Here is a 53,144-nt window from a genome sequence, read left to right on the forward strand (position 1 = left end):
GTGCGGGTCTGCACGCGCAGCTTGGCGTCGAGGTTCGACAGCGGCTCGTCCATCAGGAAGACCTGCGGGTTCCGGACGATCGCGCGGCCCATCGCGACGCGCTGGCGCTGACCACCGGACAGTGCCTTCGGCTTGCGGTCGAGGTACTCCTCCAGACCGAGCAGCTTCGCGGCCTCCTGCACGCGCTGGGCGCGCTCGTCCTTGTGGATGCCCTGCATCTTCAGGGCGAAGCCCATGTTGTCGGCCACCGACATATGCGGGTACAGCGCGTAGTTCTGGAACACCATCGCGATGTCGCGTTCCTTCGGCGGGGCGTTGGTGACGTCGCGGTCGCCGATGAAGATCGCTCCCGCGTTCACCTCTTCGAGCCCGGCCAGCATCCGCAGCGCCGTCGACTTACCGGAGCCGGACGGTCCGACGAGCACCATGAACTCGCCGTCGGAGATGTCCAGGTCGAGCTTGTCGACCGCGGCGATATCGGTGCCCGGGTAGACCCGGGTGGCTCCCTTGAACGAGACAGTTGCCATGTCGCGCTTCCTCTCCTTCGCCGGCAGGAACGTGCCGGACGATCCGTAGCAAAGGCGCCCAGGTCTTGGGTGTCTTCTCGGTGCCGCATCACCAAGTACTGGTGACAACGAACGACAGCCCACTTACATTCCCGGGTGATATAAATCCGCCGTTGATGCGCCTAGAAGTACGGACCCTCGGGCCGGGTCGAGTCGCCGATCAGGTCGAGCAGGGCGGTGACCGCGCGGCTCGGCCGGCGTCCGCCGGCGGTCACCACGGACAGCGTCCAGGTCAGCTCGGTCCCCTCGATCGGGAGCTTCGCGACGCCGTGCGCGGCGGGCAGTTCGAGGTCGGGGACGATGCCGACGCCGAGCCCGACCCGGACGTAGTCGGGGATCGTGGTCAGCTCCGGCACCTCGACCTGGATCCGTCGCGGCGTCCCGATCGCGTCGAAGGCCCGGTCGACCATCTTGCGATTCCCGAACCCGGCCGGCATGTCGACGAATCGCTCCCGGGCCAGATCCTCCAGCCGTACGCCGGTGTGCCCCGCGAGCGGATGCGCCGACGGTACGAGCGCCACGAACGGCACCGTGGCGATGTCCCGCACGTCGAGGCCGCTGAGTTCAGGCTTCGGGAGGCCGAGCAGCGCGACATCCAGCCGACCGTGCCGTACGTCGTCCGCGAGGCCGGTCGACCCGGTCGGCGACGTCGCCACCTGCACCTCAACCAGCGGGTACATACGGTGGAACGCGCCGAGCAACTCGGCCATGTTCACCAGGCTCAGCCGCGCCAGCGTCCCGATCCGGATGCTGCCGCGCAGCCCCGACGACGCCTCCTCGACCGCGGCCCGTGCCCGGTCCAGCGCCTCGAGCGCGGCCTTCGCCTCGGGCAGCAGCGCCTGACCGGCGGTCGACAGCACCACGCGCCGGGTCGAGCGGTCGAACAGGGTCGTCTTCAGGTCCGTCTCGAGCGCCCGGACGGCGGCCGAGACCGTGGACTGCACCGTGAACAGCCGCTGCGCCGCGCGGGTGAAACTCAGCTCCTCGGCGACGGCGACGAAGTACTCCAGCTGGCGACTGTCCACAGCATCGAATTATCGGATCTGACGATAAGAGCGTGCAAGAACTTTCGTTGGACTCGATAGATGCCGCGCGGCACGCTGGAACCATGTCCACCATGACGTCTTCGCGGACCGGCGTACGGCTCCGGTTCGCTTATGCACCGGGGTTCTGGGTGATCGCGGCGGCCTTCCTCACCACGATGGCCTTCTCGACGATCCCGACCCCGCTCTACGCGATCTACCAGCAGCGCGACGGCTTCCCGACGTACGTGATCACGGTGATCTTCGCCAGTTACGCGGTCGGCGTGATGGCGTCGCTGTATCTCGCGGGCCATGTGAGCGACTGGCTCGGGCGTCGGCGGGTCGCGCTGCTCGCGGTGCTCGCCGAGGCGTTGTCGGCGGCGATCTTCCTGATCTGGCCGGAGGTCCCCGGCCTGCTGGTCGCGCGGTTCGTCTGCGGTGTCGGGGTCGGCGTACTGACGGCGACCGCGACCGCACACCTGTCCGAGCTGCGGCAGGTCGCGCGTCCCGGTGAGGACCCGAGCCGGTCCGCGCTGATCTCGAGCATGGTGAACCTCGGCGGGCTGGCGTTCGGTCCGCTCGTCGGCGGGCTGCTGGCGCAGTACGTGTCGGCGCCGCTGGAGCGGCCGTACGAGATCTTCCTGGTGCTGCTGCTGATCAGCGCGGTGGGGATCGCGCTGGTGCCGGAGACGGTGGAGCGTCTGGAGGAGCGTCCGGCGTACCGGCCGCAGCGGGTAGCGCTGCCGTCTGCGGCGCGTCCGCTCTTCTTCGCCTCCGCGATCGGGGCCTTCGCGGCGTTCGCGATCTTCGGGCTCTTCACGTCGCTCGCGCCGACGTTCCTGGCCGGCGTCCTGCACCACACGTCGCGGTTGCTCGCCGGTGTCGTGACCTTCGCCGTGTTCATCGCGGGCGCGGCCAGCCAGGTCGTCTTCGTCCGCCTCTCCCGCCCGGCGCAGCTTCGTCTCGGCCTGATCGCGATGTCGGTGGGGCTGGTCGGGGTCGCGGTCGGCGGCCTGCTCCCGAACCTGTACCTGTTCGTCGTCGGCGGGGTCGTCGCCGGCGCCGGTGTCGGGCTGGTCTTCCGCGGCGCGGTCGCGACCGCCGCCTCACTCGCCGACCCGTCGTCGCGCGGCGAGGTGCTGGCCGCGCTCTTCCTGATCGCGTACGCCGGCCTGGCGATCCCCGTCCTCGCGATCGGCCTGGGCATCGCGCTCCTCCCCGCCGAGGTCGCCCTGCTGCTGTTCTCCGCGCTGATCCTGATCCTGGTCAACGCCGCCGTATTACGGATGCTCGCCGCCCAGCAGAGGTGATCTGATGCCGGGGTGGATCTCGAACGCGACTACGGGCTGACCGTCACGGAACTGATGCCTCACGCCGGCGGGTTCGCCACGGACGGGTGGGTGGCGGACGGCCGGTGGTTCGTGAAGGCCTGGAAGCCGGGCGAGCCCGCAATCGGTTTGGAGCGGCTGGAGGATCTGGGAGCTCTCGGGCTGCCGGTGGTGGAGCCGCTGCGGACGGTGGAGGGACATCTGTCCGCGCTGAGTGGCGACCGGGTGTATGCCGTTTTCCCTTATGTTCAAGGGCGTACGGCGGACTGGGGCGACTGGCGGGTGGTGGCTCGCGCGTTGCGGCAGGTGCACGAGGCGCCGGTGCGCGTGACCCTGCCGGCGCCGGACGTCAGCGAGCCGCACATCCGCGAGCTGATGGGGTATCTGCAGCACCCGTGGATCGCGGATCGCGCGGACGAGGTGGCGGCGGCGATCGCGCGGCTCGACGACGTCCGGACCCGGCTCGAGCCGGTGCGCGACGTCGTGTGCCACACGGACTTCCACGGGTTGAACGTGCTGATCGACGACGCCGGCGAGGTGGCGGCGATCCTCGACTGGGAGAACGCCGTGATCGGGCCGCGGGAATACGACGTGTGGGTCGCGGCCGACGGGGACCGGCTGGTGGAGTTCCTCGACGAGTACGGCGCGGACGACCTCGACCCCGGCCACCTGGAGTTCGCGCTGCTCGCCCGCGGCCTGCGGGACCTGTCCGCCCGGGTGATCCACGAGGTCGACCGCCCCGGCGTCGACACCTGGGGCTTCGACCGGATCAACCGGGTCGACAGCACCCTCGAGGTGTTCCGCCGGTACTGCGGCTAGGCGGCAGCTCGACAGTACGTGTACGTCTACTGCGCGCCGCGCCTACGCTCAGCCGCCGCGCGGATCGGGCGGTGGAGGCCGACACCTCCTGTCGAGCTGCCGATCAGGCTGCGGCGCCCGGTCCGGGCAGGACGTCGACGTCGTCGGCGTGCATCGGCTTGCCGCAGTGGGCGCAGGTGAGGTCGACGTGGCTGATCTCCCCGCACGCGTGGTGGCGGTAGAGGACCGGCGGACCGGCCTCGCCGGCCAGCCATTTGTCGCCCCAGGCCACCATCACCATCAGCACGTCGACCAGCTCCCGGCCCTTGCCGGTCAGCACGTACTCGTACCGCGGCCGCTGGTCGTACGGCCGGCGCTCGATCACCCCGCGGTCGACGAGGTGGTTCAGCCGCTCGGTCAGCACCTTGCGCGAGATCCCGAGATCCGCCTGGAGCTGCTCGAACCGGGAGAAGCCGACCCAGATGTCGCGCAGGATCAACGGCGACCACGGCTCGCCGATCACGTCGAGCGTGCGCGCGATCGAGCATGCCATCTCACTGAAGTTCGTCCGCTGCATGACAGCAGTCTAGCGTTTGGGGTTCCCTCAAGGAACTCCAGTATGTTAGCGTTCCTTCAAGGAACCCCGAGGGAAGGTGAAAACGATGAGCAAGGTGATCTGCGCGCTCGCGGTCTCGGTCGACGGCTACATCACCGGACGCGACTCCGGTCCCGACCAGGGTCTGGGTGACGCGCCGATGCTGTTCGACTGGTACTTCGACGGCGACACTCCGAGTCAGGTGTTCGACGGCTTCAAGCTGAGCGCACCGAGCGCGCGGGTCTTCGACGCGCTCGCCGGCCGGGTCGGCGCGGTGGTGGCCGGGCACAAGACGTACGACGACTCGGGTCACTTCGGCGGCGGCAGCCCGCACCCGAAGGCCTCGCTGGTCGTGCTGAGCCACGGCCCGGTGGCCGAGATCAGCGAGCGGCAGACTCTCGCCAACACCATCGACGACGCGATCGCCGCGGCCCGTGAGCTGGCCGGCGGGAAGGATGTCGGCCTGATGGGTGGCGGAGCCGCGACCGCGGCGCTGCGGGCCGGTCTGGTCGACGAGCTCGTCCTGCACCAGGTGCCGATTCTGCTCGGCGGCGGCCGGCCGTTCTTCCAGGAGCTGCCGGAGCACGTGCGGCTCAACCTCGTCGAAGCAGTGCCCGCGCCCGGCGTCACCCACCTCCACTACGAGATCGTCCGCTGAAGGAGCAGAGCCATGCTGAAGCCCGCCGTACGCAACGCCGTCGAGAGCACGTCCATCGCGCACCTGGCCACGGTCCTGCCGGACGGGTCGCCGCACTCCATCCCACTGTGGGTGAGCACGCTCGACGAGAAGATCATCTTCCTGACCGGCCCCGACTCCCGGAAGGCCCGCAACCTCCGCAACGACCCGCGCGTCGCCCTGTCGCTCGCGCCGGTCGACAACCCGTACGAGCCGGTCATCGTCCGCGGCCGCGTCGTCGAGTGGATCGACGGCGACGCCGGCTGGCAGCTCGTCGACCAGATCGCCCAGAAGTACATCGGCCGGCCCTACGGCCGCGACGTCGAGCGCGTGATCGGCGTCATCGAGGTGGACCACCAGACCGTGGGCGTCAGCTGACCTTAGGATGCGCGCATGGGTGTGACGGTGACGGTTGGGGAGCAGGACGCTTATCTCGCGCGTGTCGGCCGGGTCGGCATGTTGTTGCTGCCGATGATCACCGGGATCGGTGAGCAGGTCCGGGCGTGGGCCGACGAGCTGGCCGGGGAAGGGGTCACCGCGCTGGCGTGGGATCCGTTCAAGGGACGCAGCACCGACAACGCCACGCGGGAAGAGCTCTCCGGGATGCTGCGGGAGATGGACGACGACGCCGCCCTCGGCGAGCAGAGCGCGTTGCTGGACTACCTGTTCGACGAGCTCGGGTGCAGCAAGGTCGGGGTGATCGGCTGGTGTCTCGGCGGCCGTTTCGCGTTCCTGCTCGCGGCGCGCGACCAGCGGGTCTCGAATGTCGTCGCCTTCCACCCGACGGTGCCGTCGGACCGGCCGCCGCACCACACGTACGACGCCATCGCCGAGTCGGCCGGGATCACGGCGCCGGTGCTGGTGAGCTACCCGAGCGCGGACGCCGCCGTACCCAACGCGGACTTCGAGACGCTGCAGACCGTGCTGCAGGCGCGGACCGCGGGCGCGACGTTCACGCAGTACTTCCCGGGCGCGGACCACGGCTTCTCGGACAAGTCCCGGCACGACAAGGACGTCAACAAGGACGCCTTCCGGCTGGCGTGGCCGCAGGCGCTCGCGTTCATGAAGTCGACGATCGCCTGAGCTCGGTCTCCACCTGACGGTGCAGTTCACCGAGCCGGCCGCGGCCGGGGGTGCCGAACGGGTAGCGCGCGAGAACCTCGCGGACGGTGGGTGGTACGCGTTCGACCGCCCAGCGGATGACGGCGTCGGCGGCCGACGGATCCGCGGTCGCCAGTTCGTGCGCATAAGCGGCGTACTGCGCGGACGCGACGATGTGCTTCACCTGCGTGGCCGCCGCGAACGGATGCAGGTACGCCGAGCCGGCCGCGCCGACCGCGGCCCGGGCGGCTGCTTCCGCGGCCGGGTCGTCCAGCTCGCCGGCCGCCTTCAGCGCGGCGAACGCAGCGGTCCGGATCGCCTTCGTCCGCTTGCCTCCGGCGCCGAACGTGCGAACGACCTCGATGGCCTCACGCGGTCGCCGATCGCCCGGAGCCACGGCTTCGTAGAGCGGCAGCGACTGCTCGGCGCAGTCTGCGGTCCACAGGCTCAGTCGACGCAGTTCGCCGAGCTCCAGCGGGATTGCTTCATGACCCATGAGCCTCAATCGTATCGTTGAACCCGTCCGTTGAGGCTTTCACGCCGCCCGGCGGTGCGCGGTAGGCGTGATCCCCCGGACCCGCTTGAACGCAACGCTCAACGCGAAAGCGTTCGCGTACCCGACCCGCCGGGCGATCGTCTCGACGGTGTCCCGGGTGGACCGGAGCTGATCGGCGGCGAGCGTGATCCGCCAGCCGGTCAAGTAGCTCATCGGCGCCTCGCCGACGACCGCGGTGAATCGCCGGGCCAGGGACGCCCGCGAGATCCCGACCCGGTCCGCGAGCTCGGCGACGTTCCACGGGTACGCCGGATCCTCGTGCAGCAACCGCAACGCGGTCCCGGCCACCGGGTCGGTCTGCGCCTGGTACCAGCCGGGCGCATGCGAGTCCGGCCGGTCGAACCAGGCCCGCAGCGTGGTGATCAGCGCGAGGTCGAGCCATCGGTCCAGGACACTCTGCTGCCCCGGCGCGTCCCGCTGGATCTCGCTGGCGATCATCTCCATCACCGACCCCGCGACGTCCCCCGCCGGGACGACGAGGACCGGCGGGAGGGCCGTGACGAGCCGGCGGCTGACGTCGCCCGCGACCTGGTAGGTGCCGCTGGCAACCATCACCTCGCCGGACTTGCGGCCGCCGTAGGTTCGCACGCCGAGCCGGGCCGAATAGTCGATCGGTGCCCCCGGCAACGGTTCGCAGAGGCCGCCGGGGTGGATCCGCAGTTGCGGCGCGGTGGTCAGGCTGTCGCTCACGACGTACGGCTCCGGGCCGGTGACGATCGCGACGTCACCCTGCTCCATCCGCAGCGGCTCGAGGCCGTCGCGGGCCAGCCAGCCGGAGCCGCGGACCAGCGTCGCGAGCGCGAGCGGCGCCTCGTCCCGGATCTCCAGCGCCCAGGGCAGGTCCAGGATCGTCAGGTTGAACACCCCGTCCTGCGCGCGGGTCCCGGTCAGCAGTTCGTCGAGCACGTCCATACGAGGAGCCTACGACAGGCTGAGCGTTCCGAACATCGAATTGCGGCATACGGCCATGGTTTGTCTCACCTCGCTCCGGTGAACTGGAGCCATGAACCCGATTCTGATCCTCAGTGGCAAAGGCAAGACCGGCCGTCGCGTGGCGGCGCAGCTCGACGCCCGGGGCGTCCCGTACCGGTTGGCGTCCCGCTCGAGCGCGCAACCGTTCGACTGGTACGACGAGAGCACCTGGGCGGACACGCTGGCCGGCGCGGACACGGCGTACCTCGCGCCGCCGGTCGGGCCGACCGGACTGGCCCAGGCCGGCAAGTTCGTCGAGCAGGCCCGCGGGCTCCGGCGACTCGTCCTGCTGTCGGGCCGTGGTGTGGGGAGCCCGGGGCGCGACTTCGCGGTGTACGACGGTTCGCTCGACCTCGAGAACGTGGTGACGGCGAGCGGTCTGGACTGGACGATCGTGCAACCGGCCTGGTTCGCGCAGGGCTTCAGCGAGGACTTCCTGCGCTACCACGTGCTGGCCGGCGAGATCCGGCTGTCGGCCGGCACCGGCGGCGAGGCGTGGATCGACACCGACGACGTCGGCGACGTGATGACCACGGCCCTGCTCGACGAGTCGTACGCCGGCCGGACGATCGCGATCTCCGGCCCACGCACGCTCACCATGACGGAGATCGCCGCCGAGCTCACCGACGCGACGGGCCGCCCGATCTCGTACGTCGACCTGGAACCCGAGGCGCACATCGCGGAACTGATCGAGCAGGGTCTGACGCCGGAGGACGCCGACGCGGTCCGCGACCTGTTCGCCGTCATCCGCAACCACCGCTCGGAATACGTGTCCGACGGCGTCGAGCAGGTCCTCGGCCGCAAGCCCCGCGACTTCACCGACTGGGCCCGCGACACCGCGAAGACCGGCGTGTGGGACGTCTGAACACAGCGAGGCCCTCGCACCCACCTGAAGGTGCGAGGGCCTCGGGCCTGTTCAGCGGTGCTGCATCTCGGTCCACTCGTCGTGGGTGAGTTCCTGCAGCTCCGTGGCCGGGGTCTTGGACTGGAGTTGGCTGCCGCCGCCGACCGCGCCGCCGCCGAAGACGATGTTCGCCCAGTTGTTCTGCGCGATCAGGATCGACGTGGTCTTGTCGCCGTTGATGTCGGCGGCCGTCGTGGTGTCCGTGGTGTCGCCGTCGCAGTTCCAGTCGATCGGCCGGTTCGCCGCGCCGGCCGTGGTCCGGGTCGAGCCGTTCGGGCACTTCCAGCTCGTCCGGTACGCCGCGCCCAGGCTGCCGAGGCCGACCGTCTCGTCCGGCCGGGCCTCGTTGATCGACGTCGGCTGGACACTCGAGTAGCCCCAGTACTTGGTGCCGTCGGCCTTCAGCACACCGCCGAGCTGGAACGAGTAGTTCATCACGCTCAGATAGTTCGGCTTGTAGTTCAGGTTGTCGGTGCCGCCGTGCTTGAGGCCGATGTTGTGTCCGAGCTCGTGGATGAACGTGCCGACGTTGACGTCGTCGGTCGCGTTCCAGTTGCACTTCGGGCCGACCGTGACGATGAACGTGTCGTTCGGGATGTTGAAGGCCTGGCCGCTGCTGCAGCCGCCGTCGTAGCTGTCACCCCAGAGCATGTAGTGGAAGACCGCTTTGCGCGCCGACGCGAAGTTGGCCGCCTTGATCGCGTTCGTCTGGGTGGCCGACGGGTTCAGGTCGGCGTCGTAGGCGACCTCGTTGCCGCCGCCGAGGTTGTACGCCGTACCCCGGGCGGAGCCGGCGTCGAGGTGGATCTTGACGCCGGTGCTGCCGTCCGGGTTGCTGACCGGGGCGGAGGCGAAGACCTGGACGATCCGGTCGAGCGCGGCCGTCGTCGCGAGCCGGCCGGACATGTAGTCCATCTCGACGAACAGGTCCTTCTTCTTCGGGTTCGCGCCCATCGCGGGCAGGTCCACGTCGACGGTGCCGTCACCGTTCGCGTCGTACCCGTTGGTCTCCCAGGTGTCCGGCAACGAGTCGCCGTCGGTGTCGGTCGCGGCCACCACCGAACTGGCGGTATCGGCGGCGGGAACCGGCGCGGCCACCGCGCTCGAGGTGGCGAGCGCGGCGGCGGCCAGTGAGGTCAGTACTGCGAACAAGGCGGGGCGGGGCCTCATCAGATCTCCTTCGGGGCGGTGGGTGATCTGAGCGCTACCGTAGGTGATTTCTCTCGATGAAGACGGCCCAGCCGGGACACTGACCCATTTGGGTCAATCGGCTGAGCGGAGCATCGTCCGGATGCCGACGGTCAGTCCGAAAACCGCGGTCACGATCGCCGCGACCCAGCCCCAGAGCACCGCGCTCGACAGCACGTCGCCCGAGAACAGCGTCCGCTCGGCGTCCACGACGTACGACAACGGGTTGAACTTCGACGCGACCCGCATCCAGCCGGGACCCGTCTCGAGCGGCAGCAGCATGCCCGACAGGATCATCAGCGGGAACAGGAACGTCTGCTGCACCACCCAGAACATCCAGTCCTGCTTGCGGACCGCGATCGCCAGCGCGTAGCTGAACGAGCCGAGCCCGACGCCGAACACCGCGAGCAGGGCCAGCCCGACCAGCGCGCCGCCGAGGTGCAGGTCGAACGCGAACGGCGTCATCACCGCGATCACGATCACCGCCTGCCCGAACAGCGGCACCATCTCCTTCAGCGCCCGGCCGATCAGCAACGAGGAGCGCGACAACGGCGTGACCAGCATCCGCTCGTGGGCCCCGGTCTGGAACTCGAACAGCAGGTTGGCCCCGGTGGTCGACGTACCGAACAGTGTGGTCATCACCAGGATCGACGGGACGAACCACTGCCAGACCCCGTCGCCGAACGCGCCGCCCATCGAACCGGACAGCAGCGGGCCGAACAGGGCGAGGAACACCAGCGGCTGGATCATCCCGAACAGCAGGCTGAACGGGTCGCGCAGCACCGGCTTGAGCTCGCGCGTCATCACGATCCGCACGTCCCGCAGCAGGTTCCGCGAGCTCTCGGCCGGAGCAGCTACCGAAGTCGTGGACAGGGTCAGGGTGGTCATCAGGCTGCCTTTCCGTCGGTGGCTTCGCGCAGGCTGCGGCCGGTGAGGTTGAGGAAAACGTCGTCGAGCGTCGGGCGGTGCACCTGTGCGGCGGCGACCGGTACGCCGTGCTGCTGCGCGGCCGCGACGAGCTCGGGAAGCGCCGCCGGACCGTCCGCGACCCGGACGCTCAGCTCGTCGCCGACGGCCACCACCTCACGGACCCCGGACACCTTCTCGGCGACCTGCTGCAGGCGGCTGAGGTTGCTAGGGGCAACGGTCAGCGCGATCCGGTCGCCGGCGAGCTCGGCCTTCAGGCCGTCGGCGGTGTCGTCGGCGATCACCTCGCCGTGGTCCACGACGACCACCCGCTCGGCCATCGAGTCGGCCTCGTCCAGGTAGTGCGTGGTGAGCACGATCGTCATCGCGTACTGCTCGCGCATCCGCAGGATGTGGTCCCACAGGTTCGCCCGGTTCTGCGGGTCGAGCCCGGTCGACGGCTCGTCGAGGAACAGCAGCGACGGCGCGTGCACCAGCCCCATCGCGACGTCGAGCCGCCGGCGCTGACCGCCGGACAGCTCCGACACCTTGCGGTGCGCGAGGTCGGTGAGCTCCAGGGCCTCGAGCAGTTCGCCGGCCCGCCGCTTGGCGGTGCGGCGGTCGAGCCCGTAGATCACGCCCTGCCCGACGAGTTCGTCACCGGCCCGTTGTGTGTGGCCCGCGCCGTTGCCCTGGCCGACGTACCCGATCCGCCGCCGGACCTGGCCGGGGTGCTTGGTCACGTCGTACCCGGCGACCGTCGCGGTGCCCGCGGTCGGCGTGATCAAGGTGGTGAGCATGCGCAGCGTGGTGGTCTTGCCGGCGCCGTTCGGGCCGAGCACGGCGACCAGTTCGCCGGGTTCGACGTCCAGGCTGATCCCGCGGACGGCGTGCACGGTCTCGGTCCGGCTCACCACGAAGTCCCGGGTGAGCGCTCGGGTGCTGATCACGATCTCTCCTTCGGTCAGGTTCTCTGCGGCTCACATTTCCAGTGGAAGAGGACAGGTTCTGGCCGCTACTCGTGGCAATCTGAAGTCATGTCCGAGACCTCAGCCCGCTTGCTCGCGCTGCTCTCCTTGTTGCAGGCGCGCCGCGACTGGCCCGGCCAACTGCTGGCCGATCGCCTGGAAGTCAGCCCGCGGACCGTCCGCCGCGACGTGGACCGGCTGCGCGACCTCGGGTATCCGGTCCGCGCGACCAAGGGACCCGACGGCGGGTACCGCCTGGACGCGGGCGCCGATCTGCCGCCGTTGCTGTTCGACGACGACCAGGCGATCGCGGTCGCGGTGGCGCTGCAGACCGCGACGACCACGGTCACCGGGATCGAGGAGGGCGCGTTGCGGGCGCTGGCCACGGTTCGTCAGGTGATGCCGGCGCGGTTGCGGCAACGGGTCGACGCCCTCCAGGTGACCACGGTCGACCGGTACGCGAACCGCCGGACGACGGTCGACTCCGACCAGTTGATCGCGATCGGTACGGCGGTCCGGGCGCGCGAGATCCTGCGCTTCGACTACGCCGCACCCGGCGCCGCCACCGACGAGTGGGTGCCGCCGCGCAAGGTCGAGCCGCATCACCTGGTGACGTGGGGCGGGCGCTGGTACCTGGTCGGCTGGGACCTGGATCGCAACGACTGGCGGACGTTCCGGGTGGACCGGATGACGCCGAAGACGCCGACCGGGCCGCGGTTCACGCCGCGGGAACTGCCGGCGCCGGACGTGGCGACGTACATCTCGGCGAAGTTCCACGGGCAGGACCAGAATCCCTGCCGTGGCGAGGCGATCCTGCAGGCGCCGGCGTCGCTGATCGCGCAGTACGCCGGCCGCGGGGCGATCGTCGAGGAGGTCACGCCGACGACCTGCCGGCTCATCCTGACCGCCTGGTCGTGGACCGGACTGGCGGCGACGTTCGGGATGTTCGAGTGCGATCTGGACTTCGTCGGACCGCAGGAGTTGAAGGATGCGGCGGCGCAGTTGGCCGCCCGTTACCAGGAGGCTGCCTCATGACCACGGAACTGATCGTCGCGGACGCCGCCGCCTGGCTGGCGTGGCTGCACGAGAACCACGAGGAGTCGGACGGGGTCTGGCTGGTGCTGGCGAAGAAGAACGTCACGACGCCGACGAGTCTCAGCTACGACGAGGCGCTCGAGGAAGCCTTGTGCCACGGGTGGATCGACGGGCAGCGGCGGGGACGCGACGAGCACACGTTCATCCAGCGGTACACACCGCGGCGGCCGCGCAGCCTGTGGTCGAAGCGGAACGTCGACCTGATCGCGCGGCTGGAGACCGAAGGCCGGATGCGCCCGGCGGGCCGCACGCAGGTCGAGCTCGCCAAGGCCGACGGCCGCTGGGACAAGGCGTACGACGGGTCGCGGTCGCAGGAGGTGCCGCCCGACCTCGCGGCGGCGCTGGCCGCGGAGCCGAAGGCGCAGGCGATGTTCGAGATCCTGACCAGCGCGAACCGGTTCGCCGTGGTCTTCCGGGTGAACGACGCGAAACGCCCCGAGACGCGGGCCCGGCGGATCGCCCTGTACGTCGACCAGCTGGCCCGCGGCGAGACGATCTACCCGCAGAAGCGGACGCTCTAGACGAGGTCGAGCGTCGCGTCCTGGCCGGCGGTGAGCGGGAAGTACGCGAGGAACGTGACGCCCTCGTCCTCGGTGTCGAAGCGGGCGATGGTGTCGACGGCCGGCTCGTAGAACACGTCGCCGGGGCCGAGCACCTGCGGCTCGGCGTCCGCGGACTGCTGGTAGACGGCCGACCCGGACACGATGTTGCCGAACACGGGGCCGTTGTGGACGTGGGCGCCGAGGGCGGTGTGCGGGTCGATGGTGATCCGGCGGACCTCGACGCGCTGCACCGGGAGCTCTTCGGGCAGGTGCTGGTCGAGCACGACGACACGGCTGATCGATGAGTTCATGGCAGCATCGTACATACCAATAGGTACAGAGCGCGTCCGAGTTGCGGTGGCGGCCGGGCGGGGCCGGTCAGTACAGGATCGGGTTGAGCGGGGAGGTGACCGGATCGCCGGGCTGTGCGCCGGGCATCCAGTGGGCGAGATCGATCTCCTGGTTCTTGTTCGCCGGGGCGGCGATCCGCATGCCGGCGTCCATGTAGATGATCGTCATCACCCGGCGCGGGACGTCGGTGGTGTTCGGCGGCGCGTGGTGGAAGGTCCAGCCGAGGTGATAGCTGACCTCGCCGAGCTGGTACGGCTCGGAGACCTCGGGGAAGTTCTGCTCGGCCAGCGCTTCCTGCAGCACGCGCTCCGACTCGTCGCTGATCGGCAGGTCCCGGCCGTGCTCGAACGTGTGGCTGCCGGCCGCGAACGACAGCGGGCCCATCTCCATCGGCGTTTCCTGCAGCGGGATCCAGACCGTCACGCACCGGTCGGACGCGAACGGCCAGTAGTACTGGTCCGCGTGCCACGGGGTGACACCGCCGCCGGACTCCTTGTACAGCGCCTGGTCGTGGTACAGCCGGACCGACTGCACGCCGAGCAGTTGCGCCGCGATCCGCGCCAACCGCGGTGAGGACACGAACTCCAGCACTCGCTCGCTGTCCTGCCAGAGGTTCGTCACCTGCAGGAACGCCTTGCCGTAGGTGTCGCGCTCCTCCAGCGGCACGTCCTGGGTGTTCAGCTCGATCACCTTGTCGGTGATCTCCGGCTCGTACTCCGCGATCGTCTCGGCGCTGAGCACGTTCTTCAGCTTCACGAAACCGTGCTCGCGGAAGTGTGCGAGGTCGGACCGGCCGAGGGTGTAGTCGGTCTCGAGCTCCGGGCGGGTCAGAGTCATGCGACCTAAGGGTTCCGGCACGTTCCATCGCTGTAAAGATCAGTGATCAAATCTTTGCCCGCCGTGCACGTGCACGTGCAGCAGGCGGCTCTAGAAGACTCCGGTGTAGGTGAGGGCGAACGTTCCGCAGGGAAAGAGGAACAGGCCGGCCAGGACGATGATGCCCTTGAAGGATTGACGGGGGCCGATGAGTTTGCCGTACGCCGCGATCAGGACCGGGACCATCACCACCTCGAGCAGCAGCATGCTGTGCGGGATGATCGTGCCGGTCGCGGCGAGGATCACCGACAGCGCGGCCGCCGCGACCCAGGCGCCGTACCCGATCAGGTATGTCGTGCGCGCGCCGAAGCGGACCGCGATGGTCTGGTAGCCGGCGGCGCGGTCCGCCTCCAGGTCTGCGAGAGTCGTCGGCAGGTAGAGGCCGATCGCGGCGAGCGTGCCCTGCAGGCCCATCAGCCACGGGAAGTCGCTCAGGTCCGGGTTGATCGCGGCCCAGCCTGCCAGCGGCCCGAACGCGCCCAGGGCCAGGGCGTTGACGGCGACATCGAAGCCGGCGCGGGTCTTGAGGCGGACCGGCGGGACGGAGTACGCGTACCCGAGGAGCACCGCGAGCAGCACGCCCAGCGCGAACACGATCCCGACGTGCAGGCTCAGCCCGACCGCGGCGACCGCCGCCGAGAAGGCCAGTCGCTTCACCGCCCGGAGCGTGATCCGCCCGTCGAGCAGCGGCGACTTGGCCTTGCGCGGGTTGAGCCGATCGCTCGGCAGGTCGTACGCGTCGTTGACCGCGAGCACCGCCAGCCAGACCAGCGGGCCCATCACGACCGCCCCGACGATCAGCCGCGGCCACTCGTCCACCGGCGGGATCAGCCGGTGCGTGGCGAGCAGGATCCCCGTGTAGTAAGGCACGATCGACACCACCCAGAACGCCGGGCGGCCGACCGCGATGACATCACGAACCCGCGGTCCCCGTACCTGCACGTCCGTGCTCACACCACCACTGTGCTCCCGCGTGGTCCCATGCGTCCTCCCTCCAGCGAGTGAACCTCCTCACCCGCCCGGCCGGATGTGAGCCACGGAACCCTTCTCCAGCGCGACCCACACCGAGCCGTCCGCGTACAGGCCGTGCGGCTCGGCGCCCGCGCCGAACGCCACCCGCTCGGTGACGTTGCCCTTGGCATCGATATGGACCAGCTCGGCCGTGCCCCACAGCGTGAGCCAGCAGCCGCCGTCCGGCGTCGCCGCGGCGGCGTGCGGTTTGGAGTCGGCAGCGAGAGTGAACTCGACGATCTCCCCGTCGGCGTCGATCCGGCCGGCCTTACCCGCGAGCAGTTCGGTGAACCAGACACCGTCCGGCCCCGCGCTGATCCCGACCGGGCCGGCGCCGGCGGTGGGCAGGGGATAGGTGGTGACGTCGCCGCCCGTGGTCATCCGGCCGATCGCGTTGGCCTGGTTGAGCGTGAACCACAGGTCGCCCACGGCCGTCGTGATCATCCCGGGAAACGCACCCGCCGTACCGATCGGGTACGTCGACGTGTCGCCGTCGACCGTGATCCGCCCGATGGTGTCGGTGCTCATCAACGTGCACCACAGCGCGCCGTCGGGACCGACACACAGCCCGTACGGCGCGCCCGCGAGCTCGATCGCCGACACCGCGCCGTCGTACCCGATCCGCCCGATCCGGTCGTCGCCGTTGCGCGTGAACCAGACGGCCTTGTCCGGCCCGTCCACGATCACGCTCGGCCGCGACTCCGGCGCGTCGAGGTCGAAGACCCGGCCCGAGACGGTGGCGACCCGGCCGGTGTGGACGAGCGTCGTCCACACCTCACCGCCGGCCGCGACCACGCCGTACGGGGCGCCGTCGACCGCGATCTCACTGACTGACATAAGCGTTCTCCTTCAGGTCGATGACGGTCCCGCGCCAGCGGGAGACGAAGCGGCGGTCGTGGCTGACTACGACGAGCGCACCGGCATATCTGTCGAGCGCCGCCTCCAGTTCCTCCACGAGCACGAGCGACAGGTGGTTGGTCGGCTCGTCGAGCAGCAGTACGTCGTACGGCGTGGTCAGCACCCGGGCCAGCGCGAGCCGCCGGCGTTGGCCGGTCGACAGCGCACCGACCCGGGTCTGCAGCGTGTCCTGACGAAACAGCCCCAGACCGGCCGCGCCGGGATGCCGCGCGAGTGCCGCGCGCAGCGTCTCGTCCGGCCGCGGTTCGGTGGTCTCCTGCCGGAGGTAGCCGATTCGTCCGCGGCGGTCGACGTACCCGGAGTCGGGCTGGAGCACACCCGCGAGGACGTCGAGGAACGTCGACTTGCCCGCTCCGTTCGGTCCGGTGATCAGCACGCGACCACCAGCGGGTACCTCGAGCGACAGCGGCCGCAGCCTGTTCTCGACCGCGACACCGACCACGTCCAACCCGGCCGCGGCGCCGGTCGTGCGGATCGCGGCCGTGAACCGCAACGGCTTCGCCGGCACCGGTGGCGGGTCCTCCTCGAGCCGGCGCAGCCGCTCCTTCGCGTTGCGGATCTTGCTCCGCTCGGCTTCGTTGACGCGGCCGGTCGCCCGGTCGTAGGCCACCTTGTTGTTGTCCTTCATCGGCCGGCCGTACGCGACCCGGTCCGCGGTGGTGCGGACGAGCACGCGCATCTCTGCGACGTCGTCCTCCCACTGCTGACGGGCCTGTTCCTGACGCGCCCGCTCGGCCGCTTTCTCTTGCAGGTAGCCCTGGAAACCGCTGCCGTACCGGGTGATCCGGTGCGTGTCGCCGTCGACCTCGAACAGCGTCGACGCCACCCGCTCCAGGAACGCGCGGTCGTGCGAGACCACGACCGTCGTACCGCGGCGGGACCTCAGGTGGTCCTCCAACCAGGTCGCGGCCGACACGTCCAGGTGGTTGGTCGGCTCGTCGAGCAGCAGGATCTCCGGGGAAGACGCGAGCACCGCGGCCAGATGCAGCCGTGCGAGTTCGCCGCCGGACAGCTCGGACAGCCGGCGATCACCCGGGACTGCCGACAGCCCGAGACCGTGCGTCGCCCGGGCGAACCGGGCGTCCGCGTCGTACCCCTCGCGGATCTCGAAGACGGTCTGGAGCTCGCCGTACTCGTCCAGGACGTCGACCCGCCCGGTGGCCAGCAGGCCTTCGAGCTCGCGCATCCGCGCCTCGATCCGGCGCAGGTCGGCGAGGGCGTGATCGGCGAGCGCCCGGACGTCGAGGTCGAGCGGCAACGGGTTGTCCTGCGCCAGGAAGCCGATGCTTCCGGCTGCCTGCGTCGTGCCTTCGGTCGTGGGCTCGAGGCCGGCCAGGATCCGCAGCAGCGTGGACTTGCCAGAGCCGTTCTCGCCGATCAGGCCGCTGACCTGTCCGGGTGGGAAGGCGCAAGTGATCCGGTCGAGCACCAGGTGGTGGTCGTAGGACTTGGTGACGTCGTGCAGGGACAGCTGGGTAGACATGAGGATCCTCCTGACCTCTCGCGGGTTCGTGACGGCGAACGGCGGGTCAGAAGATCACTGGCTGCTCCCTAATACGACGGATGTTGCGTTAAGATCATGCCATGACCGATGACGTTCGCGCAAGCAGGCCGGGGGGACGGACCGCCCGAGTCCGGTCCGACGTGCTCGCGGCGGTGGAGTCCGAGCTGGCCGAGCACGGGTACGACGGGCTCACGATCGACGCGGTCGCGGCGCGTTCCGGCGTCCACCGCACGACCTTGTACCGGCGGTGGAAGACCGTGCCCGGCCTCCTGGTCGACCTGCTCGAGGCCGGAGCCGACGACGCGTGGGAGCCCGCCGACACGGGCACGCTGGAAGGCGATCTGATCGAGGTCAACCGCGAGGTGCACGCCGCGCTGACCGCCCGGCCGTCCGTCACCCAGGCAGTGATCGCCGCCTCGTTCCGTACGCCGGAAGCGGCCGACGCGCTCACCTGCTTCTGGGAGGACCGCTACGCGCGCACCGCGCTGGTCGTCAGCCGGGCCGTTGCGCGCGGCGAGATCCCAGCCGGCACGAATGCCCATCAACTCCTGCTCACCGCGACCGCGCCGCTCTACCACCAGCTGGTCCTGCTCCGGCAGCCGATGACCCGCGACCAGGCTGATCGGCACGCGCGGATCGCCGCGGCGTCGGTCCGCTAATTGCTTTGCGGTGCCGATCCGCCCCGCCCTACGGTGAAATGCCACGGCCGATGAGGAGATCCGATGAGCATCAACCTTCATGCACTGTCCGTCGATGCGAAGGATCCCGCCGGGCTGGCGCGGTTCTGGGCCGGACTGCTGGGTTGGGATCAGGCCGACGCGACCGAACTGCTCCCCGACGCCCGGACGACGTTCCGGCTGCGGTTCCTGCAGAGCGACGTGGAGAAGGATCGTCCGAACCAGATCCACTTCCACCTGACCAGCGAGACGCCCGAGCAGCAGCAGGAGACGGTGGCGCGGGCGGTCGAGCTCGGCGGCCGGCACATCGACATCGGGCAGCAGCCGGAGGAAGGACATATCGTCCTCGCGGATCCGGAAGGCAACGAGTTCTGTGTGATCGAGGCGGGGAACAAGTTCCTCGCGGACACCGCCTTCCTCGGCGAGCTGGCCTCGGACGGCACGCAGGCGGTCGGGTACTTCTGGAGCAAGGCGCTCGACTACCCGCTGGTCTGGGACCAGGACGAGGAGACCGCGATCCAGGCACCGGCCGGTGGCCCGAAGATCGCTTGGGGCGGACCGCCCGTCAGCCCGAAGCCGCCCAAGAACCGGATGCACTTCGACCTGACTGTGCCGGCCGACGGTGACGTCGACGCCGCGGTCGAGCGGCTGGTCGCCCTCGGAGCGACCCGGCTCGAGAGCGGCCAGGACGGTCCGGACGCGATCGCGATGGCCGACCCGGACGGCAACGAGTTCTGCATCCTGACCACTCCGCGGGGGTAGCCGCCGGCTCCGACTAGGGTCGTCCCCGAGCCCTAGTCGAGGAGGCGTTTGTGACAGGTCGGTTGGCGAACGAGGTTGTGCTGGTGACGGGAGCCGCGCGCGGGATCGGGCGGGCCGTCGCGGTGAAGGCAGCCGAGGAAGGTGCCGCGGTCGCGCTCGTCGACGTCCTGGCCGACGCACTGACCGCGACGACCGCGGAGCTGGCCGAGGCCGGTGCGACCGTGGCCGCCGCGGTCGGCGACATCACCGACGAGGCGTCGGTCCGGCAGGCGGTCGGCAAGCTCACCGACGATCTCGGCAAGCCGGTCACGGTGCTGGTCAACAACGCCGGCAAGAACTCCTACGCCGACCCGGCGAAGATGTCCGTGGCCGAGTGGGACGACGTGTTCGACGTCGACCTGAAGGGCGCGTTCCTGATGTCGCGCGAGGTCCTGCCGCCGATGATCGACGCCCGGCGCGGCTCGATCGTCAACATCGCCTCGATCCACTCCAAGCTGACCACGGCCGGCATGTTCCCGTACGCCGCGGCGAAGTCCGGCCTCGTCGGCATGACCCGCTCGCTCGCCCTCGACGTCGCGCAGTACGACATCCGGGTGAACGCGGTCAGCCCCGGCTACATCTCCACCGACCTGCTCGAGGAGTTCTTCGACACCATCCCCGGCGAACGCGAGAAGGCGCTCGGCGTGCACCCGCTCGGCCGGATCGGTACGCCGGAGAACGTCGCCGAGGTGGTCTGCTTCCTCGCCTCGTCCGCCGCCGCCTTCGTCACCGGTGCGAACTGGGCGGTCGACGGCGGCCTCGGCGTCCGCTACGCCTGATCACCCGGGCGGTCCCGGGTTGTAGGCGCAGGCCGAGGCGAGATCGCCGGCGTCGGGTTTCGCGGTGGTCCGCGGCTGGACAGCGGCAGATGGCGGCGCTGTGGTCGACGGCGCCGTACTGGTCTTGCGCGGCGCAGTTGTACGGCGGGCCGGGTTGAGGGCCTGCGCCACGATCTCGCGCATCCCGGCGTAGTTCGGGTTCCGGCCGGTCGGGAAGTTCTTCTTCTTGTCGAGGTCGACGTTGGTGATCTTCGCCGTCTTCACCCGCGCTCCCAGGGTGGCGAACGCGCCCAACTGGTTCCGCGGGATGTCGGTGCGGATCAGCTGTTCGCCGGCCTTCGCGATCGCGTCGTAGTTCGTCAGCACGTTCTGCGGGGTGGCGCGCTCGACGATCGCCTTGATCGTGCAGCGCTGCCGGGCCTGGCGTGCGAGGTCCGCGGTCGGCACCTTGTACCGGCCGCGCGCGAACCAGAGCGCGTCGGTGCCGTTCAGCTTCCGGTCCCGCCCCGGCTCGAGGTACCGGCTCGGCGGGATCTTCCGGTCGTCGTTGCCGCCGACCGGAACCGGGTAGTTGATGTTCACGGTGATCCCGCCGAGCGCCTCGACCAGCTGCGCGAAGCCGGCCAGGTTGATCTGCACGTAGTAGTGGATCTGCAGCCCCAGCGCCTCGCCGACCGACACCTTGAGGATGTCCGCGCCCTCGTTGTCCGAGGGGCCGAGGACGCCGGGATGCAGCCTCGGGATGTTGCGGTACATGGCGTCCAGGTAGAACTCCGACTGCTCCTTCGGGCCGTTCGGGTCCCAGAACCCGGTCGGGTAGATCTTGTGCAGCGGCGAGTCCTCCGGGAACGGCATCCGCATGAAGTTCCGGGTCAGCGAGATCAGCGAGGTGTTGCCGGTCCTTGTGTCGATACTCGCAACCATCACGGTGTCGGTCCGAGTCCCGCCGCGGCCCTCGCCGTCATCCGCACCGAGCAGCAGGATGTTCAGCCGTGGCAACTGTTGCCAGATGTCCTTCTTCGCGATGATGGTCGGCCGCGTCTGGCTCTTGGTCTCACCGAACACCTTCTTCACCAGGCCCCGTTGCGCCATCAGCGTCTGCGCGCCGGTGGCCGAACTCACCGTCAGCGCGAAGCAGACCACGCCCACGACCAGGGCACCGAGCAGCCGGGACCCCGGCCCGGCGGTGAGCGGGCGGAGCATCTTGTACGACGTGACCAGCACGACGATCCAGGTGACCGCGACCGCGACCAGCCCGACGATCATCCAGAGCAGCAGCCCGGGGTCCAGCGCCCACCCGATCACCGCGTCCCGTTTCCGCAGACCGACGTACGCCGCGCCGCCGTACAGCGCGAGGCTGAGCGCGATCAGCGTCGCGCCGAGCTTGGTCCGCCGGGCGACGAGGTACGCCGTGCCGGGCAGCAGGACACCGAGCACCGCGATCGTCAGCGCCGCGAACGCGGACCGGCGCCGCGACGTGGTCCGGCGTGCGCGCGACGCTCTGCTCGGGGCCATGCCCTCTACGATTCACTGACGCGGCAAAAAGTTGGCATGATCGATCAAGTGACCGACATTCAGGTACGACGGGCGAAGCCCGACGATGCGGAGTCGCTGGTCCACCTGCGCGGACTGATGCTCGCCGCGATGGGCAACGACACCGGCGGGCCGGACGCACCCTGGCGGCGCACGGCGCGCGACTGGTTCGCCGACCAGTTGGCCTCGCCGGACACGTTCGCGGCGTTCGTCGTCGACGACCCGGGCGCCGGTGTGGTCGCCGGTGCTGCGGGCAACGTGTACGTGCACCCGCCGGGCCCGCGGGACAGGACCACGCTCCGCGGCCACCTGTACAACGTCAGCACCCACCCGGACTTCCGCCGCCGCGGTCTGGCGCGGGCCTGCGTGGTCGCGCTGATGGAGTGGTTCCAGGACGAGACCGGCGTCGGCCAGGTCGAACTGCACGCGACCGACGACGGCATCGACCTCTACCGCGGACTCGGCTTCAGCGAGTCGAGTTTCCCGACCCTCCGCTTCCGGACCACCAGGGCGTAGCGCCGCGGGTGTCGCGGAGCGCGTTGGTCGCGCAGTGCACCTCGCCGCCGCCGAGGTGCGCCCAGAAGAAGTCCTCGACCCAGTGCACCCGGACGCCGTTGCGCCCGAGCGCACGTTCCGCCGACTGCCGGAGGACGTCCCGGCCCTGCAGCCGCGGCCCGTGCGGAGCGGGCGCGGCGAACTCGCGGTCGGTGATCGAGAGCCCGTTCACCAGCCCCGGAGTCATGGCCTTGAGCAACCTGTAGCCGGGCACCTTCTCGAAGAACACCGGCAGCCGGACCAGCTCGTCGGCGCGCAGACCGGTCGCCGCCAGCAGGATCTTCAGCTGGTCGTCGATGTGCCGCGCCGCGGCCTCGTTGCCGGGCAGGCCGGTGCGCAGCACGTCGTCGACCGTCGGCTTGTGCTTCGCGTTGGTGTCCGCGAACAGCCGCTGACCGCCGCCGCCGTGGCGCTGCACGTCGCGCAACAGCCGTACGGCGAGCCGCGGGTCGGCGACCGCGAGTGTCCAGCCGCGGGCGTTGTTCGCGCGGACCACGTGTGTCGTCTCGTCCGCGTGCCCGACCATCAGCCAGGACGTGTCGATCACGACCGGCGGCTGGTACCCCTGACCCGTCACCATCGTGATGAACCCGGCGTCGGGGCGTCGCTCGCCCGAGCCGTACACGATCCGTCCGTGCGGGTACCCGGCGTACGGCGGGAGCGACTCGAGGTTGCCGCCCATGTTCAGCAGGTCGTCGAGGCCGGGGGAGGCGTTGGCGGCGAGTTCCTGGACGATGCCGATATCCGGTCCGCGCAGGTCGCGGTACAGCAACCGGCCGGCCGGGCGCGGGGTCGCGGTGCCGCCGAAGTCCCAGACGTTGCCCGAGCGGATCAGGATGCGCATCGTGTGCGGACCGCCGACGGCCGGCATGCTCGCGGTCGCGGGCTCGAAGGTGTCCTGCAACCACAGGTCCTTCCAGCCGTCCGGCGTGCCCCGGACGAACCGCACATCGGTTGCCTTGCGCAACGTCGAGGCGAACTGCTCCCACTCGCCCGGTACACCGTCCTGGTACGGCGCGTCGCCGCCCCACCAGCCGTCGCCCTCGGCGGGTCGGCCGGCCAGGACGGTCTGGGCGCGCTGGAGGTCGTTCTGCAGCATCAGCGGTGCGACCCGCATCCGGACCTGGTCGGTGCTGGTCCGGCCATGGTCGGTCACGGAGAGCGTGACCGTGATCTGACCGTTCCACTGCTTCGGATCACGGACGATGTCGCGGCCTTCGAGTTGCAGTCGCACGCCCTGCCGGAGCTCTGTCGCGGTCAACGCGCCGACCGGGCGGCCGTTCGCGAACACGCGGGCCTTGCCGGCCGGGGTGATCGTGACGGCGCCGGTCGCGTCGCGTGAAAGGTTGCGCTGGGCATCGATCGTCAGCGGGGCGAGGTCGGCCGCGTCGCGCGGACCGTTGATCCGGTCGTCGGCGGCGTCGGTGCAGGCGGCGAGCTTGTCGTCGACCGCACGGCCGGGTGCGTCGAGGTCCGCCGGGTCGACCGTGCAGCGGCGCTCGTCGTCGTCCAGGTTGGGCAGGAAGACCGCTCCGCGGCTGTCGGTCCAGGCCGACTTGCCGGCGTCGTCCGCGCGGGTCAGCAGTCCGTCGCGGTTCACGTCGGCCGTGAGCCGCGGCGCAGCCGCCGTACCCCAATAACACGGTCGTATCAGAAACAGCAGGTGGAAATCGGGCCTCCACCTGTGGACGGAGAAGGGTTTCGGGGCACAGTGGCAAGAAGAGAGTGAGGACACGCCCGCCCGGGGCGTGGTTGTGAGGAGCTCACCGGATGCGCCGTCGCAGTGCTGTCAGGACGATCGGGTTCACGGTCGCGGTCGTGGCCGGGATCGGTGCGTTGTGCCAGCTACCCGCCAGTCCGTTCGCCCGGCACGGGTATCCGGAGCGCGGGGTCGTCCCGGCGTCCGCCCAGTCGCCACAGCCTGAGCGGGCACCGGCACGATCCGTCGTCACGCAACGGCCGGCGGTGCGACCCGCGGAGGTGATCACGTACCCGGTCGACGGCACGCGGTCGTACGCCGTACTGCCCGGGGACACCGCGGTGATCGGCAGCGCCGGCCGGCTGATGCGCTTCCAGATCGCGGTCGAGGGCGGCATCGCCGGGATCGACCGTGCCGCGCTCGCGCGGTTCGTGCGGGCGACGTACGGCGGCGCCCAGGGGTGGGCGTCGCACGGGCTGTGGCGGTTCCAGCAGGTCGGACCGGGGACGAGTCCGGACTTCACACTGATGCTGGTGACGCCCGGGACGCGGGACGTCATCTGCGGCGCCGCGCCGGACCGGTACACGAGCTGCCGGATCGGGAACCGGGTCGTGCTCAACGTCGCGCGATGGGTTCACGGCGTACCGAAGTACGGCGCGGCGCTGACGACGTACCGGCAGTACATGATCAACCACGAGACCGGCCACCGGCTCGGCCGCGGCCACGAGCTCTGCCCGGGCCCCGGCCGGCCGGCACCGGTCATGCAGCAACAGACCCTTGGCCTGCATGGCTGCACCGCCTACGCCTGGCCGTACCTGAACGGCCAGCGCTACAAGGGCCGCCTAGGGCAGTACGACGACCATGTGCCTCACTCCTGAATGATCGAGAGCACGTTGCCGGCCGGGTCCTTGAACCAGGCGATCAACGGGCCCTGCCCTCGATAGATCCCGAGCTCGTCCTGCTCGTCGTTGTACTTCTCGAAGGTCACGCCGCGCGCGGTCAACTCACGCACCGTGGCCTCGACGTCGGCGACCGGGAAGTTCACCGTGGTGTATTCCGCCGGCACGTGGTTCGCCTTCGGGTACACGAGGATCGGGGTCCCGCCCGCGATCCGCAGGCGCAACATCCCGTTCTCCTCGTCGACGCCGATCCCCAGCGTCTGCTCGTAGAACTCCTTGGCCCGCGGCACATCATCCACCGAGAACCCACTGAACGCCTTGCTGTCCTGCAACATGCTGATGCCTCCTGGCTCACTCGACATCAGGTACGTCGGCACCGCCGTCCCGTTCTCGACACAACCACACGAGTGGATTGGCCGCTAGGGGCGGCGGCGTGCAGGTCAGTTGTGGGCGACCTGCGGGCGCGAGTCGCTGACGGCCGCGGCCACGGAGGCTGATTGGAGCCCGTCGGCGACGGTGTGCAGCAGGCGGGCCAGGTGGGCGGCGTCGGTCGGGCCGAGGATGCCGGTGACCACGTCGAGCACGCGCACCGTGAGGCCGTCGAGCTGCGAGAGCCGCGCCTGGCCGAGCCCCGTGACGCCGAGGGCCGGAGTGGTCCTGGCCATGCCGAGTGTCTCGAGGTCGGCGATCGCGAGCTCGGCCTCCCCGGCGGTGATGCCGACCTGCTGGGCGACCTCGGCGATCGTCGCGCAACCGTTCGCGATCGCGCTCAGGACGAGCGCGGCCGGCATCGTGATCCCGACCGCTTCCTGCAGGCCCATGATCAACGGATGCGCGTGCCCGCGGACGCGCTCCAGCGCGTCGAGCAGTCGCAGCGCCGTGCTGACGTCGCTGATCAGCTGCTCGGTCTGGACGGCCACGATCCCGGCCGGTCCCGGCCGGACAGGCGACGGGACGACACCGCCGATCACCCGCTCGGGCACCACGAGTGCGTTCGCCACGACCGGCCCGTCCCCGGATCCGGCCTCCTGGGATCCGTCCGTCAGCGGCCTGGTGCGAGCGTCTTCGATGGTCACGTCTCCCAGCCTACGGAGCCGTTCCGACAGCTTCGGCGTGTCTTTCCTGAGGAAACCCTGTGAATCTCGTGACGCCGGTGATCTACGCTCCGGCCATGCAGCTGAACGGGAAACGCGTGCTGGTGATCGGTGGCGGCGGTGGCGGGATCGGCCGCGCGACAACCGAGGCCCTGGGCAACGAAGGTGCCGCGGTGGTGGTCGCGGACCTGGATCCGGCCCGCGCCGACGAGGCCGCGCAAGCGGTGCGCACGCACGGCGGTACGGCGTACCCGATCTCCGGTGACGTCCGCTCGGCGGCCGATATCGAGGCGATGGTCGCGGGTGCGGCGGACCGGCTCGGCGGGCTCGACGTCCTCGTCACCGTCGTCGGCGGCCAGGTCGCGTTCGTGCCCGCGGTCAAGCTGCACGAGATGGCCGACGAGGACTGGGACACGATCTACGAGGTCAACCTCCGGTACGTCGCGCGCGCGGTCCGGGCCGCGCTCCGGGTCTTCCTCGCGCAGGGCACCGGCGGGGCGATCGTCAGCGTCGGATCGGTGACCGGCTTCATGGCCGCGCCCGAGCAGGCGGCGTACGGCGTGATGAAGGCCGGCATCCTCAGCCTGGCCCGTACGGTCGCGGCCGAGTACGCGCGGGACGGGATCCGGATGAACGTCGCCGCGGCCGGCGCGATCGCGACCGCGGTCGCCAACGGAGTGGTCGCCGCCGACGTGGTCGAGGAGATCCCGGTCGGCCGGTTCGGGCGGTCCGACGAGGTGGCCCGGGCGGTGGTCTACCTGGCGTCCGACGCGGCGTCGTACGTGACCGGGCAGCAGCTCGTGCTGGACGGCGGGGTGTCCGTGCGCGGCCCGTTCGGGTAATCGAACAGACGGGCGAAAGAAATGGGTCCTGAGGGGTCCGAAAAAGTTTTGCCGGCCGGCCAGAAAATCCGGATTCGGGCGTGACCTCGGCTCGGCGTCCTCCGTTGGATCTGACGTGACGGTGAACACAACACGGCGCACCGGCACCGCGCTCGCCCGCGTTTTCCAGGCCGTCCACCCTCGAAGTAACAGCCAGGAGGACCAGTGACAACCGCCACCGCCACCCAGACCGTTGAGCGCCGACGCGTGCGTGTCTGGTTCGGTGAGCACGTGATCGCCGACTACAACGCCGAGCCGGCGTTGGCCGAGCGGTATGCAGACGCCATGAGCCGTCGATTCGCCGGTCTCCGGGTCACGAACGACCCGATGCCGACCGTCGACAAGCTCCCCGACCCCCTGCCCGGCGAGCGCATGTGGGACGTAGCACCCCGCTGAGAGCCTCCGGTACCTTTCGCCGTTCCGAACTCACCAGACAACCCACGCGGAACGACGCCAGGTCGAGTCGCCTCACCTCGACCAACCAAAGGCACCGGTGATTCGGCGGCAAGCGAGCGTGGGCGCTCTGCCCCTCGCTTGCCGCCTTTTTCTCCCCTGCAAATGCGCCTGACAAAAACACCACCGTTCGCACCGGATCCCCCAAGGTCCGGTGCGAACGTTTTTCATTTCTGTGCGTAGTACTCGGGTTTCATCTGGATGAGTTGGACGTAGTTGCCGTCCGGGTCGACGAGGGTGGCGAACCAGCCGATGCCGCGGTCCTCCGGTGGTACCAGCCATTCGACGCCGAGTGTCCGCAGGTGTGCGGCCGCGGCCTCGATGTCGTCCACCGCGAAGTTCACGATGTGCCGGCCGGGCTCGGGGGTCGTCGTCGCGACGTCGTCGCGCTGCTCGATCACCAGACCGAACCCGCCCAGGTCCAGATTCCCGTAGCCGTCGACCTCCGCCCGGAACCCCTCGCGGTACCACGCCTTCAACCGCTCGGCGTCCGTACTGCCGAGCAACATGCTGTTCAGAATCACGATCGTCCCTTCCGCCTGACGCTGACGCCGGTACGTCGGAGTCGCCCGCCGGATCTCGACATGACCTGCCGGATCCGGATGATGGGTGGATGAAGTTCACCGCCGAACTGCTGGCCACCGGTAAGAACACCGCCGGGTTCGAGGTGCCCGACAGCGTCGTCGAGGCGCTCGGCGGGGGCGGCCGGCCGAAGGTCAGTGTCACGGTCAACGGCTACACGTTCCGTACGTCGATCGCGCGGATGGGCGGGCGGTACCTGCTCGGCTTCAGCGCGGACCGCCGTACCGAGGCCGGCGTCACGGCCGGCGACGTGCTGGAGGTCGACGTCGAACTCGACACCGCGCCGCGCGAACTCGACATCCCCGAACCCCTGGCCACCGCCCTCGCCGCGGATCCCGAAGCCAAGGCTTTCTGGGACACCCTCAGCTACAGCAATCGCCAGTGGCACACCCTGCAGGTCACATCGGCGAAGACCGACGCGACCCGCGACCGCCGGATCGAGAAGTCGATCGCCGCCCTCCGCGAGGGCCGCGCCCGCTGACCCCGTTCGTCGCGACGGCCGCCTGGTCCTCCAGGCGGCCGGTCGGCGACGTCCTCATCCCCCTTCGAACTCCAGCCTCAGCAGACGTGCTGCGCGGACCACTAGCTCCCGAAGCCGTAGTCGTTCAGCGACAGCTTGTCGCGCGTCGTCCCGCAGCCGAGACAGCGCTGGTAGCGCTGACCTTCCTCGTTGTGCTCGGTCTTCCACGTGTGCAGGTGGAGCCGACACCGAAGCGGCTTCTTCATCTTTCGACGGTAGGCCGCTAGACCGGTACCGGCCAGACCGTCAGCCGCGAATGTCCCAGGCCGGCGAGTCCTCGAGTACGTCGGGTAGCGCCCCGACGACGCCGAGCCGTTGCGTGCAGCGGGTGAGGGCGACGTACAGGTCGCGGAGGCCACGGGGCGACTCGATCACGATGCCGTCGGGGTCGACGACGAGGACCGAGTCGAACTCGAGGCCCTTGGCTTCGCGGGCGGTGAGGACCGTGACGCCGGACAGGCCGTCGACCGCCTCCTGGATCAGCTCGAGCCGGCTGCGCGACGTGATCACGCCGACCTCGCCGTACGCCGTCTCCTCGGCCGCCATCTTGTAGACGTACAGCGCCTGCTCGGCCGCCGGTACGTCGACGTGCCACGGCCGGACGCCGGTGGAGCGGACCGACTGCGGCGCCCGGGCCGAGGGATCGACCGCGAGCAGGACGGCCTGCGCGAGCTCCATCACCTCGGCCGGGGTGCGGTAGTTCAGCGTCAGCTCGGCCAGCCGCCAACGGTCGCCGAACGTCTCGCCGAGCGCGGACGACCACGTCGTACCGCCGCCGATCGAGCTCGTCTGGGCGACGTCGCCGACCACGGTCATCGACCGCAGCGGGCACCGCCGCGCGATCGCCCGCCACGCCATCGGCGACAACTCCTGCGCCTCGTCGACGATCACATGCCCGTACGTCCAGCGCCGGTCCGCCGCCGCGCGGTCGGCGAGCGTCCGGTCGTCGTCCGCCTCGTACCGCTCGGCGAGGGCCTCGGCGTCGAGGATATCCTTGGCGGTCAGGATCTCCGCGTCGTCGTCCTCGTCGAAGTCGGTCGAGCCCGACCCCGAGAGCACGTCCAGCGCGCCTTGCGCGTAGGCGATCGCGCGCGCCCGCGCGGCCCGCTCGCGCGCCGCCTCGGATCCGTCGTCACCGAGCAGCTCCGCCGCCTCGTCGAGCAGCGGTACGTCGGAAGGGCTCCAGTCGTCGCCGTACCGCAGCAGGTGTTCGCGATCCAGCACGGACAGCTGCGGCGCCGCCGACGCCAGCAGGTCCTCGTCGCCGTACAGGTCCTCGAGCAGCCGCTGCGGACTGAGCAACGGCCAGAGCCGCTCGAGCAGCGCCTGGACGGCGGGTTCGGCGAGCACCTCGTTGCGCAGTTCGGCCAGGTCGTACTCGTCGAGCAACTGCTCGCCGTCGAGCGGGTCCGTGCCGATCAGGTCCGCGTACTGCTGGGTGAGGTGGTCGGTGAACTCCTTCAGCACGAACGGCCGCGCCTGGTTGTGGGTGAGGTTCCGGTTGCGTACGCGGGCGTGCACCGCCTCGCACACCGACGGGTCGAGGGTCAGCTCGGTGCGCTCGACGGTCACCCGGACCGGGCGCTCCGGGATCCACTGCCGGTCGGCGACCGCCCGCGCGATCACGTCGGCCATCACCGTGCGGCCCTTGACCTCGGCGCTCTCCGGGGACTCCGGGCGGGTCGCGGTCACGCCCGGGAACAATTCGGCGATCGTGACCAGCCGGACGCCGTCCTCACCGAGTGACGGCAGCACCTGGCCGATGAACCGCAGGAACGCCGCATTCGGGCCGACGACGAGAATTCCGCGCTTTTCCAGTTGTTCGCGGTGGGTGTACAGCAGAAATGCCGCGCGGTGCAGCGCGATGGCGGTCTTCCCGGTGCCGGGGCCGCCCTGGACGACCAGGATTCCGGGCAGTTCGGAGCGGATGATCCGGTCCTGGTCGGCCTGGATGGTCTGGACGATCGACTCCATCCGGCCGGTCCGGCGGGCCTCCAGCGCCTTCATCAGCACGGCCTCGCCGATCACGCCGGTCCCGGGCTTCGACGCGTCGGCGGCCTCCCGGCCGAGGTCGAGCTGCTCGTCCTGGACGTCGACCACACGGCGCAGGCGGGTCTGGATGTGCCGGCGGCGGACGATGCCGTGGTTGGCCACCGCGGTCGCGATGTAGAACGGCCGCGCCGCCGGCGCGCGCCAGTCGACCAGCAGCGGCTCGTAGTCGTCGTCGTGCAGCCCGATCCGGCCGAGGTGCAGGACCTCGCCGTCGGCGGTGTCCAGGCGGCCGAAGTACAGGCCCTCCTCGGCGGCGTTCAGGCGCGCCTGCCGGAGCTTGAGGTCACGGATCCGGCCGTCGCGCTGGTGCAGCGCCTGCGCGTTGCGGGTACGGACGAGTTGCTCGTCGTCGGTGCGGGCCTCGGTCCGCGCGCGCTCGGCGTCCAGCGCGGCGTAGAAAGTGGTCAGGTGTGCCTGTTCGGCATCGACTGGATTCGGCAATTCCTGTCCTTCGTGCTAAAATACGTCCCGTTGGTTTTCAGGCCGCATTTCTGGAATTCTCCCGGCGGCAGCCACAAATCCTTGAGTTTATCCCGTTCCCGGCATTTCCTGAAGTGCTGTTCCGGGACTGTGGGCTGAGACGGCTTGACCTCAAGTCTTGTTGAGGTATTAGCGTCGTTCGACGTGACTGTTCATCCGCTGCGGCTCGTCGTGCTGACACGCAATCTCGAGGTGGGCCGGTTCGGGACGGCGGTCACGCGGTGGTTCGCGCGGGAGGTCGACCGGTCCGACGAGTTCAAGCTGGACCTGATCGACCTGAGCGTGCTGCCGCTCACCGAGCTGCCCGCGCGGATCGAGGACGCGGACGCGGTGATGATCGTCACCGCGGAGTACAACCACGCGTATCCGGGCGATGTGAAGACCGCGATCGACGCCGTCCGCCGGCCCTGGTACGCGAAGCCGGTCGGCTTCGTGGTGTACGGCGGACGCTCGGGCGGACTGCGGGCCGCCGAGCAGCTCCGGCTCGTCTTCGGTGAGCTGCACGCGGTGACGGTCCGCGACAGCCTCGGCTTCCGCGAGGAGGACTTCGGCGCCGACGGCGAGCCTGTCGATCCGAGCACCTCCGCCGCCGCGGCCGCGCTGCTCCGTCAGCTCGCCTGGTGGGCCCGCTGTCTGCGCGACGCTCGCGCCGACACGCCGTACCCGGAATAGGTGGCCGCTGCCCTTGGTTGGCAGTTGAACGTGAGTGCTGAAGCGATGCCCCTGTCCGTGCTCGACCTCTCGCCGGTACCGACAGGTACGCGGCCGTCGCAGGCGTTGCACGAGACGCTGGAACTGGCCCGCACCGCGGAGGCGGCCGGCTATCACCGGTACTGGCTGGCCGAGCACCACAACATCCCGAGCGTGGCGAGCTCGACTCCCGAGGTGATGATCGCGGCGGTCGCGGCCGCGACGTCGACGATCCGGGTCGGATCCGGCGGCATCATGCTGCCGAACCACTCACCGCTCAAGGTCGCCGAGACGTTCCGCGTCCTCGGCGGGCTGTACCCGGACCGCATCGACCTCGGCATCGGCCGCGCCCCGGGCACCGACCAGCGCACGGCGCTCGCCCTGCGCCGCAGCCGCGAGGCGCTCGGCGCCGACGACTTCACCGAGCAGTACGCCGAGCTCCGCGCGTACGCCGAGGGATTCCCGGCGGGGCACCCGTTCGAGCCGATCAGCGCCCAGCCGGACGACGTACCGCTGCCGCCGGTGTGGATCCTCGGCTCCAGCACGTACGGCGGTCAGGCGGCCGCCGCGCTCGGCACCGGGTTCGCGTACGCGGGCCACTTCGGGACGCTCGACCCGGCCGGCGTGATCTCGGCGTACAAGACGAACTTCCAGCGCTTCGAGCACGACAGTGGCCCGCACGCGATCCTGGCGCTCGCCGCGATCGTCGCCGAGACCGAGGAGCGCGCGCAGCAGCTAGCCCGTGCCAACGCGCTGTCCATGCTCCGGCTCCGCTCCGGCCGGCCGGGTCCGCTCCCGTCCCCGGAAGAGGCCGAGGCCTACCCGTGGTCGGACGCGGAAGAGGCCGCTGTCGAGGAGTGGGCCGGGCTGGTGTCCGTCGGCACGCCCGACCAGGTGGCCGCCGACCTCCTTCGTCGAGCCAACTCAGCCGGTGCCGACGAGCTGATCATCACCACGAACATCCACAACCCGGCCGAACGCCGCCGCTCGTTCCAGCTGCTCGCCGAAGCCTGGGGCCTGAAGCCGCGCTGAGTCGCGGACACGCACCACCCACCAACCCGCTCCAACGCCCCGATCACAGGGTCGCGTGAGCGTCAGCCGGCCGGCGTCCGGGAGGTTGGTGGGTGATGCACGTCCGCGCCTCCGCGGACGTGCTCGAAGATCAGGCTGGTTTCCGCGTGGCTGACCGCCGGATCCGCTGTCAGGTGGTCGAGGACGAACTCCCGTAGCGCGTCGGGCGTGGCGGCGGACACGTGCAGCAGATAGTCGTTGGCGCCGCTGACGTGGAACAGCGAGAGCACGCCCGGTAGGCCCGGCACCTTCGTGCGGAAGCGGTCGATCTCGTCGCGGGAGTGTGCCCCGATGCGGATCGCGATCAGCGCCTGCAGCGGCTGACCCAGCGCGGCCAGGTCGACGTCGGCGTGGAACCCGCGGATCACGCCGCGCTCGCGCAGCGACCGGACCCGGGTCAGGCAGGTCGACGGTGCGATCCCCGCCGCCTCGGCGAGCGCGTTGTTCGGCATCCGGCCGTCCGCGGTGAGCAGACCGACGAGGGTCCGGTCCACCTCGTCGAGCCCGTCCGGGCCGGTGCCGGGCGCAGTCCGCGGAGCCGGTCCCGGGCTCCGACGATCCTTCGGCATGCCATCACTGTAGAGGTCATCCACAGAATCCACAGCGTGTGGATGAGCCTGTGGACGAATTTTCTTCGGAACTCTTGCGGCTTGTGCGCAGAAGATTCCATCCTCCTCCACAACCACGGTGAGGAGGCAGTGATGACCCAGCTCGACACCCGGTCGGTGCACGCCGGCCGCGACGACCTGGCCGCCCTCGGCGTCCACGTCCCCCCGATCGACCTGTCCACCACCTACCCGCTCCCCGGTGTCGGCGCCGGCGGAGCGTCGTACGACGAGCTCGCGCAGGGCCGCGGGCCCGACGGCGGGAGCCTCGTCTACCAGCGCCTGTGGAATCCGACCGTCGCGCGGTTCGAGGACGCGCTGGCCGAGCTCGAGCAGACCGATGGCGCGGTCGCGTTCGGGTCCGGCATGGCCGCGCTCACCGCGTGCCTGCTCGCGAGCGTCGCCGGAGGCCGCCCGCACGTGGTCGCCGTACGCCCGCTGTACGGCGGCACCGACCACCTGTTGTCCACAGGCCTCCTGGGGACAACTGTCACCTACGCCGAACCTGCCGGGGTCGCCGCCGCGATCCGCCCGGACACCGGCCTGGTGATCGTCGAGACGCCGGCGAACCCGACCGTCGACCTCGTCGACATCGCGTCGGTCGCCGCGGCCGCGGGCGACGTACCGGTCCTGGTGGACAACACGTTCGCGACGCCGGTGCTGCAGCAGCCGGCCCGGCACGGGGCGAGCCTGGTGTTGCACTCGGCAACCAAGTACCTCGGCGGTCACGGCGACGTCATGGGAGGCGTCGTCGCGGCCGGCGTGGAGTGGATCAGCCGGCTCCGGCAGATCCGCGCTGTAACAGGTGGCCTGCTGCACCCGTTGGCGGCGTACGAACTGCACAGGGGACTGCAGACGCTGCCGGTTCGAGTACGGGCGCAGCAGGCGACCGCGATCAAGGTCGCGGACTGGCTCTCCGCACAGCCCGCGGTCGAGCGGGTCCACTACCCGGGACTGACCGACCCGTCCGGCCTGATCGGCCGGCAGCAAGCGGGACCGGGCGCGGTACTCGCGTTCACGCTCAGCGGCGGGTACGCAGCCGCTTCACGGGTGGCGAGCGGGCTGAAGCTCATCACCCACGCGGTTTCGCTCGGCGGTGTGGACACGCTGATCCAGCACCCCGCCGCGCTCACCCACCGCCTGGTGGCGGAGGACGCCAAACCGTCGGACGGTCTGCTCCGGCTCAGCCTCGGCCTCGAGGACCCGGAAGACCTCATCGCCGACCTGGCGCAGGCCATCGCCGAGGCCCACTGACCGGCCGGGCGGACCGGCGATTCTGCGCAGGGCAGAAAGTCTGCTCAGGGCAGATTCGGGGCGGGGGACCTGCGCGGGGTGGCACACTCGGTACAGGAGATCCGGACGCGAGGAGGGCCAGACGTGTTGCTACGCCAGGTGATCGGGAACGTGTTCCGCCGGCTGCGGCACGAGCGGGGAATCACCCTGCGTGAGCTCGCCGAGCTGGCCCAGGTGTCGGTGCCGTACCTGTCCGAGATCGAGCGCGGCCGCAAGGAGCCGTCCTCGGAGATCCTCGCCGCGATCTGCCGGGCGCTCGGGCTGGAGCTGTCCGATCTGCTGTCCGAGGTCCAGTTCGACCTGACCACCGCGGTCCGGTCGACGCTGCCGATCCGGCTGCAGACCGCTGCGATCCGGGTCGAGGACCGCGGCGCGCAGCGCATCCCGTCCGGTCCGCGCGCCTACTCGGCCCCCGCCACGGCGTACACGCTGGTCGCCTAGAAAAATCAGTCACGTCCGGCGGGCCCGGGTCCCTAGCCTGGCCTGGTGCCGAACTACGTGAAGCGCCGGGAGCCCGCCGCGCCTGGCTCGATCCCGGCCGCGCTGAAGATGTTCGAGAACGAGGTGCGGTTCTACCAGGAGGTCGCGCCGGTCGTCGGCGTCCGCGTGCCCGAGTGCTACCTGGCCGAGTCCGGCCCGGACGGAACGCGCCTGGAACTGGAGGATCTGTCCGGCTGGTCGCCTGGCGCGGAGCCGGAGGCCGGTGCGCGGACTCTGCGCGAGCTGCACGACCGGTGGAGAGGGCGAGCGCACAACGAGTGGGCCTGGCTGCGCCAGCCCGGTGCCGGTGATGCGTTGGTGGCCGAGCTGTACGACCGCACCTGGCCGGCGTTGGCGAAACGATCAGATCTGTCCCGGCCGGTGCGGGCGTTCGGCGAGCGCATGGTCGGAAGGGTGCTCGACGCGGAGGCCGAGGTGGCCTGGGCGGGCGAGCCGACGTTGGCGCACGGCGATGCGTCGGCGCCGAACATGCGGACCGGGCCGGACGGTGTGGTCGCGCTCCTCGACTGGGAGGACGTGTCGGCGGCGCCGGGTGTGCTCGATCTGGCGTGGTTCTTGGTCTCGTCGGTGGAGCCGGCCAGGTGGCCCGAGGCGATTGCTGCCTACGGTGACCTGACCGGCCTGCGCGCTGTGCTGCCTTCGGCCGCTGTCCAGGGATATCTGAGCCTGTCCGACCTGCCGGACGGTTCGGGCGCCGAGTGGAACGCCCGCCTCGAAGCCGCGGTGGGGATGCTGTGAGGTACGTCGTACGGTTCCCGGTCGACGATCGCGAGCTGTCCGCGCTGCATGCGGCCGCGTTCGAGAGCGCACTGAACGTGCAGCCGTGGGGCGCGCAGCTGGAGCGGTGGGCGCTGACCTGGGTAGGGGCTTTCAGCAACGATCAGTTGGTCGGGTTCGTGCAGGTGTGCTGGGACGGCGGCGCGCACGCGTTCGTGCTGGACACCGCCGTCCACCCCGACCACGGCCGGCAGGGCATCGGCAAGCAGCTCGTGCTGACCGCGGCCGAGGAAGCTCGTCAGGCCGGGTGCGAATGGCTGCACGTCGACTACGAGCCGCACCTCAAGCCCTTCTACGAGGACGCCTGCGGCTTCCGCCCGACCGACGCGGGCCTGCTCAAGCTCCGATGACGGTCAACCGCTCGGTGGAGATACAGGACGTCAGGCAGCGTTCCTTCGCGTCGCCGAGCAGGTCGGCGGTCCACGTGGTGAAACCGCCGTCGCCCAGCCCCTCGCCGCCGCGGTCGATACCGAGACCCGTGCCGGCGTAGTAGCTCGCGCTCTTCGTCCGCTCGGCGTCCTCGGTGAACGCGACTCCGAGGGCCGGGCGGACGGTGTCCTCGATCCGGTCGCGGAGCGCGGACTCCGTGAACGCGGTGAACGTGAGCTCGGCCTTCTCACCCAGCACGGCGTGCCAGAAACGCAGGTGGTCGATCAGCAGCTCCGCCTCGGTGCGGCACGACCCGGTGTCCCGCGCGCTCGACACCAGCACGAACAGCTCGAAGTGCGCCGACATCCCCGGACCGTCGAACGCCTGCGCGCGCACCACCCGCTGACAGGCCGCCAGGTGGACGCGGTCCTGCCCGGCACGACGCCGTACGGCGGCCTCGACCGCCAGCTCGTTGGTCGGATCGCTGGCGACCTCGGTGCCGCGGATCGTGCTGACCACCTGGTGCTGGTTGATCGTCGCGACGGCCGAGCACGTGCCGAGCGGGGTGACGGGAGACAGCTGCACACCATCGAACTTCTCCGGCAGCAGGTCCCACAGCCGCTGCTGGGTCTTGACCAGCTCCCGCGGATCGATACTGGACGGTCGCACGAACCGGTCCTGCTGCCAACGCTGCAGAAGCCGCGCCGGCGTGACCTTTGCGGCACGCTCGCGCGTCACGTCCAGCAGGACGGACTGCAGCTCGGACTGGCTCAACCCGTCGACGAGGGCGTCCCGGCTGCCTTCCGGCAGCTTCGCCCAGAATCGTTCGCTGACGTCTCCCATCGCTCTACTCTGGCGGACAATTCGGGTGCTCCGCGCGCCATTTTTGCCGTATCTTCGGATCTATGAGCCCCCCACGTTGACGCACCGACCGAGGGTTGTCGCTCCGGATCATCGCCTTCGAGGCGTTGCAGGACTTCATCCCGCTCTACCCGCTGTACCAGCTGCTGTTCGCCGATCACGGCCTGTCGGCTGCCCAGATCTCGACGCTGTTCGTGATCTGGTCGGCGACCGGGTTCGTGCTCGAGGTGCCGTCCGGTGCCTGGGCCGACACGTACTCGCGGCGCAAGCTGCTGATCCTCGGCGCCCTGCTCGGCGCCGCCGGCTACGCGGCGTGGATCACCGTGCCGTCGTACGCCGGGTTCGCGCTCGGCTTCGTGCTCTGGGGTACGTCGTCCGCGCTGATCTCGGGCACCTACGAGGCGTTCGTGTACGACGAGCTCGCGGCGCGGGACCGGACCGAGCGCTTCCCGGCGCTGCTCGGCCGCGCGCGCTCGGCGTCGTTCGTGATGAACCTGGCCGCGACCGCGCTGGCGACTCCGCTGTTCGAGCTCGGCGGCTACGTGCTGGCCGGGGTGGTGAGCGTGCTGAGCTGCCTGGCGCAGGCCGTCGTCGCGTGGTCGTTGCCCGAGGCGCGCGCGGTCGAGGCCGCGAGGGAGTCGGACGATCCCGGTGCCCGGGCGGCCTTCGCGGCTTACCTGGCCATGTTGAAGTCCGGCGTGGCCGAGGTGCTGACCCGTCGGCTGGTGCGGCGGGCGGTGCTTCTGGTCGCGCTGCTGGGCGGGTTCCTGGCGTTCGACGAGTACTTCCCGCTGCTCGCCCGCGAGACCGGCGCGGCGACCGGGGTGATCCCGCTGCTGATCGCCGGAACCGTCGCCGCGCAGGCGATCGGCGGTGCGCTCGCCGGCCCGGCCTACAAGTTGCCAGCAGCAACCTTTGCGGCGGGGATGGTCGCGACGGCGGTGCTGATCGCGGCCGGTGCGCTGAGCGGATCGGCCTGGGGCTTCCTGCCGATCGCGCTCGGGTACGGCGTGATGCAGCTGGTCATCGTGGTGTCCGAGTCGCGGTTGCAGGACGCGATCACCGGCCCGGCGCGGGCGACCGTGACGTCGGTGTCCGGGCTGTTCGCGGAGGTCTCCGCGATCGCGGTGTACGCCGGGTTCGCGCTCGGGTCGGTGTGGTTCACGATGGCCGTCCTCGTGGCGGCGTTGACGGTCCCGGTGCTGCTGGCGGCATTCGTCGTACCGTTCGCGCTGCCGGCGCCGCGTAGTTCGGCCAGCGCCGAAGCGAGTGACACCTAGCCTCACATCATGGGCTTCGAGGACGTTCCACACGTATGAGGAAACAGGGTGCGCTCGCCGCCGGCGCGGCCGCGGTGACGGTGGTGCTGTGGGCGTCGGCGTTCGTCGCGATCCGGCATGTCGGCCAGGAGATCTCGGCGGGCGCCCTGTCGCTCGGCCGGCTGCTGATCGGCAGCGTGCTGCTCGGGATCTTCGTCTTCAGCAGGCCGCGCCGGTGGCCGGCTCGGGCGGACTGGAAGTACCTGCTGGTGTGCGGGCTGCTCTGGTTCGGGGTCTACAACGTCGCGCTGAACGCGGCCGAGCGGCACCTCGACGCCGGGACCACGTCCATGCTGGTGAACACCGGGCCGCTGCTGATCGCCCTGCTGGCCGGGATGGTGCTGGGTGAGGGATTCCCGCGGCAGCTGGTGATCGGCAGTCTGGTCGCGTTCGGCGGAGTGGTGGTGATCGGCCTGTCTTCTTCGTACGGCAGCGCCGATGCCTGGGGTGTGATGCTCTGTGTGGTGGCCGCGGCTGCTTACGCGATCGGTGTCGTGGCCCAGAAGCCGTTGCTCGGCCGCCTGCCCGCCCTCGAGGTGACCTGGTTGTCCTGCGTGATCGGCGCCGTCGCGTGCTTGCCGTTCGGGCCGACCCTGGTGCGTGAGGTGGCCGATGCACGCCCGTCCACGGTCTGGTGGGTGGTGTTCCTGGGGGCGTTCCCGACCGCCATCGCCTTCACCACCTGGGCTTACGCGCTGGCTCGGACGACCGCGGGACGGATGGGCGCCACGACCTACCTGGTGCCGCCGATCACGATCTTCCTCGGCTGGCTGCTTCTCGGTGAGAGCCCGGTGCTGCCGGCGTACGCCGGAGGCCTCCTGTGCCTCGGCGGGGTCGCGATCTCGCGCTACCGGCGGATACCGGCGACCAAGGTGGACAGTCCCGATTCGAAGCCGCTGTCGAAGTCGTAGGCGAGACCGTCCGCGCCGAGCTCGGTGACGATCCGGGTCAGGGTCGGGGCCTTGTCCGCGGGCAGCCCGCGGACGCGGGTGAGCAGGTCGGGGGCGAGCTCGAACGTCTCCGCACGGACGGACGCCTCGCCGAGGCTGAAGCCGTGGATGAAGTCGATCAGGGTGTTGGCGGCCTCGAAGATCTCGCGGGGTGCGAGACCGGCGCGGTCGAGGGCCCGGTAGAACGGCTCCATCGTGACCACGACGACATCCGACACCGCGGACGTGTCCGACAGCACCTGGAGCGCGAGGTTCGGGTGCCGGCGCAGACCGTCGCGGTAGGCGCGGGCGGCCACCTTGAGTTGCTCGTCCCACGGCACGGTTTCGCCCGGGTCCGGGAGCTCGAGGCCGGCGAACACCAGCTCCGCGAGGCCGGCCAGGACGGCGGCCTTGTTCGGCAGGTGGTGGTAGAGCGACATCGGGTTGACCTTCAGCGTGGCCGCGAGCCGGCGCATGGTCAGCGCGTCGATGCCGTCGTCGTCGACGATCCGCAGCGCGGCGGTCAGGATCGCCTCCCGGCTCAGCCGCTCCTCGCCGGCGCGGGGCCGACCGGAGCGCTTGCCGTCGTCAACCATACGCCGTATGGTACATAATCGTACAACGTATGGATAAGGAGGGCGGCATGCAGCCGTTGGCGGGGAAGGTGGCGCTGGTCACCGGGGCGACCCGGGCGGCCGGGCGGGGGATCGCGGTCGAGCTCGGCGCGGCCGGCGCGACCGTGTACGTGACCGGGCGGAGCACGCGGGAGCGACGGTCCGAGATGGATCGCCCCGAGACCATCGAGGACACCGCCGAGCTGGTCGACCGGGCCGGCGGCCGCGGCATCGCCGTACCGGTCGATCATCTGGATCCGGTGCAGGTCCGGGCGCTGGTCGAGCGGATCGAGCGGGAGCAGGGCGCGCTGCACATCCTGGTGAACGACATCTGGGGTCAGCACGGCGAGCCCGAGTGGGACAAGACCGTGTGGGAGAGCGACCTCGAGGGCGGTCTCCGGCTCCTGCAACTGGGCGTGAACACGCACGTGATCACCAGCCATTACGCGCTGCCGTTGCTGATCAGGTCACCCGGTGGGCTGGTGATCGAGATGACCGACGGCACCGACGAGTTCAACGCGGACAACTACCGGGTCTCGTTCTTCTACGACGTCGCGAAGGGCGCGGTCAGCCGGATCGCGTTCGCGTTGGCGCACGAGCTGGACAAGTACGACGCGACCGCTGTGCTGCTGACACCTGGCTGGCTGCGGTCGGAGGCGATGCTCGAAGGCTTCGGCGTCCGCGAGGAGAACTGGCGCGACGCGACCGAGCGGATCCCGCACTTCGCGATCTCCGAGAGCCCGGCGTACGTCGGCCGCGCGGTGGCGGCGCTGGCCGCGGACCCCGACGTCCGGCGCTGGAACGGCAAGTCCACGTCGAGCGGCGAGCTCGCCCGGCTCTACGGCTTCACCGACCTGGATGGCAGCCAGCCGGACGCCTGGCGCTACATCGTCGAGGTGCAGCACCCCGGCAAACCCGCCGACACAACCGGCTACCGCTAGCCCCGAGACGTGAAGGTTGCCCGCTTGGTTGGAGGGTTGCCTACTGGAAATTCGAGGGGGCAACCGTCCAGTTCAGTGGGCAACTAGATCCGGTATGGCGTGCAGGCGCCGTGGTCTGCGTCGGCCGTAGGGATCTGCACCGCCCTCACCGAGGACTCGTCGACCGACAGCGGTGCGTGCGGGTGGGCGGCTGCGATCGGGACGCCGGTCGCGGCCGCCAGCGCGAGGATCTCGCGGCGCGAGGTGACGGCGACGGCCGGGTCACGCTCGTACACGTACGGCAGCTCCGGCCACCGCGCCTGTGCCGGATGGACCAGCACGTCACCGCCGAGGATCGCCCGCTCCGTCACCACCGACTGATGCCCAGGCGTGTGCCCCGGCGTTGGCACCAACCGCATCCCCCGCAGCGCGACCTCACCGTCCACCACGCGTAGCTGCCCCGCCTCCTCGATCGGCCTGATCCGGTTCGAGTACGTCGACCCGCCGCGGACGTGCTCGAGCTCGGCCCGCTGGACGACATACTCCGCCCGGGGAAACCCGGCTCGTACCCCGTCGGACACCCAGCCCACGTGATCCAGATGCACATGCGTCAACACGACCGCATCCACATCCGCCGCTTCGACTCCCACCTGCGCCAGCAACCCGGGCAGCCGGCCCGCGACGCCCAACCACTCAGCCGCTTCCCCTCCCGCCGGCCCGACCCCCGCGTCAACCAGCACCACTCCGGCCTCCCCGACGACGAGATAGCTGTGGAAATGCAGGAGCCACCCACCGTCACGAACGTTCCCCGGCATCACCAGCCCCGTCCAAGCCGCTGCCTCTTCGCCCCATTCCGGCAACGCCGTCGAAACGTCTTCGGGAAAAACCGCCACCGCGTCACACAGCACAGTCACGTCCACCGCCCCATTGTGTGATCAGGACAGGAGCATCCAGGTGGCGAGCGTGGTCATCAGGAGAGCGATGGCGGAGTCGAGGACCTGCCACGCGCGGGGCCGGGCGAACAGGGCGGAGAGTTTGCGGGAGAAGAAGCCCAGCGAGAAGAACCAGGTGAAGCTCGCGGTGACGGCGCCGAGGCCGTACAGCCAGCGGCCGTCGGTGCCTCGCTGGTTGGCCAGGGAGCCGAGCAGGACGACCGTGTCCAGGTAGACGTGCGGATTCAGATAGGTGAAGCCCAGGCAGGCGAGTACGACGCTGCGCAGGGCAGCCGGAGCGTGGCCGGCGGGCGTGATCGAGCCGGGGTTGACGGCGCGTTTCGCGGCCAGGAACGCGTACGCGTAAAGGAAGGCGGCGCCGCCGAACTTGGCGATGTCGAGCGCCAGCTGGTTGCGGGTCAGGACCGCGCCGAGGCCGAGGATGCCGCTGGAGATCAGCAAGGCGTCCGAGAGCGCACAGGTCAGGACCACCGGCAGGACGTGCTCGCGGCGAAGGCCTTGGCGCAGGACGAAGGCGTTCTGGGCGCCGATCGCGACGATCAGTGACAGTGCCGTGGCGAAACCGGCGAGGAGGGGCATGTCTTTGACGGTAAGCAGCCGAGGTCCTTCAAACCAGCTAAAGATTCTGAAGGAGCATTAGGATTGCTTCATCATGCCGTTCGACTCCGCACAGCTCGAGACGTTCGTGGCCGTCGTCGACGAGGGCAGCTTCGACGCGGCCGCGCGGCGGTTGCGCGTCACGCCGTCCGCGGTCAGCCAACGGATCAAGGCGTTGGAGAGCCGGCTCGGTCAGGTCGTGGTGATGCGCGGCCGGCCCGCCCGGGCGACCGCGGCGGGCGCCGCGCTGCTGCGGCTCGCTCGTCAGGTCTCGCTGCTCGAACTGGAGGCGATCGCCGCCGTCCGCGGCACGATCGACGCGCAGCGGATCCCGATCGCGGTGAACGCGGACTCGCTGAACAACTGGTTCCTGCCCGCGATGCTCGACCTGTCCCGCACGCACAACGCCCGCTTCCTGGTCCACCAGGAGGACGAGGAACACTCGGCGGAGTACCTCCGCAACGGGACGGTGCTGGCCGCGGTGACCGCTGATCCGCGCCCGGTGCAGGGCTGCCGCGTCGTCCGGCTGGGGAAGATGCGCTACCTGCCGCTCGCCACCCCGGAGTACGCCGAGCGCTGGCTGCACGGCAAACCGCTGCCGGAGGCCCTGGCCGAGGCGCCGATGGTGGTGTTCAACGAGAAGGACGTCCTGCAGCACCGGCTGGTCCGCAAGGTGACCCGGCGGAAACTGGATCCGCCGTCGCACGCGATCCCGGCGTCCGCGCCGTTCCACGAGGCCGTCCGGATCGGGCTCGGCTGGGGAATGATCGAGGACCAGGTGGCCGGCCCCGAGATGGCGGCCGGCCGACTGGTGGAAGTGGCCCCGGGCAAATACATCGACGTCCCGCTGTACTGGCAGCACTGGAAACTCGAGTCGGGCATCCTCGACGCGCTCACCGCCGCGGTTCTCCGCGCGGCCGATGCGGGTCTTCGGACGTCCTAGAGGTCACTCCCAGCGCATGGCCATCGGGTTGTCGGCCGGGATGAGGCCGTCGGACATCAGTGCGGCACTCAGCGGCCGGACGAGGTCGTGCAACTCGGTGGTCAGTTCGTCGCCCAGTGCTCGCCATCCCTGGTCGGCCAACGAGTCCGTGGTGTCCTCCACCTGCTGCCGCAGCGCGCGTCCGTCGGCCGTGAGAGCGCCTTCGGCATCAAGGAGTCCGCGGCTTCGGAGGTCGTCCGAAGCGGTCGCCCACTCGTCGTCGCTCCAGCGACGGTTGAGCTGGAACACCTCCTTGGACGGTCCGCCCGCCGCCGAGATCGTCACCAGCGCCTGACCCGGGGTGAGGCCGGCGGCGACGAGTGCCGCGACATGCCCGTCACCCCGTGACTCCCGCAGGATCGTGGTCGCCTGCCACAGCACGAGTTGCGGGTCGTCCGGCCAGTCCAGCGCAGCGTTCGCGGCCGCGATCGGCCGCCCGGCGATCGGAGCGAGTTCGGCCGCGCGGCGCCCGAGCTCGGCCGCCCGGTCGAACGACCCGCCCGGGAACAACCGCCGTACGGCGTGGTCCACCGCCGTCAGCCGGGCGTCGAGGAGCTGGGCCGGACTGGCGTAGCTCCAGGCGTCCGGCAGTGACCGCGCGACCATCGCCGGGTGGAAGTTGTAGAACACCGCGGCCACGAACTCCGGGCCGACCGCGCCGAGGGGCGCGGCGCGGCAGCCGAAGTAGCTCATCCACCCGCCCTTCAGCCCGAGCGCGTCGGTCGCCCGTCGCGTCTCGGGCGCGAAGTACGTGATCGCGTGGTACGGCTCCAGCGCCTTCCACATCCGGCGGGCGCGGCTCATGGCAGCGGGCGGTACATGACGTGCAGGCCGACGTACCCGAGCTTGGGGTGGTCGAAGGCTTCCGGGACGGTGCCGGCGATCCGGAACCCGAGCGACTGCCACAGGTGCACGGCGGGTTCGTTCGTCTCGACGACCGCGTTGAACTGGATCGAGCGGAACCCGGTCCGGCCGGCCCAGGCGATCATGTCCTCGCAGAGCAGCCGGCCGACGCCCTTCCCGCGGGCCTTGCCGTCGACCATGAAGCTCGCGCTGGCGACGTGGGCGCCGGGACCCGGGCGGTTCGGGTACATGTTCGCGCTGCCGAGAACGGTGCCGTCGGCATCGACCGCGACCGTGGTCCGGGCCAGCGGCGAGCTGGACGGCGACATCCAGAGTGCGCGGGCCTGCTCCTCGGTGAGGTCCGGATCATAGGTGTAGGTCTCGCGCGCGGTGACGATCTCCCGGAAGAACGGCCAGATGGCCTGCCAGTCGTCCGCGGTCGCTTCCCTGATTTCAACAGTCATATTGGGAGAAGCATCACCCGTGATCCGCCGGATGCCAAGGGGATTGCCGATAGGCTGTCTGAGGATGACAAACTCCGTGATCCAAGGGCTGCCGCGCTGGACGCTGGCCGTGCCGCCGCTCGCCTTCCTCGTCCTGGTCGGGACCTGGCACCGCGACCTCGGGGCGCTCCTGCTGATCCTGGTCTGTCTCGGTCTCGGCGCCGCGGTGATCGCCGCCGTGCACCATGCCGAGGTCGTCGCGCACCGCGTCGGTGAGCCCTTCGGCACGCTGATCCTCGCGCTCGCGGTGACTGTCATCGAGGTCGCGCTGATCGTCACGCTGATGGCGTCCGGCGGCGAGAAGGCCGCGTCACTGGCCCGTGACACGGTGTTCGCCGCGGTCATGATCACCTGCAACGGGATCCTCGGGCTGGCGCTGGTCGTCGGCTCGCTGCGGCACCGCGTGCAGGAGTTCCGGGTCCAGGCGTCGTACTCCGCGCTGTCGGTGACGACCGCGTTGGTGACGCTGAGCCTGGTGCTGCCGACGTTCACGACGAGCGCGGAGGGGCCGCGGTTCAGCTCGGCGCAGCTCGCGTTCGCGGGCGTGACGTCGCTGGTGCTGTACGGCGTGTTCGTGTTCATCCAGACCATCCGGCACCGCGACTACTTCCTCCCGGTGGCGGCGGACGGCGCCGTCGACGAGGACGAGGACCATCACGCGGCCGCGCCGAGCGGGAGGACCGCGCTGCTGAGCCTCGGCTTGCTGTTCGTCTGCCTGATCTCGGTGGTCGGACTGGCCAAGACCGTGTCGCCGAGGCTGGAGTCGGCGGTGGAGTCGGCCGGCGCCCCACTGGCCGTCGTCGGTGTCGTGATCGCGCTGCTCGTCCTGCTGCCGGAGACGGTTGCGGCCGTGCGGGCCGCACTGCGCAACCGTCTCCAGACCAGCGTCAACCTGGCGCTCGGGTCAGCGCTCGCCAGCATCGGCCTGACCATCCCGGCCATCGCCGTCGCCTCGATCTGGCTGAGCGGTCCGCTCGTCCTCGGGCTCGGCGGCAAGGAGATGGTGCTGTTCGCCCTGACCGTCGTGACCGGGCTGTTCACCCTCTCGACAGGCCGGGCGACGCTGTTGCAGGGAGCCGTTCACCTCGCGGTGTTCAGCGCCTTCCTGTTCCTCGCGGTAAGCCCTTGAGGTAGTCGATCACCGCTTGCTGGTGACTGTGCTCGGCCCAGCTCAACGCGTCCCCGTTGTAGTTCGGATCGCGCACCGTCGGGTCGGCGCCCAGTTCGACGAGTGTGCGGACCGTCTCCAGGTGACCGTTGAGCGCGGCCCGGTGGATCGGCGCCGCACCGCCGGAGACCCGGCTCAGGTCGAACCCGAGCCGCTGCAACGGTTCCATCGCCACGGCACGACCGACCTCGGCGGCGCGGACGGGCAGTTGCGGCGTCCGGGCCACCGCCCTGGCCGCGAGGTCCGCGTCGATGTCGGGCGTCTCGCCACGCATCGCGGCGGCGTACACCTCGTGGATCTCGTCCAGCGGCGCCGCGCCCCGCGCCCGGAGCAGGTCGGCGATCTCGGTGTGCCCCTGGACGGCGGCCAGTTCGTACGGGCGATGTCCGCCGAAGACCGGGTGCCGGGTGCCGACCCCCTCCGGATCGGTGCCCTGGGCAAGTACCAGCTCGGCCCGGTGGGTCAGGCCGGACCATGACGCGAAGACCAGTTCGTCCTCGAGCAGTTGCCGCGGTGTCGGGTGTGCCGAGGTCAGCCTGGCGTGCCACGGGCCGCCGTCGCCGCGCCCCAGCCCGTACTCCAGCAGGAGCTCCAGGTGCACGTCGTCGTACGGCGGGGGACATCCGGGGCCGCAGTTGTACATCGTCTGGCTGTCGTTCGGGTCGGCGCCGGCGTCGAGCAGGAGCCGAGCCAGTTCGACGCGTTGCCGGTGCGGCGGCTGGTCGCCCTCGCCGCGGCCGAACACGCCCGTGATCGCGGTGAACGGCGACGGCAGGCCTTGCCACAGGTAGCCGGCGTTCGGGTCGGCGCCGTTCTCCAGCAGGACTCGCGCGATCTCGACCTGGTTGGGCGCGTCGAGGCGGCTGTAGGTGAGGTAGAGGAGCGGCTCCCAGCGGTACGGTCCGCCTTCGGTCCGCGCATCGGCGAGGTTGGCCCGTACGCCGTTCAGGTCACCGGCCACCACCTGTGTGTAAATGTTGCTCCGGGCAATCTCCGGGAAGCGTTCCAGGAGATCGCGCGCGGACCGTTGCCGGGCCGGATCGTCCTGTCCGTAGTGCAGTGTCGCGAGACGGAGGAACTCGTCGGCGCGCTGGGCGGGCGTGTCCAGTGGGCCGCCGACCGACTGCCGGTGCGGCGAGCGGCTGTAGCGGTCGACGAGTTCGAGGTGCCGCACGATCCGCGGCCAGCTGGGGAACCCGTAGCTGCGGGCGAGCACCAGTTGGGCGTCCGCCAGCGTCTGCACGGGATGGAACTCGGCTGCCAGTGCGACGGCGGCGCTGTCGCCGGCGCGGACCTGTTTGAGCAGGGTCTTGGCCTGACCGCGCAGGTGGTCGAGGTGCGGGTCGTTCGGAAGATTCCGGGTCGGCATCGCCGACCTCCTCTCTACGAGCCTGCTGTCCGCGTCGTCAGGCGAGAAAGGAGGTCAAGCGGTACTACGCCTTGGCTCTCAGGTGGGCTGAGCCCTTCCCGCGGACCGGTGGCACCCTGAAAGCGCCTACCGGGCAGCGTAGCTCAGCGCGGCTTCTCCATCCACCACTCGGTGAACTCGTAGGCGCGGTCCTTCTCCAGCCGGATCACCCAGAGATTGCTGAACTCGCCCGGCGGGTTCGTCAGGTACGTCGTCCAGCCGCGGACGAACCCGACGCCGTCCCCGAAGCCGAGCACCTCGTACTCGAACCTCGTCTCGCCCGGCGCGTCGGAGACGTCCAGCCAGGCCGCGACGATCGCCTCCCGGCCGGTCACCGGGGCCTCGTCCGGCCGCCGGTACCAGGCGGCGTCCTCGGTCCAGAGCGCGGCGATGTCCTTGGGGTCGTTGCTCTCCCACGCCTTCCGGTACTTCTCGACCCAGCGGTCGAGGTCCTTCTCCTTCATGCGATCCGCCGGTTGTTGAGGACGACGGCCGCCGGTCGCGCGAGTACGCCGGGATGCTCGCGCGGGTCCGCGTCGTACGTGACGAGGTTGCCGGCGCCGGTCAGGCCGAGGAAGTCCTGCGCGCCGGTCGAGGCCGCGGTGAGCGCCTGCTCCACGGTCAGCCCGTGCCGCACGAGCAGGTCGATCTCGCCGGCGACGGTGCCGACCACGTCCGATCCGGTCAGCACCCGCACGCCGTACCGTTCGGCCAGCGGGAGGATCGACGCGAGGTACGCCGACCGCTCCTCGCGCCGGGCCCGCCGCTCCGGGGTCTCGTCCGGGCCCGGGCCGACCGAGGCGCAGAGCGTCGGCGTCCACGCGCCGCCGCGGGCGCCGAGCGCCTGTAGATCCTGCTCGGTGAGCGCCGTGCCGTGCTCGACCGAGTCGATGCCGGCCCGGATCAGCTCGCTGACGTGATCGGTGTTCACGTGGGCCGCGACCCGGGCGTTCCGCGCGTGCGCCAGCTCGACCATCGCGGCGACCAGTTCCACGTCGTACGACGGGCTCACCTTGCTGCCCCGGATCGGGCCGTCCGGGCCGACCTCGGGGAAGTCGCCGACCAGCTTCAGCCAGGTCGCGCCGTCGGCGATCTCGGCCTCGACCGCGGCGAGCAGGTCCTCCGGGGCGACCGGCTCGTACGCCTGCGGGAAGTAGCGGCCGTCCGGGGCGAGGAACCGGCCGGCGGCGAGGACGAGCGGGCGGCCGTCGTCGGCGGTTCGGGCGAGCGCGAGCGTGACGTCCCGGTTGCCGCCGACGTCGCGGAGCGCGCTGACCCCGGCGCCGGCGAGTTCGCCGAGCCGCTCATCGGCGAAGTCGGCGCCGCGCAGGACCGGCCCGTTCGCGCCGGGAGCCATCGTCAGGTGACAGTGCGAGTCGACCAGGCCCGGTACGGCGTACCGACCGGGCAGCTGCTCGCCGGACGCGGCCGGCCCGAACGTCAGCCGGGCGGTGTCGCCGGAGGGAAGGACGGTTCCTTCGAAGACCCAGGTCGTCATGCGGGCCATTCTCGCCCCGGGGGAGACCCAGATCACGCGGCGCTCGACTTGAACATGTTCAAAACAGCGGCGTACGGTCAGGGCATCGAGGATTTGAACGTGTTCAAGAAGTGGGGAGAACGATGGACATGACGGTCACGACCTACCTGGCCTACCTGCTGATCGCCGTACCGCTGACGATCTGGGTGGCGCGCACGCTGAGCCGGAACGGGCGGATCTTCCTGGTCGACGTGTTCCACGGCAACGCGGAGTTCGCCGACGCGGTGAACCGGCTGCTGGTGGTCGGGTTCTACCTGATCAACCTCGGCTTCGTGACGCTGTTCCTGCGCAGCCGCAACCCGGTGCTGGACGCGAGCGGGGTGTTCGAGCAGCTGAGCGTGAAGCTCGGGATCGTGATGCTGGTGCTCGGAGTGGTGCACCTGACCAACGTGTGGATCTTCAACAAGATCCGCACCCGGAGCCGGCTCGACAGCATGACCCGCCCGCCGGTGCCGCCGAACGACAACCTCCAGGGCCCTGGATTCGTGGGCGGCGGCCCGCAGATGTGGCCGATCGAGAATGCGTGAGCTGACCGTGCTGTACGACGCCCGCTGCGGACTGTGCCGCCGGTTCAAGGACTGGCTGGCGGCGCAGCGGCCGGCACCGGACGGGTACGGCGGGGTCGTGCGCCTGCGGTTCGTCGCGGCGGGGTCGGCGGACGCGCGGGCGCGCTACCCGGCGCTCGACCACGCGGCGACCTTGCGGGACGTGACCGTGGTCGGCGACGACGGGTCGGTGTACGTCGGCGATCGCGCCTGGATCGTGTGCCTGTGGGCCACGGGGGAGCACAGGCACACCGCCGTCCGGCTGGCGAGTCCGGCGATGCGGCCGGTCGCGCGGGCGATCGTGCAGGCGGCGGCTGGACTGCGGCGGGTGAGCGGAGGTGATTACGCTGACGGGTGTGACGGACAGTGCGACCGCGAAGGGCGAGCAGACGCGTGAGCTGATCCTGTCGACCGCGTTGCGGTTGTTCCGGGAGCAGGGGTACGGGAAGACCACGATGCGCGCGATCGCCAACGAGGCCGGCGTGTCGGTGGGGAACGCGTACTACTACTACGGCTCCAAGGACCACCTGATGCAGGCGTACTACGACCTGCTGCAGGACCAGCACCGCGAGGCGGTCGAGCCGATCCTCGCCGCGGAGAAGGCGTTCGTGCCGAGGCTGGCCGGCGTCCTGCGGACCTGGCTGGACGTGTCCGCGCCGTACCACGAGTTCGCCGGCACGTTCTTCAAGACGGCGGCCGATCCGCGCAGCCCGCTGTCGCCGTTCAGCGAGGAGTCGCGGCCGGCGCGCGACGCGAGCATCGACGTGTTCCGGCGGGTGATCGAGGGGTCCGACCTGAAGCTCCCGGCCGACCTGAAGTCCGAGCTGCCCGAGCTGCTCTGGCTGCTGCAGATGGGCGTCGTCCTGTTCTGGGTGCACGACCAGACCGACGACGTACGCCGGACGCGCGCCCTCGTCGACCGGGCGGTCCCACTGGTGGACCGCCTGCTGCGGCTGACCCGGATCCCGGGCGTCCGCGGCGTCTCGAACGAGCTGGTCGCGCTGATCCGCTCGATCAAGCCCTAGCTATTCGCCGACGGCCCCGTCGATGCTCTGCCGGAGCAGGTCCGCGTGGCCGTTGTGGCGCGAGTACTCCTCGATCATGTGCAGATAGAGGTAGCGCACCGAGTGCAGCGGCTCGTGGCCCGGACGCAGGAACGTGTCGTCCAGCGAGTAGTTCGCGGCCAGCTCGTCCGAGGTCTTGACGATCTGCCGGAAGTCCTCGAGGTCCGCGGCGACGATCGCCGGATCGACGTGGTCGAAGTCGGCGTCGGGAAACTCGGCACTCCAGTACTTCGGCGGCGAGTCGTGGTTGGCCAGGGTGCGGTGGAACCAGTACTTCTCGACCTCGCTCAGGTGCCGCACGAGGCCGATCAAGGACATGCTGGCCGGCTCCACGGCGCGCTGGACGAGTTGTTCGTCCGTCAGCCCGGAGAGCTTCCACAGCAGTGTGCCGCGGTGGAAGTCGAGGAATCCCTGCAGGAGTGCACGCTCGTCGGCGACCGTGGGTGGGGCCGCCCGGAACTGTTCCGTCACGGACAGAACCTAGCCTGTGTGAGGAGCATCCCGCGAGTGACGGCCTGTCGGTGCCGTAGACTGGTCCCGACGGCCCGCCCAGTTCTGCCTCGGGCCGGTGAGCGCAATTACACTGCGCCAGCAGTCGACCACCACGCGCCGCGGCCCTCGGCCGCGCCGGGCAGGACGACCCCCGATCTTTGGAGTACTTCTATGGCGGCCCGCCGCCCCACGTCTACAACCACGCACAACAACCAGTCCCAACAGACCACCGGCGCTACGTCCGCGAAGAACTCGCGCGACGGCCAGTCGCGACCGCGGCGTCGCCGCCGTTCGGGCACCGGACGCAGCGAGACCGCCGGTGCGACCGAGCAGGTCGTCGAAGTTGCCATTGGCAACGATGAGGAAACGGTTGCCCCCGACAACCGCACGTTCGCGGAGCTCGGCGTTCCCGAGCGGCTCGTGAGCACGCTGGCCGCGGCCGGTGTGACGAAGCCGTTCCCGATCCAGGCGGCCACGCTGCCGGATTCGCTGGCCGGCAAGGACGTTCTCGGTCGCGGCCGGACCGGATCCGGCAAGACGTACGCGTTCGTCCTCCCGGTCCTCGCGAGGCTCGCGGCCAGTGACACGAAGCGCCGGCCGAACCACCCGCGGGCGCTGATCCTGGCCCCGACCCGCGAGCTCGCGACCCAGATCCAGGCATCGATCAGCCCGCTCGCCGACACCCTCGGCCTGCGTTCGATGACGATCTTCGGCGGTGTCGGTCACGGCCCGCAGATCAACGGCCTGCGCAAGGGCGCCGACATCGTCGTCGCCTGCCCGGGCCGGCTCGAGGACCATGTCCAGGCCGGGCACGCGAAACTCGGCGCGGTGGAGATCACCGTGCTCGACGAGGCCGACCACATGGCCGATCTCGGCTTCCTGCCCGCGGTCCGCCGGATCCTCGAGGCCACCCCGTCGTCCGCCCAGCGGCTGCTGTTCTCCGCCACGCTGGACGCCGGTGTCGACGTACTCGTCCGCCGTTTCATGACCGACCCGATCACGCACAGCGTGGACTCGGCCCGGTCGCCGGTCGCGCGGATGACGCACCACGTCCTGCACGTCCGGCCCGACACGCGCCTGCCGGTGCTCGTCGACCTGACCGCCGCGCCGGGACGCACGCTGGTGTTCACCAGGACGAAGTACGGCGCCAAGGCGCTGACGAAGAAGCTGATCGCCCAGGGCGTTCCGGCCGTCGAGCTGCACGGCAACCTGTCCCAGGGCGCTCGTACGCGCAACCTGGAGGCGTTCGCCGACGGTTCGGCGCGGACGCTGGTCGCGACCGACATCGCGGCGCGCGGCATCCACGTCGACGGCGTCACGCTGGTGATCCACGCCGACCCGCCGATCGAGCACAAGGCGTACCTGCACCGCTCGGGCCGGACCGCCCGCGCCGGCGCCGAGGGCACGGTCGTCACGCTGATGACCGACGAGCAGGTCCGCGACGTCCGCGACCTGACCCGCAAGGCCGGTATCGCCCCGAAGGTCACCAAGCTCACCGCCGACGACCCGCTGCTGTCCGAGCTGGCACCCGGCGAACGTACGTACGTCGCACCGGCGCCGAAGCAGGAGCCGGCCACCCGGTCGGCGGGCACGCGGTCAGCGGGCACCCGGTCCGGGGGCTCCCGGTCGTCGGGCCGGCGGCGGTCGGCCAAGCCGGACTCGGCTCAGCGGGCCTCGGCCACGGGCGCGTCGGTCAAGCAGCCTGCGGGTGAGGGGCGGGGTAGTGCCGCCGGACGTCGGCCGGCGCGCCGTGGGCGGCGTCGTCGCCCCGCCGGGCAGCAGGCGGCCTGAGGTCGAGCCATCTGTCGGGTTACGGTTCCCCTGCTGGAGCCGTGACCTGACAGAGAGGCAATGATGCGGATCCGTACGGTCCTGAACGACCTCGTACCGGAAGCGCTCGGCGTGACCGATTCGCACGACCACCTGTTCTTCCGCTCGGCCGTCCTGCCAGGTCAGGACCTGGACGACGAGGCAGCGGCGGTTGCCGAGGTTCGCGCGTTCGCGGACGCGGGCGGCCAGGCGATCGTGCAATGGACGCCGCACGGCCTGAACCGCCGAGCCGGTCTGCTGCCCGGGATCTCCGCCGGCACAGGGGTTTCGATCGTCGCCGCGACCGGCCTGCACCGCCGTGAGCACTACCCGGACGGGTACGTCGACAAGGTCTGGGACCAGCTCGCCGAGATCTTCGTGCGCGAGCTGACCGACGGGATCGGCGACACCG

At 70.3% G+C, this 53,144-nt stretch carries 63 protein-coding genes (1 of these 63 running past the window's edge); 32 read left to right on the forward strand and 31 right to left on the reverse strand.

Annotation, left to right across the window (positions count from 1 at the left end; genetic code table 11):
* Together ABZW60_RS37190 and ABZW60_RS37195 are read right to left on the reverse strand one after the other, a co-directional pair.
* Positions 1-527: ATP-binding cassette domain-containing protein (locus ABZW60_RS37190; RefSeq protein WP_355485064.1), on the reverse strand; the 527-nt coding region annotated here is incomplete at its 3' end.
* A 161-nt stretch (positions 528-688) separates the two neighbouring features.
* The gene (locus ABZW60_RS37195; protein ID WP_355485066.1) at positions 689-1,591 is read right to left on the reverse strand and encodes a LysR family transcriptional regulator; all 903 of its coding nucleotides are present in this window, start codon (positions 1,589-1,591) and stop codon (positions 689-691) included.
* 92 nt (positions 1,592-1,683) lie between these two features.
* Here ABZW60_RS37195 and ABZW60_RS37200 point away from each other — a divergent pair, with 92 nt between their 5' ends.
* Positions 1,684-2,898, forward strand: a complete 1,215-nt coding sequence (locus ABZW60_RS37200) for an MFS transporter (protein ID WP_355485068.1) — start codon at positions 1,684-1,686, stop codon at positions 2,896-2,898.
* A gap of 12 nt (positions 2,899-2,910) precedes the next feature.
* Positions 2,911-3,735 (forward strand): phosphotransferase, encoded by an 825-nt coding sequence (locus tag ABZW60_RS37205; protein ID WP_355485070.1) that lies wholly within the window; start codon positions 2,911-2,913, stop codon positions 3,733-3,735.
* A 103-nt stretch (positions 3,736-3,838) separates the two neighbouring features.
* Here the strand turns inward: ABZW60_RS37205 and ABZW60_RS37210 are convergent, their stop codons facing one another.
* Positions 3,839-4,291, reverse strand: a complete 453-nt coding sequence (locus ABZW60_RS37210) for a helix-turn-helix domain-containing protein (protein ID WP_355485072.1) — start codon at positions 4,289-4,291, stop codon at positions 3,839-3,841.
* A gap of 85 nt (positions 4,292-4,376) precedes the next feature.
* Here ABZW60_RS37210 and ABZW60_RS37215 point away from each other — a divergent pair, with 85 nt between their 5' ends.
* From ABZW60_RS37215 to ABZW60_RS37225, 3 genes are read left to right on the forward strand one after another with little or no spacing between them, the layout of a single operon-like run.
* Positions 4,377-4,967: a dihydrofolate reductase family protein gene (locus ABZW60_RS37215; RefSeq protein ID WP_355485074.1), complete on the forward strand. Its 591-nt coding sequence runs from the start codon at positions 4,377-4,379 to the stop codon at positions 4,965-4,967.
* Between the two features lie 12 nt (positions 4,968-4,979).
* A complete protein-coding gene (locus ABZW60_RS37220) occupies positions 4,980-5,363 on the forward strand; it encodes a pyridoxamine 5'-phosphate oxidase family protein (RefSeq protein WP_355485076.1) in 384 nt (127 codons plus the stop codon).
* Between the two features lie 15 nt (positions 5,364-5,378).
* The gene (locus ABZW60_RS37225; protein WP_355485077.1) at positions 5,379-6,068 is read left to right on the forward strand and encodes an alpha/beta fold hydrolase; all 690 of its coding nucleotides are present in this window, start codon (positions 5,379-5,381) and stop codon (positions 6,066-6,068) included.
* Here ABZW60_RS37225 and ABZW60_RS37230 read toward each other — a convergent pair.
* Positions 6,046-6,582, reverse strand: a complete 537-nt coding sequence (locus tag ABZW60_RS37230) for a putative immunity protein (protein WP_355485079.1) — start codon at positions 6,580-6,582, stop codon at positions 6,046-6,048. The genes ABZW60_RS37225 and ABZW60_RS37230 overlap by 23 nt on opposite strands.
* A 39-nt stretch (positions 6,583-6,621) precedes the next feature.
* Entirely contained in the window at positions 6,622-7,554 is a 933-nt protein-coding gene (locus tag ABZW60_RS37235; protein WP_355485081.1) for an AraC family transcriptional regulator, read from the reverse strand.
* Between the two features lie 91 nt (positions 7,555-7,645).
* Here ABZW60_RS37235 and ABZW60_RS37240 point away from each other — a divergent pair, with 91 nt between their 5' ends.
* Positions 7,646-8,479, forward strand: coding sequence for an NAD(P)H-binding protein (locus tag ABZW60_RS37240; RefSeq protein ID WP_355485083.1), 834 nt, complete (start codon positions 7,646-7,648; stop codon positions 8,477-8,479).
* 51 nt (positions 8,480-8,530) lie between these two features.
* Here the strand turns inward: ABZW60_RS37240 and ABZW60_RS37245 are convergent, their stop codons facing one another.
* From ABZW60_RS37245 to ABZW60_RS37255, 3 genes are all read right to left on the reverse strand, one after another.
* Positions 8,531-9,688, reverse strand: a complete 1,158-nt coding sequence (locus ABZW60_RS37245) for a hypothetical protein (RefSeq protein ID WP_355485085.1) — start codon at positions 9,686-9,688, stop codon at positions 8,531-8,533.
* Between the two features lie 93 nt (positions 9,689-9,781).
* Positions 9,782-10,594: an ABC transporter permease gene (locus ABZW60_RS37250; protein WP_355485087.1), complete on the reverse strand. Its 813-nt coding sequence runs from the start codon at positions 10,592-10,594 to the stop codon at positions 9,782-9,784.
* Entirely contained in the window at positions 10,594-11,562 is a 969-nt protein-coding gene (locus ABZW60_RS37255) for an ATP-binding cassette domain-containing protein (RefSeq protein ID WP_355485089.1), read from the reverse strand. Before ABZW60_RS37255 ends, ABZW60_RS37250 begins: the two co-directional genes overlap by 1 nt.
* Positions 11,563-11,649: 87 nt before the next feature.
* On the opposite strand from ABZW60_RS37255, the gene ABZW60_RS37260 reads away from it, so the two are divergent.
* On the forward strand, positions 11,650-12,615 hold the full coding sequence (locus ABZW60_RS37260) for a WYL domain-containing protein (RefSeq protein WP_355485091.1): 966 nt from the start codon (positions 11,650-11,652) through the stop codon (positions 12,613-12,615).
* Positions 12,612-13,196, forward strand: coding sequence for a YdeI/OmpD-associated family protein (locus ABZW60_RS37265; protein ID WP_355485092.1), 585 nt, complete (start codon positions 12,612-12,614; stop codon positions 13,194-13,196). The genes ABZW60_RS37260 and ABZW60_RS37265 overlap by 4 nt, the downstream gene beginning before the upstream one ends.
* Here ABZW60_RS37265 and ABZW60_RS37270 read toward each other — a convergent pair.
* From ABZW60_RS37270 to ABZW60_RS37290, 5 genes are all read right to left on the reverse strand, one after another.
* Positions 13,193-13,528, reverse strand: coding sequence for a hypothetical protein (locus tag ABZW60_RS37270; RefSeq protein WP_355485094.1), 336 nt, complete (start codon positions 13,526-13,528; stop codon positions 13,193-13,195). The two genes, ABZW60_RS37265 and ABZW60_RS37270, sit on opposite strands and share 4 nt — an antisense overlap.
* A gap of 67 nt (positions 13,529-13,595) precedes the next feature.
* A complete protein-coding gene (locus ABZW60_RS37275) occupies positions 13,596-14,405 on the reverse strand; it encodes a phytanoyl-CoA dioxygenase family protein (protein WP_355485096.1) in 810 nt (269 codons plus the stop codon).
* A gap of 90 nt (positions 14,406-14,495) precedes the next feature.
* On the reverse strand, positions 14,496-15,398 hold the full coding sequence (locus tag ABZW60_RS37280) for a UbiA prenyltransferase family protein (RefSeq protein WP_355485098.1): 903 nt from the start codon (positions 15,396-15,398) through the stop codon (positions 14,496-14,498).
* Between the two features lie 57 nt (positions 15,399-15,455).
* Positions 15,456-16,292, reverse strand: a complete 837-nt coding sequence (locus ABZW60_RS37285) for a virginiamycin B lyase (protein WP_355485100.1) — start codon at positions 16,290-16,292, stop codon at positions 15,456-15,458.
* A complete protein-coding gene (locus ABZW60_RS37290; protein WP_355485102.1) occupies positions 16,279-17,856 on the reverse strand; it encodes an ABC-F family ATP-binding cassette domain-containing protein in 1,578 nt (525 codons plus the stop codon). The genes ABZW60_RS37285 and ABZW60_RS37290 overlap by 14 nt, the downstream gene beginning before the upstream one ends.
* Before the next feature lie 101 nt (positions 17,857-17,957).
* Between ABZW60_RS37290 and ABZW60_RS37295 the strand changes: the two genes are divergently transcribed.
* From ABZW60_RS37295 to ABZW60_RS37305, 3 genes are all read left to right on the forward strand, one after another.
* The gene (locus ABZW60_RS37295; protein ID WP_355485104.1) at positions 17,958-18,536 is read left to right on the forward strand and encodes a TetR/AcrR family transcriptional regulator; all 579 of its coding nucleotides are present in this window, start codon (positions 17,958-17,960) and stop codon (positions 18,534-18,536) included.
* Positions 18,537-18,599: 63 nt separating this feature from the next.
* Positions 18,600-19,316, forward strand: coding sequence for a VOC family protein (locus tag ABZW60_RS37300; protein ID WP_355485106.1), 717 nt, complete (start codon positions 18,600-18,602; stop codon positions 19,314-19,316).
* Between the two features lie 50 nt (positions 19,317-19,366).
* The gene (locus ABZW60_RS37305; protein WP_355485108.1) at positions 19,367-20,134 is read left to right on the forward strand and encodes an SDR family NAD(P)-dependent oxidoreductase; all 768 of its coding nucleotides are present in this window, start codon (positions 19,367-19,369) and stop codon (positions 20,132-20,134) included.
* Here ABZW60_RS37305 and ABZW60_RS37310 read toward each other — a convergent pair whose 3' ends face one another.
* On the reverse strand, positions 20,135-21,649 hold the full coding sequence (locus ABZW60_RS37310) for an LCP family protein (protein ID WP_355485110.1): 1,515 nt from the start codon (positions 21,647-21,649) through the stop codon (positions 20,135-20,137). It lies immediately after the preceding gene.
* Between the two features lie 48 nt (positions 21,650-21,697).
* Here ABZW60_RS37310 and ABZW60_RS37315 point away from each other — a divergent pair, with 48 nt between their 5' ends.
* A complete protein-coding gene (locus tag ABZW60_RS37315) occupies positions 21,698-22,183 on the forward strand; it encodes an N-acetyltransferase (protein WP_355485112.1) in 486 nt (161 codons plus the stop codon).
* Here the strand turns inward: ABZW60_RS37315 and ABZW60_RS37320 are convergent.
* Positions 22,134-23,822 (reverse strand): protein-arginine deiminase family protein, encoded by a 1,689-nt coding sequence (locus ABZW60_RS37320; protein WP_355485114.1) that lies wholly within the window; start codon positions 23,820-23,822, stop codon positions 22,134-22,136. The genes ABZW60_RS37315 and ABZW60_RS37320 overlap by 50 nt on opposite strands.
* A 170-nt stretch (positions 23,823-23,992) precedes the next feature.
* On the opposite strand from ABZW60_RS37320, the gene ABZW60_RS37325 reads away from it, so the two are divergent.
* Entirely contained in the window at positions 23,993-24,799 is an 807-nt protein-coding gene (locus ABZW60_RS37325) for a DUF3152 domain-containing protein (RefSeq protein WP_355485116.1), read from the forward strand.
* Here the strand turns inward: ABZW60_RS37325 and ABZW60_RS37330 are convergent.
* Together ABZW60_RS37330 and ABZW60_RS37335 are read right to left on the reverse strand one after the other, a co-directional pair.
* Entirely contained in the window at positions 24,790-25,155 is a 366-nt protein-coding gene (locus ABZW60_RS37330; RefSeq protein WP_355485118.1) for a VOC family protein, read from the reverse strand. The genes ABZW60_RS37325 and ABZW60_RS37330 overlap by 10 nt on opposite strands.
* Before the next feature lie 105 nt (positions 25,156-25,260).
* Positions 25,261-25,896 (reverse strand): MarR family transcriptional regulator, encoded by a 636-nt coding sequence (locus ABZW60_RS37335; protein ID WP_355485120.1) that lies wholly within the window; start codon positions 25,894-25,896, stop codon positions 25,261-25,263.
* 95 nt (positions 25,897-25,991) lie between these two features.
* Here ABZW60_RS37335 and ABZW60_RS37340 point away from each other — a divergent pair, with 95 nt between their 5' ends.
* The gene (locus ABZW60_RS37340) at positions 25,992-26,756 is read left to right on the forward strand and encodes an SDR family oxidoreductase (protein WP_355485122.1); all 765 of its coding nucleotides are present in this window, start codon (positions 25,992-25,994) and stop codon (positions 26,754-26,756) included.
* 204 nt (positions 26,757-26,960) lie between these two features.
* Positions 26,961-27,191 (forward strand): hypothetical protein, encoded by a 231-nt coding sequence (locus tag ABZW60_RS37345; RefSeq protein ID WP_355485124.1) that lies wholly within the window; start codon positions 26,961-26,963, stop codon positions 27,189-27,191.
* Between the two features lie 224 nt (positions 27,192-27,415).
* On the opposite strand, the gene ABZW60_RS37350 is transcribed toward ABZW60_RS37345, so the two are convergent.
* Positions 27,416-27,772: a VOC family protein gene (locus tag ABZW60_RS37350; protein ID WP_355485126.1), complete on the reverse strand. Its 357-nt coding sequence runs from the start codon at positions 27,770-27,772 to the stop codon at positions 27,416-27,418.
* 89 nt (positions 27,773-27,861) lie between these two features.
* Here ABZW60_RS37350 and ABZW60_RS37355 point away from each other — a divergent pair, with 89 nt between their 5' ends.
* Positions 27,862-28,311: a YdeI/OmpD-associated family protein gene (locus tag ABZW60_RS37355; RefSeq protein WP_355485128.1), complete on the forward strand. Its 450-nt coding sequence runs from the start codon at positions 27,862-27,864 to the stop codon at positions 28,309-28,311.
* 101 nt (positions 28,312-28,412) lie between these two features.
* Here the strand turns inward: ABZW60_RS37355 and ABZW60_RS37360 are convergent, their stop codons facing one another.
* The gene (locus ABZW60_RS37360; RefSeq protein WP_355485130.1) at positions 28,413-28,556 is read right to left on the reverse strand and encodes a hypothetical protein; all 144 of its coding nucleotides are present in this window, start codon (positions 28,554-28,556) and stop codon (positions 28,413-28,415) included.
* A gap of 40 nt (positions 28,557-28,596) precedes the next feature.
* Complete coding sequence (locus ABZW60_RS37365) at positions 28,597-30,843, reverse strand: AAA family ATPase (RefSeq protein ID WP_355485132.1); 2,247 nt, start codon at positions 30,841-30,843, stop codon at positions 28,597-28,599.
* A 183-nt stretch (positions 30,844-31,026) separates the two neighbouring features.
* On the opposite strand from ABZW60_RS37365, the gene ABZW60_RS37370 reads away from it, so the two are divergent.
* The gene (locus ABZW60_RS37370; RefSeq protein WP_355485134.1) at positions 31,027-31,554 is read left to right on the forward strand and encodes an NAD(P)H-dependent oxidoreductase; all 528 of its coding nucleotides are present in this window, start codon (positions 31,027-31,029) and stop codon (positions 31,552-31,554) included.
* A gap of 30 nt (positions 31,555-31,584) precedes the next feature.
* Positions 31,585-32,604 (forward strand): LLM class flavin-dependent oxidoreductase, encoded by a 1,020-nt coding sequence (locus ABZW60_RS37375; protein WP_355485136.1) that lies wholly within the window; start codon positions 31,585-31,587, stop codon positions 32,602-32,604.
* A gap of 62 nt (positions 32,605-32,666) precedes the next feature.
* On the opposite strand, the gene ABZW60_RS37380 is transcribed toward ABZW60_RS37375, so the two are convergent.
* Positions 32,667-33,212, reverse strand: coding sequence for an Lrp/AsnC family transcriptional regulator (locus ABZW60_RS37380; protein WP_355485138.1), 546 nt, complete (start codon positions 33,210-33,212; stop codon positions 32,667-32,669).
* 132 nt (positions 33,213-33,344) lie between these two features.
* Between ABZW60_RS37380 and ABZW60_RS37385 the strand changes: the two genes are divergently transcribed.
* The 4 genes from ABZW60_RS37385 (at position 33,345) to ABZW60_RS37400 (ending at position 36,169) form a co-directional block, all read left to right on the forward strand.
* Positions 33,345-34,502: a PLP-dependent aspartate aminotransferase family protein gene (locus tag ABZW60_RS37385; protein WP_355485139.1), complete on the forward strand. Its 1,158-nt coding sequence runs from the start codon at positions 33,345-33,347 to the stop codon at positions 34,500-34,502.
* 123 nt (positions 34,503-34,625) lie between these two features.
* On the forward strand, positions 34,626-34,982 hold the full coding sequence (locus ABZW60_RS37390; RefSeq protein ID WP_355485141.1) for a helix-turn-helix transcriptional regulator: 357 nt from the start codon (positions 34,626-34,628) through the stop codon (positions 34,980-34,982).
* 45 nt (positions 34,983-35,027) lie between these two features.
* Complete coding sequence (locus ABZW60_RS37395; protein WP_355485143.1) at positions 35,028-35,780, forward strand: aminoglycoside phosphotransferase family protein; 753 nt, start codon at positions 35,028-35,030, stop codon at positions 35,778-35,780.
* Positions 35,777-36,169, forward strand: a complete 393-nt coding sequence (locus ABZW60_RS37400) for a GNAT family N-acetyltransferase (RefSeq protein ID WP_355485145.1) — start codon at positions 35,777-35,779, stop codon at positions 36,167-36,169. The genes ABZW60_RS37395 and ABZW60_RS37400 overlap by 4 nt, the downstream gene beginning before the upstream one ends.
* Here the strand turns inward: ABZW60_RS37400 and ABZW60_RS37405 are convergent.
* Positions 36,156-37,031 (reverse strand): hypothetical protein, encoded by an 876-nt coding sequence (locus ABZW60_RS37405; protein WP_355485147.1) that lies wholly within the window; start codon positions 37,029-37,031, stop codon positions 36,156-36,158. The two genes, ABZW60_RS37400 and ABZW60_RS37405, sit on opposite strands and share 14 nt — an antisense overlap.
* A 95-nt stretch (positions 37,032-37,126) precedes the next feature.
* On the opposite strand from ABZW60_RS37405, the gene ABZW60_RS37410 reads away from it, so the two are divergent.
* Complete coding sequence (locus ABZW60_RS37410; protein ID WP_355485149.1) at positions 37,127-38,329, forward strand: MFS transporter; 1,203 nt, start codon at positions 37,127-37,129, stop codon at positions 38,327-38,329.
* A 35-nt stretch (positions 38,330-38,364) separates the two neighbouring features.
* Positions 38,365-39,279 (forward strand): DMT family transporter, encoded by a 915-nt coding sequence (locus ABZW60_RS37415; RefSeq protein WP_355485151.1) that lies wholly within the window; start codon positions 38,365-38,367, stop codon positions 39,277-39,279.
* On the opposite strand, the gene ABZW60_RS37420 is transcribed toward ABZW60_RS37415, so the two are convergent.
* Positions 39,216-39,893 (reverse strand): TetR/AcrR family transcriptional regulator C-terminal domain-containing protein, encoded by a 678-nt coding sequence (locus ABZW60_RS37420; protein WP_355485153.1) that lies wholly within the window; start codon positions 39,891-39,893, stop codon positions 39,216-39,218. The two genes, ABZW60_RS37415 and ABZW60_RS37420, sit on opposite strands and share 64 nt — an antisense overlap.
* 47 nt (positions 39,894-39,940) lie before the next feature.
* Between ABZW60_RS37420 and ABZW60_RS37425 the strand changes: the two genes are divergently transcribed.
* Entirely contained in the window at positions 39,941-40,852 is a 912-nt protein-coding gene (locus ABZW60_RS37425; protein WP_355485155.1) for an SDR family oxidoreductase, read from the forward strand.
* Positions 40,853-40,935: 83 nt separating this feature from the next.
* On the opposite strand, the gene ABZW60_RS37430 is transcribed toward ABZW60_RS37425, so the two are convergent.
* On the reverse strand, positions 40,936-41,751 hold the full coding sequence (locus tag ABZW60_RS37430) for an MBL fold metallo-hydrolase (RefSeq protein WP_355485157.1): 816 nt from the start codon (positions 41,749-41,751) through the stop codon (positions 40,936-40,938).
* A 15-nt stretch (positions 41,752-41,766) separates the two neighbouring features.
* A complete protein-coding gene (locus ABZW60_RS37435; RefSeq protein WP_355485159.1) occupies positions 41,767-42,363 on the reverse strand; it encodes a LysE/ArgO family amino acid transporter in 597 nt (198 codons plus the stop codon).
* 73 nt (positions 42,364-42,436) lie between these two features.
* Between ABZW60_RS37435 and ABZW60_RS37440 the strand changes: the two genes are divergently transcribed.
* Positions 42,437-43,324: a LysR family transcriptional regulator ArgP gene (locus ABZW60_RS37440; protein ID WP_355485161.1), complete on the forward strand. Its 888-nt coding sequence runs from the start codon at positions 42,437-42,439 to the stop codon at positions 43,322-43,324.
* Between the two features lie 3 nt (positions 43,325-43,327).
* Here the strand turns inward: ABZW60_RS37440 and ABZW60_RS37445 are convergent, their stop codons facing one another.
* Together ABZW60_RS37445 and ABZW60_RS37450 are read right to left on the reverse strand one after the other, a co-directional pair.
* Entirely contained in the window at positions 43,328-44,167 is an 840-nt protein-coding gene (locus ABZW60_RS37445; protein WP_355485163.1) for a hypothetical protein, read from the reverse strand.
* Positions 44,164-44,670 carry a GNAT family N-acetyltransferase gene (locus tag ABZW60_RS37450; RefSeq protein ID WP_355485165.1) on the reverse strand — a complete coding sequence of 169 codons (507 nt, stop codon included), beginning with the start codon at positions 44,668-44,670 and terminating at the stop codon, positions 44,164-44,166. The genes ABZW60_RS37445 and ABZW60_RS37450 overlap by 4 nt, the downstream gene beginning before the upstream one ends.
* A gap of 64 nt (positions 44,671-44,734) precedes the next feature.
* On the opposite strand from ABZW60_RS37450, the gene ABZW60_RS37455 reads away from it, so the two are divergent.
* Positions 44,735-45,838: an ionic transporter y4hA gene (locus ABZW60_RS37455; protein ID WP_355485167.1), complete on the forward strand. Its 1,104-nt coding sequence runs from the start codon at positions 44,735-44,737 to the stop codon at positions 45,836-45,838.
* Here ABZW60_RS37455 and ABZW60_RS37460 read toward each other — a convergent pair.
* From ABZW60_RS37460 to ABZW60_RS37470, 3 genes are all read right to left on the reverse strand, one after another.
* A complete protein-coding gene (locus ABZW60_RS37460; RefSeq protein WP_355485168.1) occupies positions 45,804-47,246 on the reverse strand; it encodes an ankyrin repeat domain-containing protein in 1,443 nt (480 codons plus the stop codon). The genes ABZW60_RS37455 and ABZW60_RS37460 overlap by 35 nt on opposite strands.
* A 143-nt stretch (positions 47,247-47,389) precedes the next feature.
* The gene (locus tag ABZW60_RS37465) at positions 47,390-47,749 is read right to left on the reverse strand and encodes a nuclear transport factor 2 family protein (RefSeq protein WP_355485170.1); all 360 of its coding nucleotides are present in this window, start codon (positions 47,747-47,749) and stop codon (positions 47,390-47,392) included.
* Positions 47,746-48,783, reverse strand: coding sequence for an amidohydrolase family protein (locus ABZW60_RS37470; protein WP_355485172.1), 1,038 nt, complete (start codon positions 48,781-48,783; stop codon positions 47,746-47,748). Before ABZW60_RS37470 ends, ABZW60_RS37465 begins: the two co-directional genes overlap by 4 nt.
* A gap of 128 nt (positions 48,784-48,911) precedes the next feature.
* Between ABZW60_RS37470 and ABZW60_RS37475 the strand changes: the two genes are divergently transcribed.
* From ABZW60_RS37475 to ABZW60_RS37485, 3 genes are read left to right on the forward strand one after another with little or no spacing between them, the layout of a single operon-like run.
* Positions 48,912-49,349: a hypothetical protein gene (locus ABZW60_RS37475; RefSeq protein ID WP_355485173.1), complete on the forward strand. Its 438-nt coding sequence runs from the start codon at positions 48,912-48,914 to the stop codon at positions 49,347-49,349.
* A complete protein-coding gene (locus tag ABZW60_RS37480; RefSeq protein ID WP_355485175.1) occupies positions 49,342-49,764 on the forward strand; it encodes a DCC1-like thiol-disulfide oxidoreductase family protein in 423 nt (140 codons plus the stop codon). Before ABZW60_RS37475 ends, ABZW60_RS37480 begins: the two co-directional genes overlap by 8 nt.
* A complete protein-coding gene (locus ABZW60_RS37485; RefSeq protein WP_355485177.1) occupies positions 49,724-50,392 on the forward strand; it encodes a TetR family transcriptional regulator in 669 nt (222 codons plus the stop codon). The genes ABZW60_RS37480 and ABZW60_RS37485 overlap by 41 nt, the downstream gene beginning before the upstream one ends.
* On the opposite strand, the gene ABZW60_RS37490 is transcribed toward ABZW60_RS37485, so the two are convergent.
* A complete protein-coding gene (locus tag ABZW60_RS37490; RefSeq protein WP_355485178.1) occupies positions 50,393-50,902 on the reverse strand; it encodes a DinB family protein in 510 nt (169 codons plus the stop codon).
* Positions 50,903-51,094: 192 nt separating this feature from the next.
* On the opposite strand from ABZW60_RS37490, the gene ABZW60_RS37495 reads away from it, so the two are divergent.
* A complete protein-coding gene (locus ABZW60_RS37495) occupies positions 51,095-52,714 on the forward strand; it encodes a DEAD/DEAH box helicase (RefSeq protein ID WP_355485180.1) in 1,620 nt (539 codons plus the stop codon).
* 63 nt (positions 52,715-52,777) lie between these two features.
* On the forward strand, positions 52,778-53,144 hold the start of the coding sequence (locus ABZW60_RS37500) for a hypothetical protein (RefSeq protein ID WP_355485182.1). The gene runs 542 nt beyond the window's last position; only the first 367 of its 909 coding nucleotides appear in the window; it begins with the start codon at positions 52,778-52,780; its stop codon lies beyond the right edge, outside the window.

Origin of the sequence: Kribbella sp. NPDC003557, assembly GCF_040610805.1 — a bacterium.
GTDB lineage: Bacteria > Actinomycetota > Actinomycetes > Propionibacteriales > Kribbellaceae > Kribbella.

What these genes read in the sequence shown, in the direction of transcription:
- ABZW60_RS37200 (WP_355485068.1), top strand. Translation starts at nt 1,684, where the DNA reads ATGACGTCTTCGCGGACCGGCGTACGGCTCCGGTTCGCTTATGCACCG.
- ABZW60_RS37210 (WP_355485072.1), bottom strand. Translation starts at nt 4,291, where the DNA reads ATGCAGCGGACGAACTTCAGTGAGATGGCATGCTCGATCGCGCGCACG.
- ABZW60_RS37215 (WP_355485074.1), top strand. Translation starts at nt 4,377, where the DNA reads ATGAGCAAGGTGATCTGCGCGCTCGCGGTCTCGGTCGACGGCTACATC.
- ABZW60_RS37220 (WP_355485076.1), top strand. Translation starts at nt 4,980, where the DNA reads ATGCTGAAGCCCGCCGTACGCAACGCCGTCGAGAGCACGTCCATCGCG.
- ABZW60_RS37225 (WP_355485077.1), top strand. Translation starts at nt 5,379, where the DNA reads ATGGGTGTGACGGTGACGGTTGGGGAGCAGGACGCTTATCTCGCGCGT.
- ABZW60_RS37230 (WP_355485079.1), bottom strand. Translation starts at nt 6,582, where the DNA reads ATGGGTCATGAAGCAATCCCGCTGGAGCTCGGCGAACTGCGTCGACTG.
- ABZW60_RS37235 (WP_355485081.1), bottom strand. Translation starts at nt 7,554, where the DNA reads ATGGACGTGCTCGACGAACTGCTGACCGGGACCCGCGCGCAGGACGGG.
- ABZW60_RS37240 (WP_355485083.1), top strand. Translation starts at nt 7,646, where the DNA reads ATGAACCCGATTCTGATCCTCAGTGGCAAAGGCAAGACCGGCCGTCGC.
- ABZW60_RS37245 (WP_355485085.1), bottom strand. Translation starts at nt 9,688, where the DNA reads ATGAGGCCCCGCCCCGCCTTGTTCGCAGTACTGACCTCACTGGCCGCC.
- ABZW60_RS37250 (WP_355485087.1), bottom strand. Translation starts at nt 10,594, where the DNA reads ATGACCACCCTGACCCTGTCCACGACTTCGGTAGCTGCTCCGGCCGAG.
- ABZW60_RS37260 (WP_355485091.1), top strand. Translation starts at nt 11,650, where the DNA reads ATGTCCGAGACCTCAGCCCGCTTGCTCGCGCTGCTCTCCTTGTTGCAG.
- ABZW60_RS37265 (WP_355485092.1), top strand. Translation starts at nt 12,612, where the DNA reads ATGACCACGGAACTGATCGTCGCGGACGCCGCCGCCTGGCTGGCGTGG.
- ABZW60_RS37270 (WP_355485094.1), bottom strand. Translation starts at nt 13,528, where the DNA reads ATGAACTCATCGATCAGCCGTGTCGTCGTGCTCGACCAGCACCTGCCC.
- ABZW60_RS37275 (WP_355485096.1), bottom strand. Translation starts at nt 14,405, where the DNA reads ATGACTCTGACCCGCCCGGAGCTCGAGACCGACTACACCCTCGGCCGG.
- ABZW60_RS37285 (WP_355485100.1), bottom strand. Translation starts at nt 16,292, where the DNA reads ATGTCAGTCAGTGAGATCGCGGTCGACGGCGCCCCGTACGGCGTGGTC.
- ABZW60_RS37290 (WP_355485102.1), bottom strand. Translation starts at nt 17,856, where the DNA reads ATGTCTACCCAGCTGTCCCTGCACGACGTCACCAAGTCCTACGACCAC.
- ABZW60_RS37295 (WP_355485104.1), top strand. Translation starts at nt 17,958, where the DNA reads ATGACCGATGACGTTCGCGCAAGCAGGCCGGGGGGACGGACCGCCCGA.
- ABZW60_RS37300 (WP_355485106.1), top strand. Translation starts at nt 18,600, where the DNA reads ATGAGCATCAACCTTCATGCACTGTCCGTCGATGCGAAGGATCCCGCC.
- ABZW60_RS37310 (WP_355485110.1), bottom strand. Translation starts at nt 21,649, where the DNA reads ATGGCCCCGAGCAGAGCGTCGCGCGCACGCCGGACCACGTCGCGGCGC.
- ABZW60_RS37325 (WP_355485116.1), top strand. Translation starts at nt 23,993, where the DNA reads ATGCGCCGTCGCAGTGCTGTCAGGACGATCGGGTTCACGGTCGCGGTC.
- ABZW60_RS37330 (WP_355485118.1), bottom strand. Translation starts at nt 25,155, where the DNA reads ATGTTGCAGGACAGCAAGGCGTTCAGTGGGTTCTCGGTGGATGATGTG.
- ABZW60_RS37340 (WP_355485122.1), top strand. Translation starts at nt 25,992, where the DNA reads ATGCAGCTGAACGGGAAACGCGTGCTGGTGATCGGTGGCGGCGGTGGC.
- ABZW60_RS37355 (WP_355485128.1), top strand. Translation starts at nt 27,862, where the DNA reads ATGAAGTTCACCGCCGAACTGCTGGCCACCGGTAAGAACACCGCCGGG.
- ABZW60_RS37360 (WP_355485130.1), bottom strand. Translation starts at nt 28,556, where the DNA reads ATGAAGAAGCCGCTTCGGTGTCGGCTCCACCTGCACACGTGGAAGACC.
- ABZW60_RS37380 (WP_355485138.1), bottom strand. Translation starts at nt 33,212, where the DNA reads ATGCCGAAGGATCGTCGGAGCCCGGGACCGGCTCCGCGGACTGCGCCC.
- ABZW60_RS37385 (WP_355485139.1), top strand. Translation starts at nt 33,345, where the DNA reads ATGACCCAGCTCGACACCCGGTCGGTGCACGCCGGCCGCGACGACCTG.
- ABZW60_RS37405 (WP_355485147.1), bottom strand. Translation starts at nt 37,031, where the DNA reads ATGGGAGACGTCAGCGAACGATTCTGGGCGAAGCTGCCGGAAGGCAGC.
- ABZW60_RS37415 (WP_355485151.1), top strand. Translation starts at nt 38,365, where the DNA reads ATGAGGAAACAGGGTGCGCTCGCCGCCGGCGCGGCCGCGGTGACGGTG.
- ABZW60_RS37420 (WP_355485153.1), bottom strand. Translation starts at nt 39,893, where the DNA reads ATGGTTGACGACGGCAAGCGCTCCGGTCGGCCCCGCGCCGGCGAGGAG.
- ABZW60_RS37425 (WP_355485155.1), top strand. Translation starts at nt 39,941, where the DNA reads ATGCAGCCGTTGGCGGGGAAGGTGGCGCTGGTCACCGGGGCGACCCGG.
- ABZW60_RS37435 (WP_355485159.1), bottom strand. Translation starts at nt 42,363, where the DNA reads ATGCCCCTCCTCGCCGGTTTCGCCACGGCACTGTCACTGATCGTCGCG.
- ABZW60_RS37440 (WP_355485161.1), top strand. Translation starts at nt 42,437, where the DNA reads ATGCCGTTCGACTCCGCACAGCTCGAGACGTTCGTGGCCGTCGTCGAC.
- ABZW60_RS37445 (WP_355485163.1), bottom strand. Translation starts at nt 44,167, where the DNA reads ATGAGCCGCGCCCGCCGGATGTGGAAGGCGCTGGAGCCGTACCACGCG.
- ABZW60_RS37450 (WP_355485165.1), bottom strand. Translation starts at nt 44,670, where the DNA reads ATGACTGTTGAAATCAGGGAAGCGACCGCGGACGACTGGCAGGCCATC.
- ABZW60_RS37455 (WP_355485167.1), top strand. Translation starts at nt 44,735, where the DNA reads ATGACAAACTCCGTGATCCAAGGGCTGCCGCGCTGGACGCTGGCCGTG.
- ABZW60_RS37460 (WP_355485168.1), bottom strand. Translation starts at nt 47,246, where the DNA reads ATGCCGACCCGGAATCTTCCGAACGACCCGCACCTCGACCACCTGCGC.
- ABZW60_RS37465 (WP_355485170.1), bottom strand. Translation starts at nt 47,749, where the DNA reads ATGAAGGAGAAGGACCTCGACCGCTGGGTCGAGAAGTACCGGAAGGCG.
- ABZW60_RS37470 (WP_355485172.1), bottom strand. Translation starts at nt 48,783, where the DNA reads ATGACGACCTGGGTCTTCGAAGGAACCGTCCTTCCCTCCGGCGACACC.
- ABZW60_RS37475 (WP_355485173.1), top strand. Translation starts at nt 48,912, where the DNA reads ATGACGGTCACGACCTACCTGGCCTACCTGCTGATCGCCGTACCGCTG.
- ABZW60_RS37480 (WP_355485175.1), top strand. Translation starts at nt 49,342, where the DNA reads ATGCGTGAGCTGACCGTGCTGTACGACGCCCGCTGCGGACTGTGCCGC.
- ABZW60_RS37495 (WP_355485180.1), top strand. Translation starts at nt 51,095, where the DNA reads ATGGCGGCCCGCCGCCCCACGTCTACAACCACGCACAACAACCAGTCC.